General features: G+C 60.5%; 38 protein-coding genes and 20 pseudogenes. 45 read left to right on the forward strand and 13 right to left on the reverse strand.

Annotated elements, in window-relative coordinates; all coding sequences use genetic code 11:
- A pseudogene (locus NKH80_RS27630) lies at positions 1–521 on the forward strand (recombinase family protein); the annotation flags it as partial.
- Between the two features lie 189 nt (positions 522–710).
- A pseudogene (locus NKH80_RS27635) lies at positions 711–1,828 on the forward strand (IS110 family transposase).
- A gap of 13 nt (positions 1,829–1,841) precedes the next feature.
- On the opposite strand, the pseudogene NKH80_RS27640 reads toward NKH80_RS27635, so the two are convergent.
- Positions 1,842–2,094 (reverse strand): annotated as a pseudogene (locus NKH80_RS27640) (DDE-type integrase/transposase/recombinase); the annotation flags it as partial.
- 396 nt (positions 2,095–2,490) lie between these two features.
- Here NKH80_RS27640 and NKH80_RS27650 point away from each other — a divergent pair.
- From NKH80_RS27650 to NKH80_RS27685, 8 genes and pseudogenes are all read left to right on the forward strand, one after another.
- Positions 2,491–4,110, forward strand: coding sequence for an ABC transporter substrate-binding protein (locus NKH80_RS27650; protein WP_352994878.1), 1,620 nt, complete (start codon positions 2,491–2,493; stop codon positions 4,108–4,110).
- Entirely contained in the window at positions 4,110–5,051 is a 942-nt protein-coding gene (locus tag NKH80_RS27655) for an ABC transporter permease (protein WP_352994881.1), read from the forward strand. Before NKH80_RS27650 ends, NKH80_RS27655 begins: the two co-directional genes overlap by 1 nt.
- A gap of 1 nt (position 5,052) precedes the next feature.
- Positions 5,053–5,934, forward strand: a complete 882-nt coding sequence (locus tag NKH80_RS27660; protein WP_352994884.1) for an ABC transporter permease — start codon at positions 5,053–5,055, stop codon at positions 5,932–5,934.
- Position 5,935: 1 nt separating this feature from the next.
- Positions 5,936–6,943: an ABC transporter ATP-binding protein gene (locus NKH80_RS27665; RefSeq protein WP_352994886.1), complete on the forward strand. Its 1,008-nt coding sequence runs from the start codon at positions 5,936–5,938 to the stop codon at positions 6,941–6,943.
- A complete protein-coding gene (locus NKH80_RS27670) occupies positions 6,940–7,986 on the forward strand; it encodes an ABC transporter ATP-binding protein (RefSeq protein WP_352994888.1) in 1,047 nt (348 codons plus the stop codon). Before NKH80_RS27665 ends, NKH80_RS27670 begins: the two co-directional genes overlap by 4 nt.
- Positions 7,987–8,159: 173 nt before the next feature.
- Positions 8,160–8,495 carry a hypothetical protein gene (locus tag NKH80_RS27675; protein WP_352994890.1) on the forward strand — a complete coding sequence of 112 codons (336 nt, stop codon included), beginning with the start codon at positions 8,160–8,162 and terminating at the stop codon, positions 8,493–8,495.
- A 301-nt stretch (positions 8,496–8,796) separates the two neighbouring features.
- Positions 8,797–9,005, forward strand: a pseudogene (locus tag NKH80_RS27680) (hypothetical protein); the annotation flags it as partial.
- A 90-nt stretch (positions 9,006–9,095) separates the two neighbouring features.
- A pseudogene (locus NKH80_RS27685) lies at positions 9,096–9,332 on the forward strand (transposase); the annotation flags it as partial.
- Between the two features lie 13 nt (positions 9,333–9,345).
- On the opposite strand, the gene NKH80_RS27690 reads toward NKH80_RS27685, so the two are convergent.
- Positions 9,346–10,292 (reverse strand): IS630 family transposase gene (locus tag NKH80_RS27690; RefSeq protein WP_352994893.1). Its coding sequence is split into 2 segments (ribosomal slippage): positions 9,346–9,951 and positions 9,954–10,292, totalling 945 coding nucleotides; the frame shifts between segments, so codons are not numbered across the junction.
- Positions 10,293–10,752: 460 nt separating this feature from the next.
- Between NKH80_RS27690 and NKH80_RS27695 the strand changes: the two genes are divergently transcribed.
- Positions 10,753–11,910 carry an IS110 family RNA-guided transposase gene (locus NKH80_RS27695; RefSeq protein ID WP_352613659.1) on the forward strand — a complete coding sequence of 386 codons (1,158 nt, stop codon included), beginning with the start codon at positions 10,753–10,755 and terminating at the stop codon, positions 11,908–11,910.
- 303 nt (positions 11,911–12,213) lie between these two features.
- On the opposite strand, the pseudogene NKH80_RS27700 reads toward NKH80_RS27695, so the two are convergent.
- A pseudogene (locus NKH80_RS27700) lies at positions 12,214–13,463 on the reverse strand (IS91 family transposase).
- A 10-nt stretch (positions 13,464–13,473) separates the two neighbouring features.
- Positions 13,474–14,333 (reverse strand): annotated as a pseudogene (locus NKH80_RS27705) (site-specific integrase).
- Positions 14,334–15,058: 725 nt separating this feature from the next.
- Between NKH80_RS27705 and ltrA the strand changes: the two are divergent.
- From ltrA to NKH80_RS30175, 10 genes and pseudogenes are all read left to right on the forward strand, one after another.
- A complete protein-coding gene (gene ltrA / locus NKH80_RS27710) occupies positions 15,059–16,297 on the forward strand; it encodes a group II intron reverse transcriptase/maturase (protein ID WP_352775746.1) in 1,239 nt (412 codons plus the stop codon).
- 327 nt (positions 16,298–16,624) lie between these two features.
- Positions 16,625–17,878, forward strand: a complete 1,254-nt coding sequence (locus NKH80_RS27715; RefSeq protein ID WP_352994896.1) for a methylaspartate ammonia-lyase — start codon at positions 16,625–16,627, stop codon at positions 17,876–17,878.
- A 15-nt stretch (positions 17,879–17,893) separates the two neighbouring features.
- A complete protein-coding gene (locus tag NKH80_RS27720) occupies positions 17,894–19,045 on the forward strand; it encodes a CaiB/BaiF CoA transferase family protein (protein WP_352994898.1) in 1,152 nt (383 codons plus the stop codon).
- A gap of 133 nt (positions 19,046–19,178) precedes the next feature.
- The gene (locus NKH80_RS27725) at positions 19,179–20,081 is read left to right on the forward strand and encodes an HpcH/HpaI aldolase/citrate lyase family protein (RefSeq protein WP_352994901.1); all 903 of its coding nucleotides are present in this window, start codon (positions 19,179–19,181) and stop codon (positions 20,079–20,081) included.
- 123 nt (positions 20,082–20,204) lie between these two features.
- The gene (locus tag NKH80_RS27730; RefSeq protein ID WP_352994958.1) at positions 20,205–21,131 is read left to right on the forward strand and encodes a LysR family transcriptional regulator; all 927 of its coding nucleotides are present in this window, start codon (positions 20,205–20,207) and stop codon (positions 21,129–21,131) included.
- Positions 21,132–21,331: 200 nt separating this feature from the next.
- The gene (locus tag NKH80_RS27735) at positions 21,332–22,765 is read left to right on the forward strand and encodes an aldehyde dehydrogenase family protein (RefSeq protein WP_352994903.1); all 1,434 of its coding nucleotides are present in this window, start codon (positions 21,332–21,334) and stop codon (positions 22,763–22,765) included.
- 6 nt (positions 22,766–22,771) lie between these two features.
- A complete protein-coding gene (locus tag NKH80_RS27740; RefSeq protein WP_352994905.1) occupies positions 22,772–24,316 on the forward strand; it encodes a fumarate hydratase in 1,545 nt (514 codons plus the stop codon).
- Between the two features lie 466 nt (positions 24,317–24,782).
- A complete protein-coding gene (locus tag NKH80_RS27745) occupies positions 24,783–25,280 on the forward strand; it encodes an Lrp/AsnC family transcriptional regulator (protein WP_352994907.1) in 498 nt (165 codons plus the stop codon).
- Between the two features lie 160 nt (positions 25,281–25,440).
- Positions 25,441–26,847 (forward strand): aminotransferase, encoded by a 1,407-nt coding sequence (locus NKH80_RS27750; protein ID WP_352994909.1) that lies wholly within the window; start codon positions 25,441–25,443, stop codon positions 26,845–26,847.
- Between the two features lie 447 nt (positions 26,848–27,294).
- Positions 27,295–28,021, forward strand: a pseudogene (locus NKH80_RS30175) (helix-turn-helix transcriptional regulator).
- 177 nt (positions 28,022–28,198) lie between these two features.
- Here NKH80_RS30175 and istB read toward each other — a convergent pair.
- The gene (gene istB / locus NKH80_RS27765) at positions 28,199–28,954 is read right to left on the reverse strand and encodes an IS21-like element helper ATPase IstB (protein ID WP_125007203.1); all 756 of its coding nucleotides are present in this window, start codon (positions 28,952–28,954) and stop codon (positions 28,199–28,201) included.
- A gap of 12 nt (positions 28,955–28,966) precedes the next feature.
- Complete coding sequence (locus NKH80_RS27770) at positions 28,967–29,683, reverse strand: Mu transposase domain-containing protein (RefSeq protein WP_352906081.1); 717 nt, start codon at positions 29,681–29,683, stop codon at positions 28,967–28,969.
- A gap of 14 nt (positions 29,684–29,697) precedes the next feature.
- On the opposite strand from NKH80_RS27770, the gene NKH80_RS27775 reads away from it, so the two are divergent.
- The 3 genes from NKH80_RS27775 (at position 29,698) to NKH80_RS27785 (ending at position 33,036) form a co-directional block, all read left to right on the forward strand.
- A complete protein-coding gene (locus NKH80_RS27775; RefSeq protein ID WP_352994919.1) occupies positions 29,698–30,051 on the forward strand; it encodes a DUF5372 family protein in 354 nt (117 codons plus the stop codon).
- A gap of 168 nt (positions 30,052–30,219) precedes the next feature.
- Positions 30,220–30,699 carry a helix-turn-helix domain-containing protein gene (locus NKH80_RS27780; RefSeq protein ID WP_352493705.1) on the forward strand — a complete coding sequence of 160 codons (480 nt, stop codon included), beginning with the start codon at positions 30,220–30,222 and terminating at the stop codon, positions 30,697–30,699.
- A gap of 258 nt (positions 30,700–30,957) precedes the next feature.
- Positions 30,958–33,036, forward strand: coding sequence for a recombinase family protein (locus NKH80_RS27785; RefSeq protein WP_352848618.1), 2,079 nt, complete (start codon positions 30,958–30,960; stop codon positions 33,034–33,036).
- On the opposite strand, the gene istA is transcribed toward NKH80_RS27785, so the two are convergent.
- Positions 33,031–33,789, reverse strand: coding sequence for an IS21 family transposase (gene istA, locus NKH80_RS27790; RefSeq protein ID WP_352994923.1), 759 nt, complete (start codon positions 33,787–33,789; stop codon positions 33,031–33,033). The two genes, NKH80_RS27785 and istA, sit on opposite strands and share 6 nt — an antisense overlap.
- Here istA and NKH80_RS27795 point away from each other — a divergent pair.
- The 4 genes from NKH80_RS27795 (at position 33,788) to NKH80_RS27810 (ending at position 35,525) form a co-directional block, all read left to right on the forward strand.
- Positions 33,788–33,949 carry a hypothetical protein gene (locus NKH80_RS27795; protein ID WP_189556919.1) on the forward strand — a complete coding sequence of 54 codons (162 nt, stop codon included), beginning with the start codon at positions 33,788–33,790 and terminating at the stop codon, positions 33,947–33,949. The genes istA and NKH80_RS27795 overlap by 2 nt on opposite strands.
- Positions 33,950–34,053: 104 nt before the next feature.
- The gene (locus NKH80_RS27800; protein WP_352994928.1) at positions 34,054–34,680 is read left to right on the forward strand and encodes an acyl-homoserine-lactone synthase; all 627 of its coding nucleotides are present in this window, start codon (positions 34,054–34,056) and stop codon (positions 34,678–34,680) included.
- Positions 34,681–34,714: 34 nt separating this feature from the next.
- Complete coding sequence (locus tag NKH80_RS27805) at positions 34,715–34,972, forward strand: transcriptional regulator domain-containing protein (protein WP_352994930.1); 258 nt, start codon at positions 34,715–34,717, stop codon at positions 34,970–34,972.
- Between the two features lie 79 nt (positions 34,973–35,051).
- On the forward strand, positions 35,052–35,525 hold the full coding sequence (locus NKH80_RS27810) for a DNA -binding domain-containing protein (RefSeq protein WP_352994933.1): 474 nt from the start codon (positions 35,052–35,054) through the stop codon (positions 35,523–35,525).
- On the opposite strand, the gene NKH80_RS27815 is transcribed toward NKH80_RS27810, so the two are convergent.
- On the reverse strand, positions 35,491–35,814 hold the full coding sequence (locus NKH80_RS27815) for a DNA -binding domain-containing protein (RefSeq protein ID WP_352994936.1): 324 nt from the start codon (positions 35,812–35,814) through the stop codon (positions 35,491–35,493). The two genes, NKH80_RS27810 and NKH80_RS27815, sit on opposite strands and share 35 nt — an antisense overlap.
- Before the next feature lie 119 nt (positions 35,815–35,933).
- Between NKH80_RS27815 and NKH80_RS27820 the strand changes: the two genes are divergently transcribed.
- The 10 genes and pseudogenes from NKH80_RS27820 to NKH80_RS27865 form a co-directional block, all read left to right on the forward strand.
- Entirely contained in the window at positions 35,934–36,179 is a 246-nt protein-coding gene (locus NKH80_RS27820; protein WP_352994938.1) for a helix-turn-helix domain-containing protein, read from the forward strand.
- Positions 36,180–36,313: 134 nt separating this feature from the next.
- A complete protein-coding gene (locus NKH80_RS27825; RefSeq protein ID WP_352994940.1) occupies positions 36,314–36,532 on the forward strand; it encodes a helix-turn-helix domain-containing protein in 219 nt (72 codons plus the stop codon).
- Positions 36,533–36,610: 78 nt separating this feature from the next.
- Positions 36,611–36,896 (forward strand): annotated as a pseudogene (locus NKH80_RS27830) (IS110 family transposase); the annotation flags it as partial.
- Between the two features lie 285 nt (positions 36,897–37,181).
- Positions 37,182–37,316: pseudogene (locus tag NKH80_RS27835) on the forward strand (helix-turn-helix domain-containing protein); the annotation flags it as partial.
- Between the two features lie 176 nt (positions 37,317–37,492).
- Positions 37,493–38,523, forward strand: a pseudogene (locus NKH80_RS27840) (IS110 family RNA-guided transposase).
- A gap of 409 nt (positions 38,524–38,932) precedes the next feature.
- A pseudogene (locus NKH80_RS27845) lies at positions 38,933–39,712 on the forward strand (tyrosine-type recombinase/integrase); the annotation flags it as partial.
- Positions 39,713–40,113: 401 nt separating this feature from the next.
- On the forward strand, positions 40,114–40,689 hold the full coding sequence (locus NKH80_RS27850) for a recombinase family protein (RefSeq protein WP_352994960.1): 576 nt from the start codon (positions 40,114–40,116) through the stop codon (positions 40,687–40,689).
- Positions 40,690–40,897: 208 nt separating this feature from the next.
- Positions 40,898–41,032: pseudogene (locus tag NKH80_RS27855) on the forward strand (hypothetical protein); the annotation flags it as partial.
- 292 nt (positions 41,033–41,324) lie between these two features.
- Positions 41,325–42,203: a hypothetical protein gene (locus tag NKH80_RS27860; protein ID WP_352994943.1), complete on the forward strand. Its 879-nt coding sequence runs from the start codon at positions 41,325–41,327 to the stop codon at positions 42,201–42,203.
- A 198-nt stretch (positions 42,204–42,401) separates the two neighbouring features.
- Positions 42,402–43,294, forward strand: a pseudogene (locus NKH80_RS27865) (IS91 family transposase); the annotation flags it as partial.
- Between the two features lie 309 nt (positions 43,295–43,603).
- Here the strand turns inward: NKH80_RS27865 and NKH80_RS27870 are convergent.
- A pseudogene (locus NKH80_RS27870) lies at positions 43,604–44,733 on the reverse strand (IS110 family RNA-guided transposase).
- 120 nt (positions 44,734–44,853) lie between these two features.
- On the opposite strand from NKH80_RS27870, the pseudogene NKH80_RS27875 reads away from it, so the two are divergent.
- Positions 44,854–45,126: pseudogene (locus tag NKH80_RS27875) on the forward strand (transposase); the annotation flags it as partial.
- Between the two features lie 598 nt (positions 45,127–45,724).
- Here NKH80_RS27875 and NKH80_RS27880 read toward each other — a convergent pair.
- Positions 45,725–46,135: pseudogene (locus tag NKH80_RS27880) on the reverse strand (transposase); the annotation flags it as partial.
- Between NKH80_RS27880 and NKH80_RS27885 the strand changes: the two are divergent.
- Positions 46,129–46,344 (forward strand): annotated as a pseudogene (locus tag NKH80_RS27885) (DUF1403 family protein); the annotation flags it as partial. The pseudogenes NKH80_RS27880 and NKH80_RS27885 overlap by 7 nt on opposite strands.
- A gap of 41 nt (positions 46,345–46,385) precedes the next feature.
- On the opposite strand, the gene NKH80_RS27890 reads toward NKH80_RS27885, so the two are convergent.
- Positions 46,386–46,547 carry a hypothetical protein gene (locus NKH80_RS27890; RefSeq protein WP_352994946.1) on the reverse strand — a complete coding sequence of 54 codons (162 nt, stop codon included), beginning with the start codon at positions 46,545–46,547 and terminating at the stop codon, positions 46,386–46,388.
- A gap of 27 nt (positions 46,548–46,574) precedes the next feature.
- On the opposite strand from NKH80_RS27890, the pseudogene scpB reads away from it, so the two are divergent.
- The 4 genes and pseudogenes from scpB to NKH80_RS27910 form a co-directional block, all read left to right on the forward strand.
- Positions 46,575–47,230 (forward strand): annotated as a pseudogene (gene scpB / locus NKH80_RS27895) (SMC-Scp complex subunit ScpB); the annotation flags it as partial.
- 971 nt (positions 47,231–48,201) lie between these two features.
- Positions 48,202–49,509 carry a diaminobutyrate--2-oxoglutarate transaminase gene (gene ectB, locus NKH80_RS27900; protein ID WP_352994963.1) on the forward strand — a complete coding sequence of 436 codons (1,308 nt, stop codon included), beginning with the start codon at positions 48,202–48,204 and terminating at the stop codon, positions 49,507–49,509.
- A 10-nt stretch (positions 49,510–49,519) separates the two neighbouring features.
- Positions 49,520–49,911, forward strand: a pseudogene (locus tag NKH80_RS27905) (ectoine synthase).
- Positions 49,912–50,197: 286 nt separating this feature from the next.
- Entirely contained in the window at positions 50,198–51,658 is a 1,461-nt protein-coding gene (locus NKH80_RS27910; RefSeq protein ID WP_352994949.1) for an aspartate kinase, read from the forward strand.
- Between the two features lie 85 nt (positions 51,659–51,743).
- On the opposite strand, the gene NKH80_RS27915 is transcribed toward NKH80_RS27910, so the two are convergent.
- Both NKH80_RS27915 and NKH80_RS27920 read right to left on the reverse strand, forming a co-directional pair.
- Positions 51,744–51,881 (reverse strand): hypothetical protein, encoded by a 138-nt coding sequence (locus tag NKH80_RS27915; protein WP_352994952.1) that lies wholly within the window; start codon positions 51,879–51,881, stop codon positions 51,744–51,746.
- 439 nt (positions 51,882–52,320) lie between these two features.
- Positions 52,321–52,962 carry a hypothetical protein gene (locus NKH80_RS27920; RefSeq protein ID WP_352994954.1) on the reverse strand — a complete coding sequence of 214 codons (642 nt, stop codon included), beginning with the start codon at positions 52,960–52,962 and terminating at the stop codon, positions 52,321–52,323.
- 521 nt (positions 52,963–53,483) lie between these two features.
- Here NKH80_RS27920 and NKH80_RS27925 point away from each other — a divergent pair.
- Positions 53,484–54,242 carry a class I SAM-dependent methyltransferase gene (locus NKH80_RS27925; protein WP_352994956.1) on the forward strand — a complete coding sequence of 253 codons (759 nt, stop codon included), beginning with the start codon at positions 53,484–53,486 and terminating at the stop codon, positions 54,240–54,242.
- Positions 54,243–54,363: the final 121 nt, after the last annotated feature.

Here is a 54,363-nt window from a genome sequence, read left to right on the forward strand (position 1 = left end):
AGGTCCGCGATGCTCTGATGCGCGATCGCGAGGCGGCACGCTACAACGCCGATCGGGCGTTCCGGCAATACGACGCCATCGATCCCCAGAACCGGCTGGTCGCGGCGGAACTGGAGTTGCGATGGAACCGGGCGCTTACGCGTGTCGGCGAGATCGAGAGCAGGATTGCCGCGCATGATGCCTCGACATCGGAGCCATCACTTCTGTCGCCAATAAACGTCACCGCGCTCGCCGCCGATCTCAAGGCTGTGTGGGCGGCGCCGACGACGGATGCAAGGCTCAAGAAGCGCATCGTTCGCACCGGCATCCGGGAGGTGGTCGCCGATATCGATGACGAAGCGTCAGAGATCGTTCTCCTGATCCATTGGCTTGGCGGCGTCCATACTGAACTGCGCCTGCCGAAGCGGCGCCGTGGACAGCGCAACAGCACGTCCGGCGATATCATCGCGGCCGTCCGCCAACTGGTGCTCATCGCCAATGATGATCTGATTGCCGGCATCCTCGGTCGCCAGGTTCGTTAAGCTTGGCGCATCCGGGCCACGGGCACCGGGAGCACGCAAGTGCGGGCAGGCCGTCGAATGCAGATGAACTGCGAGTTCGAGCACGTTATCTGGCCGCCCTACGACTCGCCCGGATGCGCTGCGAGCGCGGATCCGTATTTGTCGTGTTGCCCGCTGGCTCCCTGTTCGTGACCAACGATGGAGGGAACCGTGCGTATTATCGGCATGGACATACACCGCGTAACCGCCGAGGTCGTGTCGTTGCTTGATGGCGAGATCGTCAAGCTCGGCCGGGTTCAAATGCTGCGCAATAAGCTCGAGGAGTTCGCCAGGAAGGAACTCACCCACGATGATCATGTGGTGATCGAGGCGACAGGCAATGCTGCGGCCGTCGCTGAAGTGCTGTCGCCCTACGTCGATCGGATCGTGATCGCCAATCCCAAGCAGGTGCACATGATCGCGCACGCGAAGGTGAAGACTGACACGATCGACGCCACTGTCCTTGCGAAGCTCTACGCTTCGGGCTTTCTGCCGAGGTTTGGGTTCCGGATCCGGGGACCCTTACCCTCCGAAGACAGGTCACCAGGCGGACACAGCTGGTTCGCCAGCGTTCGCGGCTGAAGAACCTGATCCAGTCGATCCTCCACGCCCACCTGATCCCGCCGTGTCCGCATGGGAACCTCGTCGGGATCAGCGGGCGCAAATGGCTGACGAGGCAAATATTGCCTGCGGATGAGCGCGCCGCCATCGTTGCCCGGCCTCGACGCCACCGTGGCTGCGAGCGTTGCCGCGGCAATCGGCGACATACGGCGCTTTAGCGATCCACAGAAGCTCGTCGCCTATCTTGGCCTCAATCCGAGCGTGCGGCAGTCCGGTGAGGGGCCAGCTTATCACGGGCGCATCCACGAAGCAGGGCCGCGGCCATGCGCGGGGAATGCTGGTTGAGGCGGCATGGGCGGCTGTGCGCTCGCCCGGACCTCTGCATGCCTTCTCCAAGCGGATCGCCTCGCGCCGCGGGAAACACATCGCGGCTGTCGCCACTGCGCGCAAGCTCGCGATCATCATCTGGCACATGCTGAGCAAGCCATACCGACTACATCTGGGCCCGGCCGGCCTTGCTCGCCCGCAAGTTCAGATCGGTCGAGCTGCGTGCCGGCCTTCCGACCAGCCATGCCAGACGCGGCACCGCCTTCGACTACAACATCCCGGCCAAGCGCGCCGAAGAACGATCTCGGGTCGAGAAGGCGGAAGCTGCCTACGCAGCAGCGACTTCCCGATGGCGAACGAGGCCGAAGAGGCAGGAGGCTGTGGAAAAAGCTGCCGAATGAGAAGAAGGGGCTATTCTACAACATCCGTCTGCATCGGCTTGCCGGGCGCAATGCAATGCCATTCGACGCGGTTCTGATCCGCCCAGGCGAGGATGGCGTTCGAGGTGAACTCGCTGCCGTGGTCGGAGACGATCATGCCTGGCTTGCCGCGCTGGGCGATCAGTTCCGTCAGCTCACGAGCGACGCGCCTTCCGGAAATCGACGTGTCGGGTATCTGAACAGCACGATCGGCGGACTGAAGCCATGACCCCGGTCGTTCGCAGACGATCCCAGTGTTCGGCGGGGAAGTCATAGAACGCCAGCAACGTCTCGCGATCCTTCTTCAGGCAGTCGACCGCGTTGTCGTACTTCACGCCGTATTTTCTCGGTGAACACATCGATCACCATTTCGGCTGCTGCCTGTTGTAGCTGACCGACCCGAAGCACCGACCGCCAACCCCAGCAGAATCACCGGTCTCCCGCAGGGGACACAGCGATACCCCCCTGCTGAGTCAAGATCTTAGGCCGCTCTGAGCTTATCTCAAAACCAGATGGCAACGATACGCAAACTGAATTTGACGTAGGTCGCCGCGCGACTATTCATAGACCGAATGAATGCTCCTCTCGGTATTCATCTATCAGACAAGCGCGGACGAACAGCGCGCAAAAAGGGGAATTGAAACATGACAATCTCTCGACGCGATCTTATGAAGGCGAGCCTGGCTGCCGGAGCGGCTATGTCGACTTTGTCGGTCCCCTCGGCCTTGCGGGCGCAGACGGCGCCAACCGCCGCCCGAACGGTCCGCATGGTCAAATCAAGCGATCTCAGCACCTACGATCCGATCTTTTCGGCGGCTAACATCACTCAAGAGCATGGCATGGCGATTTACGACACGCTGTTTGCGCCCGACGCGAAGTTCATGCCGCAGCCGCAAATGGTCGGGAAATGGGGCGTTTCCGACGACAAGAAGATCTATACATTCGAGCTACGGGAGGGGCTAGGCTGGCATGATGGCACGCCCGTCACCGCGGCGGACTGTGTTGCCTCGATTCGTCGCTGGGGCGAGGTGTCGGCCGGTGGACAAATGCTGATGGCGCGCGCCAGTTACATCTCGAAGAAGGACGACAAGACCTTTACAATCGCACTCAAGGAGCCGATGGGGCTTCTACTCGACATCTTAGCGACGCCTATCGGCCCGTGCCTGTTCATTATGCGTGAAAAGGACGCCAATCTGCCGGCAAGCGAGCAGGTCACTACAAATATCGGTTCGGGGCCCTTCAAGTTCAATGAGGCGCTCGCAAGGCCGGGCGCAAGCTTCACTTATGATCGCAACGAGAAATACGTGCCGCGTAAGGAGCCTTCCGACGGATTGGCCGGAGGGAAGGTCGTCAAGGTTGATCGTGTCGTCTGGGAGAATATCCGCGATAAGCAGACCGCTTTAGCCGCCTTGCAAGAAGGTGAGATTGATTACTTTGAGGAGCCGTCCGTTGATCTTCTCTCGGTCATCGAGAGCGACCCCGAACTTGTATTGGAAGTGCTGAACACGTCGGGTTATGATATGTACCTGCGTATGAATTGTCTGCAGAAGCCGTTCGTTAATGTGAAGGCGCGCCAGGCAATGCTCTATCTGATTGATCAGGAGGCGTTCATGCGGGCCGCAATTGGCAACCCCGAATATTTTAAGACGGTCACCTCGTGGTTTGGAAATGGTACACCCTATACAAACGACGAGAATACTGGATGGTTCAAAAAGGGTGGCGATCCGGAAAAAGCTAAGCAGCTTTTCAACGAGGCCGGCTATTCCGGCGAGAAGGTCGTCATTCTCCAGCCTACGGACTATCAGTTATTCGGCAATGCCACGCAGTTCCTTGCGGCCGAGCTGCGGAAGATTGGAGTGAATGCCGAGCTCGCTCCGAGCGACTTGGGTGGAGTTCGCAAGCGCCGCGCGAAAAAGGACCCCGTCGAAACGGGCGGCTGGAGCATCTTCATTACGTCCGACTCCGATTATTCACGCGGCGAGCCTCATACCAACGTCACTATGACGGCCAATGGCGAGAAGGCCTGGTACGGCTGGCCTAAGAACGATGAATACGAGTCCCTCCGGGCCAAATGGGCGGATGTCGCAACGCTCGACGAACGCAAGTCGCTCGCTCGCAACATGCAAAAAGTGTATTGGGATTCCGTCGGCACCGTCCTGTTGGGTCAATATTTCGCACCAACCGTGCGCCGGAAGACGCTCACCGGGCTCATCGGCATGCCAGATATATTCCCGATGTGGAACATGCAGAAAGCCGAAGCCTAGTGGCTGCCTACATCCTTCGTCGAATGGTCTCGGCCATCGCTGTCATGGCGATGGTCGGGATTTTCGTCTTCCTGCTTCTCAGGCTGGCGCCCGGCGATCCGGCAGACATCCTCGCCGGCGACACGGCGACGGAAGAAATGGTCGCCAACATCCGTCAGCAGCTGGGACTCAACATGCCGCTGCCGGTTCAATTCGTAAATTGGGCCCTCAGCATCCTGAGCGGCGACTTCGGGACGTCAATTTTCTCTCAGCGCCCCGTTCTTGAGCAAATTTCACTGCGGCTGGAACCGACCATTTCCCTTGCACTGCTGACGATGTTCGTGTCGGTGACGATTGGGGTCTCCCTCGGCATTCTTGCCGCGTGGCGGGCTGGCCGTCTTGTTGATCGCGTCCTGACAGCATTCGCAGCGATTGGCTTCTCCGTCCCAGTGTTTGTCGTCGGGTTCTTTCTCGTATACTTGTTCGCTATCAGGATGCATTGGCTACCAGTCCAAGGATACCGGCCTATCAATCATGGCTCCGGGCCATGGCTTATGCACCTGATCCTCCCGACGGTTGCCTTGAGCGTCCCCTACCTTGCCTTCATAGCCCGGATCACACGAGCGAGTATTCTTGAAGTTCTGTCGGAAGATTATATGCGGACGGCTGTTGCCAAGGGCGCTTCCTCCTACGCTTTGCTTTTCCACCACGCCCTGAAGAATGCTGGCGCCCCGATCCTGACCGTCATCGGTATAAGCTTCGCGTATCTAATCGGCGGCGTTGTGATCATCGAGACGGTGTTCAACATCCCTGGTGTCGGTCGCCTCGTCGTCGATGCGATCAACAACCGCGACTATCCCATCATCCAAGGCGTGCTCATCCTCGTTTCGGGCCTGTACGTCCTGATCAATCTCGCGGTCGATCTTTCTTATACCCTGGTCGATCCCCGCATCCGGTACTGACATGACGTTTCTCTCCGCTCCCGTTGACGCCGTGCCAGTGGGCCGACTGCAGCTCTCCGATGTTCCCCGTATGGCAAGGCGGCATCCACTGATCTTTGTCGGCGGGGGCCTCCTGGCGCTTCTGATCGTTCTGGCGCTCGCTGCACCGCTTTACGCAGGCGATCCCCTGAATATGGACCCGTTCAACCGTCTTCAGCCGGCCTCCGCCGCGATGTGGTTTGGCAGCGACGATCTCGGCCGTGACGTGTTTGCGCGAACGGTGTTCGGCGCCCGGCTCTCGCTGATGGTGGGACTGACGACGGCGGCGAGCGCCTCTCTGTGCGGAGTTTTGATCGGCATACTCGCCGGCTACATTCGCCGCTTCGACAATATCATCATGCGGTTCATGGACGGCCTGATGTCGATCCCGACGATCCTGCTGGCCATCGCGCTTATTTCCCTGACTGGCCCCGGGATCGGCATCCTCATCGTTGCCATTACGATCCCCGAGACACCAAGCGTCACGCGGCTGGTTCGTTCGGTGGTTCTGGGGGTTCGCGAGCGGCCCTATGTGGAGGCGGCGATCTGCGGCGGTGCGCGCCTGCCGAAGGTGCTGTGGCGGCATGTCCTGCCGAGCACCATTCCAGCACTTATGGTCCAAAGCGCCAATGTCTGCGCCAGTGCGATTTTGACAGAAGCCGGGTTGAGTTTCCTGGGTGCCGGCGTGCCGCCCGAGATCCCGAGCTGGGGCAACATGATCGCCAGTTCGCGCCTCTATCTCGGTATCGCCCCGATGACAGTCTTCGCCCCCGGCATCTGCCTTGCCGTCACGGTCCTGGCCGTCAACCTGCTCGGCGATGGCTTGCGCGACCTGTTCGACCCCCGCTCAAAGCGGAGGCGCTGATATGCAAATACATACCAACATTGGAAAAGACGTGCTCCTCGAGGTTCGAGAGCTCGAGACACACTTCTTCGGCGAAGAAAGTGTCACTCGTGCGCTAGGCGGAATCAGCTTCCAAGTGAAGAAAGGCGAGACGCTCGGTGTGGTCGGGGAGTCGGGATGCGGCAAGAGCGTCACCGCGCTTTCCATTCTGCGTCTGCTCCCGAAGCTTAATGCCAAAACCGTTGGCGGCGAGATCCGCTTTCACGGACGCGATCTCCTTGAGCTTTCCGACCGGGAGATGCGAGCGATCCGCGGCAACCGGATCGCCATGATTTTCCAAGAGCCCATGACGAGTCTGAACCCGGTCTATACGATCGGCCGCCAGATCGCCGAGGCGGTGCAGATCCATAGCAATGCCTCCAGGGCAGAAGCTATGGCCCAAGCTCAGGAGATGCTCCGTCTCGTCCGCATCGCCGACCCCGAGCGTCGGGTCAACAACTATCCGTATGAGATGTCGGGCGGCATGCGCCAGCGCGCCATGATCGCCATGGCGCTGGCCTGCTCACCGGAACTATTGATCGCCGACGAGCCTACGACTGCGCTCGATGTCACCATCCAGGCGCAGATCCTGCGGCTTATCGTCGATCTTAAAGAGCGTACCGGAACTGCGGTGATGTTCATAACTCACGATCTCGGCGTTGTCGCGGAGACGTGCCAACGCGTGATCGTAATGTATGCCGGCCGCATCGTGGAGCAAGCCAACGTAATTGATCTTTTCGCCCGGCCCTCGCACCCCTACACCCAAGGGCTGATGCGCTCGGTGCCCGATCGGCGGCGCGGTCGGCAGCGTCGCCTGCCGGAGATCCCGGGCATCGTGCCAAGCCTTCGCGAGCCCATTGTGGGTTGCACCTTTGCGCCTCGCTGCCCGTTCGTGATAGACATTTGCCGCGAGAAGACGCCCGGTCTGCGTGATGTTAGGCCGGGCCACGCAGCGGCTTGCTGGCGAGCGGAAGAGGTAGTGGGCGCATGAGCGAGCCATTGCTGCAAGTCGAGAATCTGACGAAGCATTATCCACTCGCCTCGGGAATCTTCAGGAACACACTCCCAGTGATCCGGGCGGTGGAGAATGTATCCTTTTCTGTCGAAGCGGGCGAGACGCTCTGCATCGTCGGCGAATCCGGCTGCGGCAAGTCCACCATCGCGCGGCTCTTGATGCGGCTCGTGGAGCCGACGGGCGGGCGCGTGCTGATCGACGGGACGGACATCGCAGGTTTGAAGAGGGAAGCGCTTCACGCGTGGCGTCGTCGGATGCAGATGGTCTTCCAGGATCCCTACTCGTCGCTGAACCCGCGTCTCACGGCTGGACAGATCATCACTGAACCAGCGGAGAATTTCGAGCGTCTCAGTCGGGAGCAACGCAACATGCTCGCTGCAGACCTCCTCCAGAAGGTCGGAATGTCGCCCGAGATGATGCATAGGTTACCGTCCGAGTTGTCAGGTGGTCAGCGCCAACGGCTTGGTATCGCGCGGGCGCTGGCGCTCCGGCCTTCGCTCATCATCGCCGACGAAGCGGTGTCAGCCCTTGATGTGTCAGTTCAGGCACAGATCTTGAATCTGCTGCTCGATCTCCAACAGCAGATGGGCATTGCCTTCGTCTTCATCTCGCACGACTTGGGCGTTGTGGAGCATATCGCGCATCGCGTCGCGGTCATGTATTTGGGGCGGATCGTGGAGCTTGCGTCCTGCGAGGTGCTCTTCGCCCGGCCGGTTCATCCATATACCGAGGCTCTGATCGCGGCGGCACCTGTGCCGGATCCCACACGGGTTCGGTTGCAGCCGCCCGTTGAGGGCGAGATGCCAAGTCCCATCAACCCGCCTACTGGATGCGCGTTCCACCCGCGTTGCCCGCTCGCCGTCGAGCGCTGCCGCATCGAAGTACCGCCTTTGGTGCCGATGGCAGACGGGCGCGTCGTGGCCTGTCATGTGCGCGCTCCGGCCACAGACGTTCCGGGCCAGCCGGATGTGGCAGCCAATTCTTCGCCACAGACGATAGCAGGTCTGGGCGTGTTGTAATCCTCGGAGGTATTCGGACAGCTGCCGCATGGGCCGACAACGCGCGATGCCGGCTAGACGTCTGCGCTAGCAATCGTCCTAGCAACTGTTGGAAAGACGGAGATCATGGAGAAGGTTATGACAGAACTTGGCTGCGTGCACATGTCGACAATGTGGCGTTGGAGCGGCTGTCTATGCCTATGCTCGAATTCAGTGGACAGCAATATCTCGACGGGCGCGCGTCCGATCCGAATGAACTCGGCTTGATGCGCGGTGCGCCGCCGGCCAATGAAAAGCGCATCGTACTCGAGGGCGACAAGTTTTTCGAGTTCCCGCACGTCCGTTGGTCGCTGTCGCACATGCGCGAGCTTGTGCCGACTGCGAACGTGCGGCGCGGGCGCCAAGGGCCGTCGCCGCTTGATCGCAGCGACAGGGCCGCCGACCTTGGCGAGGTCACCTTCGCCGACATTGATGGCGCACTTGGCGCGTCGATGATGCGCTTTTCGACACCTACACCGATGGCATCCTAGTGCTACATCGCGGGCGCGTCGTCTATGAGCGCTACTTGGGCGCGCTTGAGCCAAACCTGCCGCATGCGTGCCACTCAGTGACGACGTCGTATGCGGGCACTCTGTCGCAGCGTTCGCGCACGAAGGTGTGCTCGACGACGCGACGACGATCGCGCACTACCTACCCGAATTGCGCAGCTTTGGTATGGTGAAGAAATGCAAGGCTGCACTGCGCTCTGCGTACCCGGATAGCAGTTCGGCGCGCACCGCATTCTATCTAGCCGCTTACATGTAGAGCGGCGCCCGACCCCGACGAGTAGCAGCTCTCGAGGAGGAATGGGGGCGGCCCACCGTGTTCATGGGGTCAGGCGGATCAATTCCTATTGTCTCTTCACTGATTGCCTTCCGATTGGCTTCGGATTGGATGATGATCGTATCCACTCTCAAAACGAAAAGTACAATGTAAAATGCTTCCAAAAAGGCGCACGGAGCTGGGCCAGAATCATCGAACGGCTGGCCCGCCCTGCCTAGTCTTACTGAGTCAAGTCGCGGCTGCGAGGGGATTCCCGCTGGTCGCGGATTTGTTAGGGTGCTGCTTCGTGATCAGGGAAGCGCCCCGCCATGCCCGACTGGACAGCCGAGAGTGAAGCCGCGTTCGATGCCTATGTCGAGGGGGGATCGGCCACGCCGACCGAGCTGAGCCGCTGAAGGATTATTGCCTCGGACTTCTGATGCCGATAGGAGCGCAAGAGCGTGGAGCCGTTGGCGGCCGTCACGGCGCCGTCGCGGGTGTCGGCCAAGCATCAGTCTCTGCTGCATTTCGTGGGACAGGCGCCGTGGTCGGACGCGGCCTTGCTAGAGCGTTCTGTTTTTAGGTAGATGCATATCCGGCGTTCTTGATGTAGTTGGCGCATTCCTGCGGCGTGTAGTGATCGAGGATCTGGCCGATGGCGGCAGTGACGGCCTCGACGGTTCGCGCAGCCGCCTTGCGCAGAAGCGTCTTGAGCTTGGCGAAGACCTGTTCGATCGGATTGAGATCGGGAGAGTATTTGGGCAGGAAGATCAGCTTGGCGCCGGCCGCGCGAATGGCTCGGCGGACGGCCTTTGCCTTGTGCGAGCCAAGGTTGTCCAAGATGACAATGTCGCCCGGCTGGAGCGTTGGGACGAGAACTTGCTCGACGTAGGCGAGGAAGCGCTCGCCATTGATTGGTCCATCGAACAGGCAAGGTGCAGCGATGCAATCATGGCGCAGCGCTGCGAGGAAGGTCGTGGTCTTCCAATGGCCGTGCGGCACCTTGTCGACAAGCCTTTCGCCGCGCGGTGCCCAGCCATGGGTGCGTGTCATGTTGGTCTTGGCCCAGGTCTCATCGATGAAGACCAGCCGGGCGGGGTCGATCCGGTTCTGATAATTGTGCCATTGGCTGCGGCGGCGGCTTACGTCCGGGCGGTCCCGTTCGCGCGCGACCAGCGTCTTTTTTTAAATGTGATCCCCTCGCGCCGCAGAAAGCGGCTCAGCATTGAGGTAACGGCCTTCACGCCGCGTTCAGCCAAAAGGCGGCGGCTCAATGCTTCCAGCGTGATGTCGGGTTTGTCCGCCCGTGCCGCCTCCAGGAAGTCGCGGTGCGGCTTGAGCGCGGAAGGCCGATGGCCGCCCGTGCCCACAGGCTTGCGGCTGCCCGTGCACTGCCAATGCTGCAGCCATTTGATCGCCGCTGAGTCACTGACCCCGAACCGCCGCGCCGCCGCACGCCGGCTCATCCCTTCCTCGACTGCTCCGATCACACGATCCCGCAAGTCCTGCGAATATGATGAAGCCATCCTGGCTGGCCTCCTTCCCAGCCAGAAGGTTGAATCTGGAGGGTTCTGTGTAGTCGCGGGCGCGATTGGGCGGACACGCACGGGTCGCGACTACATTGAAGCCTGATTGAACTGAACCGCGGGATGGCGGGCGGCTATGGGGATTTAGGGCTCGACCGTGTGTCCGAGGCGCCGGAGCGGGCTCGCCGATCGCTCTTGAGCGGTCGCCCGTTGTCGCGATGCAGGACCATCTGCGACGCGAGAGACGGCGCCATTGGGTCGTTGACGCTGAGGTGCAGCGTTGCTGGCGACAGCCGGGCTGCGACTTTGACTAGCAGCGCGCAAAGGCCCGGCGGCGACTGTAGCAGACGCCGGGATGGCCGGTGCGAGCGTGTCAGTGCGCAGCGTGTCATGAGAAGCTATGCGGGGGAGCGGCGAGGTGGCACCATCGTCGTACGATCAACCCGAAGGATAGACTATCATGTCCAAAGTCGACGATCTCAGCCGATCAATCACTGTATTGGATCAAGCTCGCACTGTGCTCGTCGTTGTAGAAATGAGTCAAAATAACTGGCTGGTGGCCGGAATGCTTCCCGGCGTTCAGCGACACCCCCTCAAGAAACTCGATCCCGATCCCAATGCATTGCTCGGTTTGATCGCGCGTTGGCGATCGGAGGCGGAGGCTGCGGGCATGCCGATAGACCGGGTCGCGCTGGCCTTCGAGGCTGGGCGAGACGGCTTCTGGCTGGCCCGGTGGCTGCAGACGCGAGGCATAGACGCTCACGTCATCCATTCAACCAGCGTCGCCGTGAACCGTGAACACCGACGGGCGAAAACCGACAGGCTAGACACGGCCATGCTGATGCGCGTGTTCCTGGGTTGGCTGCGTGGCGAGCGTGGCCACTGCCGCATGGTGGCGATCCCATCACTGGCGGAAGAGGATGCCAAGCGGCCGAGCCGCGAGCGGGAGAACCTGGTCAGCGAGAAAACGCGGATAGTCAATCGCATGAAAGGGGCGCTGGCTCGGCTCGGCATCCGTGGCTTCAAGCCCGAGCTTCGCCGGGCGCCGAAGAAGTTGCCGGACCTGCGCACTTCGGAAGGACAGCCGCTTCCGCCGAATATGCTGGAAGAGATGCGGCGCGACATGGCTCGGCTTGCGGTGGTGCGCGATCAGATCACGACGATTGAAAAAGCCAGAATTGCCCAGCTTGAGCAGGCGCCCGCGTCGGGGTATAATGCAATGGTTGTGCTATTGGCGCGCGTGATTGGTGTCGGGATTGAGACAGCCGACATGCTGGTCCACGAGGTGCTTAGCCGCAACCTCAGAGACCGGCGCGCGGTGGCGCGTTACGCCGGTCTGACAGGCTCCCCCGACGAGAGCGGATCTAAACGACGCGAAAAGGGGTTGGCCAAGGCAGGCAACGCCCGGGTGCGACGCGGGCTGATCCAATTGGCCTGGCGCTTCCTGAGATTCCAAAAGAATAGCGAACTGACGCAATGGTTCCAAGCACGAGCGGCACAGGGCGCCCGCAAGACGACGATGATCGTGGCGCTCGCACGCAAGTTACTCATCGCGCTCTGGCGATTGGTTACCGTCGGCGAAATCCCGATGGGCGTCACATTGCGCCCGATGAACTGAACACACTGCAGGGCGCCTGACGGATCAACCGCCGTAATGACGCCCGCGCGTATCGATTCGAGGTGGCGGTGTCCCGATGGACACCATGGCGTTATTTGCCGTCATGAGAATGGGCCCGCCGCCTCGGAGCCTTGCTGCTGAAGCCAATGACTGCTTCATGGTCCGGGTCTTTTGCAGACCCACCGAATACAAGGTTGCGGCGTAATGCGATGCGCCCAAAGGCAGGCTCCCCTCGAATTTGATGCTCGCGGACCAATGCACAAGGCAGTGACCAACCGTTCTGTTATGGCTATCCTGACCGCTTTACCGCGAAATCAGTGAAGGCCCCTTGACAACGAAATCCCCATACAAGGTGTCTGGCCAGGTCGGGGCCTTGCGCGGGATCGGGCCGAGCGTGGCCATGGCGCCGCCGCAGCCCGGACAGATGTCCAGGGAGCGTCCTGTGAGACAGCGGTAAGGCTGGCGATAGTCGGCGGTCGGGTACGGCGGCGGCGGCGTGGGCGCTGCCAGAAGAAGACGGCACTGGGCGAGTTTGGCGACGCGGTGGCCGTTGGCGAGGAGGCCGTAATGGCGGATGCGATGGAACCCGTCTGGAAGAGCGTGCAGCAGGAAGCGCCGGATGAACTCGTCGGCGCTTAAGGTCATGAGCTTGTGCTTGGACTTGTCGTGATGGCGATAATCCTTCCAGCGGAAGCTGACCTTTCCCTGGTCCAGGCTCACGAGGCGGCTGTTGGCGATGGCGACGCGATGGGTGTAGCGACCCAGATAGGCGAGAACCTGTTCGGGACCACCGAACGGAGCCTTGGCGTAGACGACCCATTCGATCCGCTTCAGTCCAGCCAGCTGGGCGCAGAAGGTGGCAGGGTCGGCCAGGCTGGCAAGATCGCTGAAGAAGCGAAGCTGGCCGGCGTCGAAGGCGTCCTGAGGCGCTCTAGGAATAGCCGCCTGAACAGTCGCGACAGAACCCGCACGGGCAGGAAAAATCCCGGCCGGCAGGCGATCCATCGCTGGTCCCCGGCCTTCGCCGTGGCAGGCTCGAGCGACAGGCCGCCGCCCGGCACGACGCAGTGGACATGCGGATGATGGTGGAGATTTTGACCCGAAGTATGAAGCACGGCGACCATGCCGATCTCGGCGCCCAGATGCCTTGGATCGGCTGCCGCCGCCCTCAAGGCTTCAGATGCGGGGTTGAACAGGATCGCATAGACCGCTGCCTTGTTCTGGAAGGCGATCTCAGTGATCTGGGCCGGGACGGTGAAGACCACGTGGAAGTATGGGACCGGCAGCAGCTCAGCCTGCCGCTCGGCCAGCCACTGGGCGCGGGCTAGGCCCTGGCACTCAGGGCAGTGGCGGTTGCGGCAGGAATTATAGGCTTGCCGCACGAGACCGCAGTCGGTGCAGTGTTCGGCGTGACCGCCCAGGGCCGCGGTCCGGCACGCCTCCACCGTGGCCATGACCCGGCGCTCGACACGCCCGAGATGGCCGGCATGGTCGCGGCGATAATCAGCCCCGTGACGGTGGAATACATCCGCCACTTCCAGATCCGGGCGCATGGCGCGCGGCTCAGCCGGGCGGCGTGATCTCCATGCGGAGTTGGTCAAAAGGACTGGCGGTCCGGCCGATCACAGCCGTTGAGACTTGGGCGTATAGTGTCGTCGTCGCCAGGCTGCGATGGCCCAGCAGCACCTGAATGATCCTTATGTCCGTGCCGGCTTCCAAAAGGTGGGTGGCGAAGCTGTGGCGAAGGGTGTGCACCGTCACCCGCTTCTCAACGCCCAGGAACTCGCAGGCTGCTCGACAGGCGATCCCTAAGGTGTGTGGGTGGATCGGGCCGCGGCCATCGCGCCGCGGAAACAGCCATCGCCCCGGCTTGGTCAACCGCCAATAGACGCGCAAAATCTCCAGCAGCTGCGGCGACAGCATCACATAGCGGTCCTTGCCGCCCTTGCCCTGCTCGATGCGAATGACCATCCGGCTGCTATCGATGTCTGTCACCTGCAGACGCGCCGCTCCGTGGCGCGTAAGCCCACCGCATAGGTGGTCATCGGAGCGACGCGGTTCCTCGTCCCCTTCACGGCCTGCAGAAAGCCGACCACCTCATCGGCGCTCAGCACGACCGGCAACTTGCGCGGCGTCCGGGCGTAAGCGATCCGCTCAGGCAGATCAGATCGACCCAGCGTCACGCCGTAGAAGAAACGCAAGGGGCAAACCGTCTGGTTCAACGCGCCCCACGAGACCCTTCGACCCACCAAGTGGGCCTGATAGGCGCGCACCTCTTCGTATCCCAGTTGATCGGGTGATCGTCCAAAAAATCGACTGAACTTCGCCACGTGATGCACGTAGGATCGCTGGGTCTCCGGTGACAAATTGCGGATCGTCAGATCTTCAATCATCCGCTGACGCAGAGGGCTTATCTGGGCCATCTGGGGTTCTCCTGTCTGAAAGGTTGGCTCGACACCAAATCTTCTCAGACAGGGACCTCCTCAGGCCAGACCCCGCGCATCAGCTACCGCGGCAGCGGTTTAGTTGTGTGCCCAGCATGTTCAACCGCTTGGGGGTGAAAGTCCCCTAGCCAACCTGATGGAGGTGAAGGCTTAGCAAAGCGCAAGGGCATTACCGCGAGGTGGTGTCTGAAGGAAGCGTGGAGCAAAACCGCGACCTGACGAACAGAAACCGGATATGAGGCATCCCTGGCCGGACGAGCGGGCAACGTGTCGCGAAGTCCATATCCATCAAAGGGCAGGGCTGTAGATCCGGCAGGTGCGCGGGGAAGGCGATTGAGCTTACCTGGGGAGGCCTGCGTCATGTTCCGACTTCGGAACTGAGGGAACCGCAAGGTGACCTGACCGTGATGCAGGAGTCAGCAGAGGGCGTAGTAGGTGATGCTGTCGGCAAGGCTAGTGAGGCACTCCAAGGCCGAAAGGCGGAGCAAATGGATAGGCCGAGCCGGAAACGATGACCGAAGGCCCGAACGATTGGAAGCGGCAAGTAGGACTGGCAACTCATGAGTGGAAAGCGGCAGAAGACCCAGTATTCACTGGCCCTGGAACCGAGGGACCGGGGTGAAGCCCCTGTCAGCGGTTACCAAGGGGCCGAACCACTCATGGCGAAGTCGGCACCCGAAAGCCCGGCTTGGACGGAACAGCTAATGGAGACGGTATGTAGCCGAGAGAATCTGGAAACAGCGTGGAAACGCGTTCGAAGTAACAAGGGTAGCCCAGGCGTGGATGGGATGACCATCGACGACGCCAAGGGCTACCTGCGTGAGCACTGGCCAAGCATCCGGTCTCGATTGCTTGAGGGAACCTATCAGCCGCAGCCGGTCAAGCGGGTCGAAATCCCCAAGCCGGACGGCGGGGTCAGAAAACTCGGCGTGCCTTGCGTCGTCGACAGACTGATCCAGCAAGCCCTGCTGCAGGTCCTCCAAGAGCAGTGGGACCCGACGTTCTCGGAGCACAGCTACGGCTTCCGCCCGGGACGCTCTGCCCATCAGGCAGTAGCCCAAGCGCAATGCTACATTGCCGAGGGTTACAGCTACGTGGTTGACCTCGACCTCGAAAGATTTTTCGACCGGGTTAATCATGATAGCCTGATGGCGCGCGTCGCCGCCAGGGTGTCCGATAAGCGTGCGCTCAAACTCATCCGTGCATTCCTCAATGCGGGGGTGATGGAGGACGGCCTGGTCCGTCCGGTGGACGAGGGGACCCCGCAAGGCGGCCCGCTCTCGCCCCTCCTAAGCAACCTCCTGCTCGACGATCTCGACAAGGAACTGACCCGACGTGGCCACCGTTTTTGCCGCTACGCCGACGACTGCAACATCTATGTTCGCAGCCGCCGCGCCGGCGAACGGGTCATGGCTTCCGTCAGCCGGTTCCTGACCAAGAAGCTGCGGCTGAAGGTCAACGAGGAAAAGAGCGCGGTGGCGCGACCGGAGGAGCGGAAGTTCCTGGGGTTCAGCATCTCGAATGACGGGAGCGAGCGGCGCATCGCGCCGAAGGCCCTCGACAAATTCAAGACGCTGATCCTGGACATGACACGTCGGACACGGGGGATCAGTCTGCCGCAGTTGATCAAAGAGCTGAAGCCATACCTCATCGGATGGCGCGGTTACTTCGGCTTCTGCCAGACCCCACGGGTGCTTACGAACTTGGAAGCGTGGATCCGCCGAAGACTACGCATGTATCTCTGGCGGCAATGGGGGAACGGGCACAACCGCTTCAAGGAACTGCGCCATCGTGGCGTCCCAAAGTTCAGTTCTGCGGCTGCCGCCGGTTCGCCGACGGGATTCTGGCGCATGTCAGGACACCCGGCGGTCCAACAGGCCCTGCGCAACCACTACTTCGAGTCTCTCGGCCTCCCTCGACTCCATGTCTCTGCCCAAGCTTAATCCGATCGAACCGCCGTGGTACGGACCCGTATGCCCGGTGGTGTGGGAGGGGCGGCGTCGCGAGGCGTCCCCCTATCCCGATCAATCAAAATTACCGCGATTCGGGAATCCCCTCCGATTCAATCCAATGACAGAACGCTCTAGCGCGGGTTCGCGGTTCGGGCGTGGCGGTTTCCTTGAGCAGGCGGCGGCTATCTGAAAACGCGATGGCACCGTCCAGAACATTATATTGGTGAACTCAACGCCAAGTGGCGCATACTTGGGAGGTAGCCAAACCGAACCGCAACCGCCCGTCAACGCCGTCCCAACAAAATCGAGCAAAGTGAAGTGCAGATCGAAGACGTCCTTATCGCGCCTGGCAACGGCGCATTTTTCTATGACGATCAGGAAGCCATTAGGTCTGGCGCAATCCAGGACGGCTTCATCTATGTCGGCGCACCGACAACGCCTGGGTTCAAGTCCATCCGCATTCCGGCATCTTCGCTCAGCGTCGGCCTCGTCCTTGCTGACGACACCGTTGTTTGGGGCGACATGATGAACGTCCAGTATTCTGGTGCTGGTGGACGCGATCCTCTGTTCAACATAAATCAAATCTCAAAATTAACGTCACGCGTTGTCGCACCGCGGCTTCTTGATGTCGATGCCTGTCATTTTCGTGATTCTTGCACAAAGCTTTTTGAACCCGTCGAACATCAGCGGTTACCTCTGGCTGTAGAGTATGGCGTTAGCCAAGCTCTTCTTCGCGCAGCCGCCCATCTTCAGCACAAGACGATGGCGGAGATCATATGTGCGGAGTTTGATCTGCCGCTACCGACGTGCCGCGTCCCGATTTACTGCCAGAGTGGTGACGCTCGCGAACTCAACGTGGACAAGATGATTCTGAAGGCGGTGGATGTGCTTCCCCACGGCCTAATCAATTCACGGGCAAAATTCGGCGTCGACGGCCAGAGCTTCATAGAGTTCGTCAAGTGGGTTGCAACGCGCACGCGCGAAATCGGCCGCTCGGGGTATCAGCCGGTGCTGCATTTTGATGTGTACGGCTGGATCGGCTTGGAAATCGGCCTGGAGCCGCAACGGATCGCCGACTTTATCTGCAGGGTTGCCGCTGCCGTTCCGGGTTTTACACTCAACATCGAGTGCCCGGCGGATTTTGGTTCCACACAGGCCCAAATTGATAACTACGCTCGAATTGTATCGATCCTGGATGACCGGGATTCCAGCGCGCGCATTGTCGTAGACGAGAGGTGCAACACGCTCGAGGATATTCGGCTCTTTGCCGAAGCCAAGGCCGCGCATCTCGTTCAAATCAAGACCCCGGATGTGGGTTCAATTGCCGACACGGCGCGCGCAGTTCTCATCTGCAAGGCGAATAAGGTAGGGGCGTATGTCGGGGGGAGCTGTACCGAAACAGATCTTTCCGCCCAAGCTTCTGTCCACGTATCGGTGGCAACCCAGGCGGACATGATGCTCGCAAAGCCTGGAATGGGTGTCGACGAGGGATTCTCCATCGTTGGGAACGAACAGAACCGATTGCTCGCGATGCTGAATCGCCGTCGGGCTCAGGTCGAAAAAATTGGATGAAAAGAACGGTGTCGCATGCAGAACTCTCTTGAGGGGATCACTGTCGTGGCCGTGGAACAGGCCGTGGCCGCGCCTTACGCATCGTCTCGCCTTGCGGACGCCGGCGCCCGTGTCATCAAGGTCGAAAGGCCCGAAGGGGACTTTGCCCGAAACTACGACAAGCTGGTGCGGGGACAGAGCGCCTACTTCGTCTGGCTCAACCGGGGTAAGGAGTCAGTTTGCCTGGACTTGAGGTCGGAGGCGGACCGTGATGTCCTGGAATCGCTCATCGCCGTTGCTGACGTCTTCATCCAGAACCTGAAGCCAGGCAGCATCGAAAAACTGGGTTTCGGGTCTGCGGATCTGCGTCGACGCTTTCCGCGGCTGATCACCTGCGACATCTCCGGTTTCGGGGAGAAGGGGCCGTATTCCCATTTGAAGGCGTATGATCTTATCGTCCAGGCCGAAACAGGTCTATGCGCGATCACCGGCACCCAACAAGGGCCAGCGCGTGTAGGGGTGTCGGTTTGCGACATCTCGGCGGGCATGACGGCACATAGCGCCATTCTTCAGGCGCTGTATCACCGCGAGGTCACCGGCGAGGGGGCTAGCATTCAGGTGTCACTGTTCGATGCCGTCGCCGACTGGATGAACGTACCGGTAATGCAACACGACTACAGCAGCTACCACACGGTACGCGCGGGCGTGAAACACCCGTCACTGGCGCCGTATGGCGCCTATCGCTGCGCCGATGGCAAAGAGGTCATCTTCTCCGTCCAGAATGACCGGGAATGGGTGAATTGCTGCGAGAAATTCCTTAGGCAGCCGGAGCTCACACGCGCACCTGGCTTTGCCGACAACATGGACCGCCTCGGTCACCGTGCGCAACTTGATGAGATCATTGAACGGCGGTTTTCCGAACTGTCCTGCCAGGAAGCAATGCAGGAGCTTGAGGCGGCCGGTCTGGCATATGGCCGATTGAACGAAGTGGCGGATATTTCAAAACATCCCCACGTTCGCAGGGTTGAGGTTGGCACACCTGAAGGAACTATAGAGACGATAGCGCCGGCGGCGATCTTCAACTCTGAGCGCCCTTCTCTGCGCCCGGTTCCGGCTCTCGGCGCCCATACGGAGACCGTCCGCGAGGAGGTTCTAGCGCGTTTGCGCATAAGGGCCGCGTCAGCGTGAGCACACCTCTTGTTGGTAAGGGTGCGCGCTCGCGATTTACAGAGAGCGTGTCTGCTCCCGGCCCCCAGTGCAGCGGCCGCCCAGCAAGCTCACTGTCACTGACCTGGCTAAAATCGACCACAGAGGCGACTCTATGATCAGGGACACCATTCCGGCCGTTGAAAGCGCGATGTCTGTACCCCGCTGGAGATCCTTGCTCTTCGTTCCCGCTCACGTTCCGCGCTTTGTGGAGACGGCTCATGACCGCGGTGCAGATGGCGTCATACTCGACCTCGAAGACTCGGTCCCGCGAGACCGGAAGCTTGAGGCACGGCGGCAACTTTCTGCATCCGTGGCAAAGGTGGGCCGCAAGGGTTCAGCAGTGCTGGTCCGGGTCAACCGGGGCTTACGCGCGCTGGCCGCAGATCTCGAGGCGGCGGTAGTTGCAGGCGTGGATGCGCTCGTCCTTCCCAAGGTGGAGTCGGGCGAGTGGGTGATGGAGGTCGCTAATGCGGTATCGAAACTTGAACACGAGAGAAATCTTCCGCTGGGATGCATCCGGTTTCTTGCCCAGATCGAAACCCCGGGTGCATTGCAAAACCTCGCGGCCATTGCGTCGGCGCATCCCAGGATGGTTGCAATGGCGCTTGGTCCTGAAGACTTCAGTGCTGCTGTTGGCGGTGCCCCCGAATTCGACCTGCTCTTGACGCCGAACCTTTCCGTTCTTTTTGCCGCCCGTGCGGCCGGGTTGCTCCCGCTGGGCTTCATAGGAAGTATCGGCGAGTTCTCGGACACTGATAAACTTCGTGAAGCCGCGGCGCATGCGCGGCGGCTTGGCTTTGCCGGAGCTTTGGCGATCCATCCGACACAGGTGGCGATATTTAATGAGGCTTTCTCGCCAAGCGCACAGGAACTCGAGTGGGCCCGTCGTGTCGTCGCGGCGGAAAACGAGGCCGCCACCCGTGGACTATCTGCATTCTCGTTTAACGGTAAGATGATTGATCCGCCAGTAGTTCGGCGCGCCCACGAGATCCTGGCTCTCGCCAGCAGTAACTGACCTGCCTTTAATCAGTGGCCGGACAGGCGCTGGGTTTCGAGACATGGCCCGTCTTGCCTGCCATCTCGTTTCGAGATAGATAAGAAGGCACCGGGGATCATGCTCCGGTTGGATTTGGTCATCGTGGACATCAGGCAGTTAAGATACTTTGTCGGCGTCGTCGAAGCCGGCAGTTTTACAAAGGCAGCTGCGACCCTCAACGTCGCTCAAAGCGCTCTAAGCCTGCATGTGCGTCAACTGGAGGAAGGATTCGGCACCCAGCTCCTCGTTCGCGATAGGACCGGTGTCAGCGTCACGGCGTCCGGAGACAAGCTGCTTGAGCGCGCGCGGATCATTCTGAAGGAAATTCAGCTCACCGAGGCCGAACTGACCAACACGGTGGCTGCTCCTTCGGGAGAGGTGACCATTGGCATTCCGTCCGGAGCCGCTCGCGTCCTTAGCGGTCCCCTGCTTGAGTCAGTAAGAAGCGAATTGCCGAGGATCTCACTTAAGATGATAGAGGGCATGACTGGACCGCTGGAGGAGTGGATGGCTGCTGGCCGCTTCAATCTGGCAGTCCTGTACCGCACTGCGGAGAGCGTGGGGCAAATGACGGTGCTGGCCCGCGAAGAGTTTTGCCTGGTGGTGCCTCCGGGTGAACCGCCTTTGGAAGATTCGATACCGCTCGCCGACCTGCATGCGTTTCCGCTGGCGGTTCCGATGCGCAATAACAATGTCCGGCGTTCGGTGGCTGATGTCGTTGCGCAACACGGTTGTGTGCTCGACGTAAGATTCGAAGTCGACTCCCTTTCTACGATCATCAATATGGTCATGGAGGGAAAGGCGTATTCTATTCTTACCCCGTCAGCCATTCAGAAAGAGGCGTCTCAAGGCCAACTCCGGACGGTTAAAATCATTGATCCAGTGATCACCCGTTCCGTTGTGCTTGCCGTCAACCCGAAAGATGAGCGCTCTCCAGCCGTTTCTGCGGTCCGCAAGCTGATCCCCAAGGTCGTCAGGACATTGATCGAGAGCAGGCACTGGTCGGCCACGGCTCCGGACCGGGCTTAGGCACATCGTTCGAACCAAGTCCAAGGGCTATTGCTCCTCCGCGACTGCCTGAACCGGGTCAATCTGTATTCGAGATGGTTTTGGTCGATATTCCATATTTGACCGGGCGTGACCATCGCGATGAACTGCAGAGATGCGAGCCTAGGTCCGGATATCGGCTGGTCTCGCACTGGCAGGAATTCAGTCAAGCGGAGCATGCGATGTCCAACGCCACGAGCTATCAGCTTTTCATCAACGGCAGGTGGCGAGCCGGAAGTGCCGGAATTACTCTGCCGGTGATCAACCCGGCGACAGCGAAGGTATTTGGCTCGGTGGCCGCGGCTTCAGCGCCGGACCTGGATGAGGCCCTTGCTTCGGCAGAGCGGAGCCGCAAGGCTTGGTCCGCACGGCCTGCAAAAGATCGTGGCGAGATCCTCGTAGCAGCCGCCAGGATCTTGGCAGCGAAGCTTGGAGCGGCAGCCAGAGACCTGTCGGTCGAACAGGGAAAGACAATTGCCGAAGCGACAGGTGAATATGCGCGCGCTGTCGAAACACTGGAGTGGAACGGCACCCACGCCGAAGAGCTGTCGGCCCCTATTCCGATGGGCCCGAACCGGATAATCGTCCCGGAGCCCCTTGGAGTCGTTGCTGCCTTTACGCCTTGGAACTACCCGGCCGTTCTCATCGCCCGCAAACTCGCCCCTGCTTTGGCGGCAGGCTGTCCGGTGATCCTAAAAGGGGCTGAAGAGACACCAAGCGCGGCTGTCCATTTCGTCGAAGCCTTGCGACAAGCGGGTATCCCGGACGGCGTGGTCAATCTCGTCTTCGGCGTGCCGGTGCAAATATCCCGGCATCTACTCAGTTCGCCGATCGTGAAGATCTTGACTTTCACGGGCTCTACCGAGGTTGGAAAACAGCTCGCCAAGCTTGCCGCGAATAACTTGCAGCGGTGCATTCTTGAACTCGGTGGGCACTCCCCGGTCGTAGTATGCGAGGATGCCCACCTGGCAAACGCCGTACCGGCAATTTCGGAATACAAGTTCGAGTGCGCGGGCCAGAGTTGCAACGCGCCCAGCAGAATCCTCGTCGCGCGGCCGCTCTATGAAGAGTTTCTGTCCCGGATGACCGCAGTCGCGCGCGAAATCAAGATCGGCCCACCGGACGATCCGGCGACGGAGATGGGACCGATGGCAAACGCGCGGCGAATCGAGGCCATGGAGCGTCTGGTCAAGGATGCGGTCGATCGCGGCGCCCGCATCGAAACCGGCGGCACCCGCCTCGACCAGCCGGGTTTTTACTGGCCACCGACCATCCTGACAGGGGTGCCAAAGGATGCGAAAGTGCTTCATGACGAGCCGTTCGGGCCGATCCTCATCGTGGCGCCGTTCGACACGATCGAGGAGGCGATCGAAGAAGCCAACGCCACCGAGTATGGCCTTGCCGCCTACTTCTTCACCGCCGCCGCCGATGCGAAACAGGCGCTGATTCGCGGTCTTTCGGCAGGCGCCCTCAGTGTAAATTACCTGAAAGGGGTTTCCGCAGATGCACCGTATGGAGGCGTTAAACAGAGCGGCTATGGATATGAGGGCGGCGAACAGGGTTTTCGGGGCTTCCAGAACCTAAAACTGGTCAACGGGTTCGGGTCATTCGGATGAGATTTCGTGAATAAAAAAACACGGACCATTGCCGGCAAGGATATCACAAAGAGCGTCGCCGACGCCCTTCAGTACATCTCGTACTACCATCCCCCCGACTACATCCGGTGCCTTTCGCAGGCATACGCGCGCGAACAGAGCCCGGCGGCGAAGAACGCCATCGGGCAGATTCTGCTGAACTCTCGCATGGCGGCCTTCGGGCGGCGCCCGATCTGTCAGGACACCGGCCTCGTGGTGGTCTTCGCAAAGGTCGGCATGGACGCCCGCATCAAATCAGCGGCCAGTTTCGCTGACCTCGTGAATGAGGGCGTCCGTCGGGCATATCTCGACCCGGACAACCCCCTTCGGGCATCGATCGTTGCCGATCCACTCGCCGGACGGTTCAACACCCGCGACAACACGCCGGCGGTCATCCACATCGAGCTCGTGCCCGGTAACCAGATTGAGATCACCATTGCCGCAAAAGGCGGCGGGTCGGAAAACAAGGCGCGTTTCACCACCCTGACCCCCAGCGCGTCCGTTGCCGACTGGGTGGTCGACACCGTTTCGACCCTTGGCAGCGGATGGTGCCCACCCGGCCTGATCTCCGTCGGCATAGGTGGTAGCGCTGAAAAGGCGATGCTGCTGGCCAAGGAGGCCATGAACGAGCCGATTGACATGTCGGAACTGCTTTCCAGGGGGGCTTCAAACGCGGAGGAGGAACTGCGGATCGAGCTTTATGAGCGAATTAACGCGCTCGGCATTGGCGCCCAGGGCCTTGGAGGTCTGACGACAGTGGTTGACGTCAAGGTTGCGACCTATCCTACACATGTGGCGTCCAAGCCTGTGGCACTTATCCCGCAATGCGCCGCTAACCGGCACTTGAAGTTTACCTTGGACGGCACAGGAGCGGTACAGCTCCAACCGCCCGATCTTTCCGAATGGCCCCAGATCGGTCATGAGGACTTGCATACAACCGGCGTCCGTCGGGTCAATCTCGATGCGCTCACGAAGGAACAGACGGCATCGTGGCGCTGCGGGGAAACCCTTCTTTTGTCCGGAAAGATGTTGACGGGCCGTGACGCCGCCCACCAGCGAATGGTCGACCTGATCGATGCCGGCAAGCCGCTCCCGGTCGATCTGCGGGGACGCGTGATCTACTACGTCGGACCAGTCCGCGCGGTGAGGGATGAGGTCGTCGGGCCTGCTGGCCCAACAACCGCCAGCCGGATGGACGCTTTTGCTGAAAAGATCCTCGCCGAGACCGGGCTCTTCGCGATGCTGGGTAAGGCGGAGAGGGGACCGGCGGCCATCGAGTCGATTGTCAGACACAAGACACCCTATCTCATCGCGGTGGGTGGCGCTGCGTACCTGATTTCAAAATCTATCAAAGCGGCGCGGCTGGTTGGCTTTGAAGACCTGGGCATGGAAGCCATCTATGAATTCGAGGTGCATGACATGCCGGTCATCATGGCTGTCGATGTCGAGGGAAATTCCATTCACAATTCCGGACCGCTTGAGTGGCGTAAGCGCATGGCGGCCGACAGCATCGCACGCAACATCGGCGTTTGACTCTTCCGGCTGGGTGATCCGGCCAGCCTCCACGTCGCGCATCGGACTGGGCGCCGGACTGTGGACCGTAGCGGTGACACGAGTGGCTTTTGCGTGCCCGGGCTCCGTCGGCGAGCCAATAAACAAGGCCTTCAAGGCATGTCGAAGCCAAATGCCGATGTAAACACTGCATCTGACTATGCCGTCCATGCGGTCGATGCTTGGATCCTGTTTCAGGGGCGTCGATCAGGTAAAGCATCGGAGATTCACAAAATGCCCTATCATTTACGACGAGGTCTCCGCCGAACGGCGCTTATACCTCTCCAGCTGCGTCACCGCCCCGTTAGGCGGCGGGGCGATAGCCAACGGCTTCTACAGCCATTGCGGGCCGAGATTGGATGCCGTCCACTACATTCGGTCGCTTCAATTAATGATAGAAGTGGTTGGCACTAATTGCGCTGGCGACCACGGCTTGAGAGCAAAGGTCATGAAGTCGAAACCCGACACTGTGCGACTAGACACCTGGGACGTCCGGATTCTCTCAGAGATTCAAGTAGACGGTCGGATTTCGAAAAGCGAGCTCGCAAAGCGTGTTCACCTTTCGGCTTCGGCCTGTTCGGAGCGGCTCCGTGTGCTTCAAGCCGCAGGGATCATTGAGGGGTTCTATGCGCGATTAAGTCCAGCCCTCGTCGGGGGCATTGTTTTTGTGATGGTCGAGGTGGTGTTGGATCGCCACCGTCTCGAGGACCAACGACACTTCGAGGCTGTGATCCAAGACTTCCCGGAAATCCTTGACTGCTGGGCTATCGGGGGGCGAATCGATTATCTGATGCGCGTTTCGTCTCCTTCTATGGCTGCGTATCAGGATTTCATGGAGGGACTGCTGCAGGCAGGCTTGGGTATCGATCAATACTACAGCCTTGTCGTGACAAAACCAGTGAAATCCAATTCACCGATCCCCTTGTCCGCACTACGACAACGCTAAACTCCCGAAGCCTTGGTTTCCACGGCGATTGGTGCCGATTCCGCGAATTCGTCGGCAAGAGACGTGCATTCCCGCGAAATTCGTGAGCTGTTTGCCGGTATGCTGACTGCTGGGGAGTCGGCTGAGTGTCCTCCGCCGACTAATCGCGAGGAGAGAAACGATGAGCTTGAGCAATCTGGGAACCGAGCAACTCCGGGAGAAGGATCGAAGCTTCGTCTTCCATCCGTCCACGCACTTGGCCAAGCACAGTCGCGGCGAAACGCCAAACCGGATTATGGTCGGTGCAGAAGGCGTCTACATCTGGGATACGGAGGGTCGGAAAAGTCTCGACGGTTTCGGCGGGCTCTATTGCGTCAATATGGGATATGGATGCACGGAGATTGCCGAGGCTATCGCCCGGCAAGCGCACGAGTTGCCGTTTGCCCATGTCTATGCGAGCCAAGGCACCGAGCCAGTCGCCCTCTTGGCAGAGGCCGTGGTCGAATATTTCGGTCAGAACATGCGAAGGGTCTATTTCGGCCTTTCCGGTTCCGACGCCAACGAAACCAACATCAAGCTGGTCTGGTACTACAACAATATCCTCGGCCGCCCTGAAAGGAAGAAGATCATCTCGCGGCATCGCGGATATCACGGGTCCGGGCTGGTCACCGGTAGCCTGACAGGCCTTCCCTTTTTTCACGATTTCTTCGACCTGCCTCTGAATTTGGTGCGCCATACGACGGCGCCCCACCATTACCGCCAGACGCTTGATGGCGAAAGCGAGGAAGCGTTCTCCAGGCGCTGTGCCAACGAACTTGAAACTCTCATCCTCGCTGAAGGCCCGGAGACGGTTGCAGCTTTCATCGGAGAGCCGGTACTTGGGACCGGGGGCATCGTTCCACCCCCAAAGGGATACTGGACCGCAATTCAAGGCGTGCTCGACAAGTACGATATCCTACTTATCGCCGATGAAGTGGTCTGCGGCTTTGCTCGAACCGGTGAGAAATTCGGTTCCCACCTCTATGGCATGCGTCCGGATTTCGTGACCATCGCCAAGGGCTTGAGTTCCGCCTACCTCCCCATCTCCGGGTCAATTATCGGCGACCGCGTCTGGTCGGTCTTGGAACAAGGAACGGAGAAACACGGCCCACTCGGCCATGGCTGGACATATTCCGGTCACACGCTTTGCGCGGCGGCCGCGCTTGCCAATATTAAATTGCTAAAGGAAAGAAACATCTTGGAACATGTTCGGGATGTCGGACCGTACTGGCATGCCCGCATGAAAGCCGAACTGGAGGGACATCCGATTGTTGGCGAGGTTCGCGGCGTCGGCATTCTATCCGCCGTGGAGCTGATGCGGGACCCTAAAGGGCGAGTACCATTTGAACCCGGACTTCAGGTCGGCGTGCGCGCCGCCGCTGCCCTGTTTGAGAATGGTGTCATCGGCCGGGCCATGCCGCACGGCGATATTCTCGGCTATGCCCCACCTCTGATCATTACCCGAAAAGAGATCGACATCATCGTCGATGCGACTGCGAAATCGGTCGATACGACCTATCGCGCGCTGAAGGCCGAGGGCGCGGTATGATCTGACCTGACGGATGAACGCCCTGCATTTGGATCGACCAGGATATCCCGTCCAGGAACAAGACCCCTATGGCGTCATGAACTGGCGCCGCCCGAAGCGACCCGCGTCGCTTTTACGGCAGTTTGCATCAAGGGTGTGCGGAGGCGATGCCGCAAAATGCGACGCCAATCTCGAAACGCAGTACCGCCTTCGCGATCGAGATGGTGACGACCATAGAATGTCAGCCTGCTGCAAAAATCATAAAGGAGACGCTCTCCCGACCGCCGCTTGATAAGTGACCAACCGTGAGGCTGAGCTTCTCATGCGAGATTGGTCTCCAGAGGCCCGCAATATCGCCCTCCCAAGGCGCACCGGCCCGGCAGCGAGCTCAGTCTCCTGCCGGGCAGAGCCGTCTGCGCTCCGTTGTGTGCGGCCAGAGGCCGTGGGCGAACTCACTGCAGTTTAGCTATGCAAGACGTTTTTCATAGATTTGTCGAGCAAATCGCATACAGCGCTGACACGACGGACCTGCGCAACGCATTGGCGGAGATTGCCTCTTCGCTCGATTTGCCGTCTTTCGCCTATCTTTTCCCTTCGCCTGGCGTGGGCCGCAAGGTAGACCTGATTTCCACCTATCCTCAAGCCTGGACATCTCACTACCTTCACAGTCAGTATGAAAAGATGGACCCGGTGATCCATCAGGCGCGTGGTACTCAGGAACCATTCAACTGGGATGCGCACGGCGCTGATCTCAAACGCGACGCAGCAGCGACAATTGATGGATGCGGCGACGCAATTCGGCATTCACTGCGGCTTCACGATCCCGATCCATGACAGCGGCGGCCTGTTTGCAGCACTGACCTTCGCCTCCGATGAAAGGCAACCACTGTTCTTCCGTGTGATCGATCGATATGAACGCGCGCTCGAGCTCATCGCGATCTTCTTCCATTTCCATGCCTGTCGGAAGCTGAGCGACGGCAGGATCATAGATGGCATTGTCCTCTCCCGAAGGGAAATCGAGTGTCTGAAGTGGGCGGCTCGCGGCAAAACGGCGTGGGAGATCGGCCGCATCCTGGGGATCAGTCGGCGCACCGCGGCCTATCATCGTGACAACGCCAGGAAGAAGCTTGGCGCGCCGACAACTATTCAGGCCGCCGTTCGGCTGGCACTATCCAGGCCATCGGACGTCACTTGACCTCCCAAACCTGTGCACATGCACAGGTTGCGTATTCCGACGAAGCCGGCCATCGATTCCGATTTGAAGCCGGCCGGTCATTCCGATTTCAATCCGGCCGGTGTTCCGATTTGAAGCCGGCCATTTTTCGGACTGATCCTGGGTCTCGTTGATGTTTGGATTGGGTTTCGTTTCAGGTCAAGCTTGAGCTGTTTCAGACGCTCTTGGCGAGCGCTGTTTTCGCATGCTTTCACCGGTGAGATCGATGCGATAGGCGTTGTGAACGAGGCGGTCCAGGATGGCATCGGCCAGAGTTGGGTTTGCAATGATCTCGTACCAGCGATCCAGAGGCAGCTGACTGGTGACGATTGTCGATCGGCGTTCGTAGCGGTCTTCAATGATCTCAAGCACATCACGCCGCTGGTCATCATTGAGTTTTTCCGGTCCCCAGTCATCGAGAATGAGAAGGTCGGTTTTGGCAAGTTGCTTGAGGATCCGGCCATAACGTCCGTCGCCTCTGGCAAGGGCAAGAGTTGCAAACAGCCTGGGAACGCGGTGATAGGCGACGGAGAAGTCTTCGCGGCAGGCCTTGTGGCCGAGAGCGCAGGCCAGCCAGCTCTTGCCCACGCCCGCCGGCCCGGTGATGAGAAGACTGTGATGCTTTCTGATCCAGTCGCAGCCGGCGAGCGCCATGAACAGATTGCGGTCAAGACCGCGTGCGGCACGGAAGTCGGCATTCTCGATCTGTGCGTCATGGCGCAGCTTTGCAGCCCTGGCGCGGGCTTCGAAACGCTTCTGGCGGCGCATGGTAGCCTCGCGCTCAAGCAGCATGGCAAGCCATTCGCCATGCTCGAGGCCGCGTGCTTCGGATTGTGCGTCGAGCTCCTGGAAGGCGGTGGCCATGCCATGAAGGCCGAGTTCGCGCAGCATGTCGATGGTGGGATGGATAAGCATTGGTGTGTCTCCTCAATGAAAGTAATCAGGGCCACGCAGATTGGCGTGATCGACGATGGCGGTCGGTTCGGTGGAATGCCTTGCGGCCTTGTGATTGGCGATAAGCGAGGCAATGCTCTTGCAGTTCAGGCCACCGATCTCGACAGCGCGGGCTGACACAGCTTCGGCGCGATCGCGTGTGACATCGCGAAACAGGCGCAGGACACCCAGGCATGTTCGAAAGCCTTGTTCAGGATGTGGGCGGCTGGCGAGGATTGCGACAATCAAGCCTTCCGTCTCGGGGCCGACGGATGCGGCCCAGCGACGGAAGCGATCTGGCGTCCACTCGGCATAGCGCCGGTGGGAGCTGGGCATGTGATCCGGATCGGTTCCATGGCGAGGACCGCCATAGCGGCGCTGATGCACCGCGACGCGCTTGCCGCGGTGGAAGATCTCGATGGTGCGTGCCGTTGCTCTCAGATCGACCTGCTGGCGAATGAGGCTGTGCGGCACGGAATAAAAGAAGGTCTTGAACTCGACGTGGTAATCCGTCGAGACGCGGGCCAAACGCCATTCGGCAAACTCGTAATCCTCCAGTGGAAGACTGGCCAAAGCCGGGCGCTCGACACTCTCGAACAGCTGCCGGCGACTGACGCCCAGCCGGCGCATGACGTGATCATTGATGCGATCGAGTGCCTGGCGAATGGCGGCATTGGCCTCGGCCAGCGAGAAGAAGGTCTGATTGCGCATCCGCCCCAGAATGCATGATTGGGCGAAGCGGACGCCGTTCTCGACTTTGGATTTGGATAAAGCCGTCAACTGCAGCCCGTGTGGGGACGACCGGCCTCACGGTCCGCATTACTCACCCATTCCACCCGCTTAAAGGCCAGAGCTTCGAGATGATCAGCCGCAGCCCGCATTGGGGCGAGGACCGGGTGATTTACCGGGCGGCGGACGGGAGCTTACCCACGATTGCCGCCGCAATGACGGACATGGAGCAGCCTGACGCATTCCGGCGCGTCGCCGCCGGGCGCGCGGCCTTCCGGACATCCGACCTATTGGATCTGCTGACGCTGCTGGATCGGATCTCTGCGCCGGCGGAGGCGGAGGATGCGTAAGGTTAAATACGCCGCTTGTGTAAGGCAAATTACGCCGCACCGCTTGCTTGCGCACCGGAGCTATGCCCGCAATTGCAGGACTTATCCCGGGCATCGCGGATCTTCCTTGTTTGACGTCTCATCAAGTAAGGCGTATTTATATTTACGAATCAGTTTTGGACGATGGGCATGGCGAAGCCAAAGCCAAGACGTCGCGACCCAAAGGCCGAGGCCTTGGCCCGCGACGGCGCGCTCAACCCCCACCCCGAGGCCGTGAGCGACACGCTGTTTGCCGCCAATCCCTTCTTCGATGCCAGGGACCTTGTGCAGGTCCGCTACGAGATGGTGCGCCGCCATCAGGCCGATCGCGTGCCGATCAGCGACGTCGCCAGCGCCTTCGGGGTCTCGCGGCCGACCTTCTACAAAGCTCAGAGCGCCTTGGCCGACCAGGGCCTCGCCGGGCTGGTGCCCCAGCAGCGGGGGCCAAAGGGCGGCCACAAGATCTCTGCCGAGGTCCTCACCTACATCGACCAACTCAGGGCGACGCGGCCCGACCTCACCGTGCCGCAATGTATCGACGCGATCGCCACACGCTTTGGCGTCAGGGTGCACCGGCGAAGTCTGGAGCGGGCCATGGCGCCCAAAAAAAAACGACTCGATCTGCCCTAACCGTCCGCGCGACCAGCCTCGTCGGCACATACAAACAACTGCGCACCGCGGTGCTCAGCGCCCAGCTGATTACTGGATCAGGGCTGCTCACGCTGCGCCGTCAGGGCATGGTCGCCTGGATCAAGGCCGCATCGACAGCACCCAACTTTACGCCGCCTTGCCCGGTACATCGCCCCCCGTCGGCAGGCGCGATCGCCACCAGCGAGCTCACCCTCATCCTTGCCAGCCTTGTTGTCACGCTAACCGCGGAGCCAGCACATGCCTGACCTCAAAGTCACCGCCGATCACCTGCGGCGCGACGCCTACCTCTACATCCGTCAGTCTACGCTGCGACAGGTCGCCGAGAACGGCGAGAGCACGCAGCGACAGTATGGGCTGCGTGATCGCGCCATTGCCGCCGGTTGGCCGGCCGAACGCATCCACGTGATCGACTGCGACCTGGGCAAATCGGGATCCAGCGCCGTTGCCCGCGACGGCTTCCAGGAACTGGTCAGCGAAGTAGCCCTCGCCAAGGCCGGCGTCGTCATGGGGCTGGAGGTCTCGCGCCTGGCCCGCAACTCCGCCGACTGGCACCGGCTGCTTGAGCTGTGCGCCCTGACCAGCACCCTCATCCTCGATGAGGATGGCGTCTACGACCCGGCCAGCTTCAACGACAGACTTCTTTTGGGTTTGAAAGGAACGATGTCGGAAGCGGAGTTGCACTTCCTCAAGGCGCGCATGCGCGGCGGCCAACTCAACAAGGCAAGCCGCGGCGATCTGAAGATAGGGCCGCCCGTGGGCCTGGTCTACTTGCCCGATGGCACCCTCGCACTCGACCCGGACGCCGAGGTGCAGGCCGCGCTCCGCATGGTGTTCACGACCTTCGAGCGCCTGGGCAGCGCAACCAGAACCGTCAAGTTCTTCCTCGACGAAGGCATCCTGTTCCCGCGACGACTGCGCAAGGGACCGCACAAAGGCGAACTCATGTGGGCGCCGCCACGGCACGCCCGCATCCTCCAGGTCCTGCATAATCCGAGATATGCCGGCGCCTTCGTCTACGGTCGAACACGTGGACGGCCCCGGCCGGGCGGCGGCGTCTCGCAGATCAAGGTTGGTATGGCTGACTGGCGGTTCGTCATGCCCGACCTGCATCCGGGCTATATCGACTGGGAGCGCTTCAAGGCCAACCAGGAGCGTCTCGCCACCAATGCACAAGCCTATGGAATGCAGCGCCGCGCCGGGCCGGTCCGCGAAGGATCCGCCTTGCTCCAGGGCAGAGTTCTCTGCGGCCTTTGCGGCGGGCGCATGGGCGTCCATTACAGCCAGGAGCACGGTCAGCCTGTCCCGACCTATATCTGCCAGGAGACCGCCACCCGCCGTGGCGGCAAGGTCTGCCAGTCCGTTCCCGGCAAAGTCGTCGACCCGGCGGTGGGTGCATTGCTTGTCGAGCTGATGACGCCGATGACCCTTGAGGTCACCCTGGCGGTGCAGCGCGAGCTTGAGGCACGCGCCGCCGAGATGGACACGTTGCGCCGACAACACATCGAGCGGACGCGTCATGACGCTGAGCTCGCCCGGCGCCGCTACATGAAGGTCGATCCCGACAATCGCCTCGTTGCCGACACTCTCGAGGCCGAGTGGAACGAGAAGCTGCGGCTTCACACCGACGTCGTCGAGGACTATGAACGACGCGCGCCCGAGGAAGCCGCTGCCCTCGATGCCGAGACGCAGCAACGCGTCCGCGATCTTGCCGAGCAGTTCCCGCGGATCTGGAGCGATGCCCGCATCGACGTCCGCGAGCGCAAGCGCATCCTGCGGCTGCTGGTCGCCGACGTCACCCTGGTCAAGGCCGAGATGATTACCGCAAACGTGCGACTATCCGGCGGGGCGACCCGCACCTTGACGCTGGAGCGGCCCCTGCCGATCGCCCAGATACGCAAGTTCAAGTCGGATCTGGTCGCTGAGGTCGACCGCTTGCTCGACCGTCATTGCGATCGTGAGATCGCCGATATCCTCAATGAACGCGGCCTGCGGAGCTGGGAAGGCAAGCCGTTCAATCTCAAGAAGATCGGCTTCATCCGCGGAGCCTATAACCTGTCCAGCCGCCGCCAGCGCCTGCGGGATTGTGGTATGCTCACCACCCAGGAAGTGGCCGAGCGCTTCGCTATCGCCGAGACCACCGTGCATCAATGGGGGCGCCAGGGCCTCATCACCAAAGTCTACAGCGACAATCTCAACCGTGGTCTGTGGGACATTCCTCATGACCTCGAGATCGTCAAAGGCCGCCCGGGCCGAAACGCCGTTCCCGCCCGCCGTGCCTCAATTACCGTGCCATCAACCGAACAGGACTCACTATGAAACAATTGCCTTGTCCTTCGGCCGTCGCGGCCGTGCCGGCAGGACACCGACACCATAGTGGGATGCCATCATGCCGTAGCTGCGGTTGATCTCGGGATCGTAGAAACTGGCGCGGCTGACGCCAGACTTCAAATTGTCGGGAACGACCAACCGGGGAACGCCTCCGAAGAAACGAAACATCCGAACATGCGAGCCGATCCAGTCGGGAAGTGTTTGTGTCCATGTTGCTTCAGCATAGGTGAAGCTGGATGCGCCGAGCACTGCCACGAAGATCTCTGCCTCGCGGATCTCACCGGTCTTGCGATCAACAATCGGGATCTTCTTGCCGGAATAGTCGACGAAGACCTTGTCGCCGGCCGCATGCTCCTGGCGCATCGTCGGCGAAAGCCGCTGCTCGAAACTGCGAAAGAGTTCGCAGAAGCGACTGTAGCCGTATCCTTCGGGATGCGACCCACGATACTCCTCCCAGAGGATGAGCAAGGTGACACCGGGCTTCTTGAGCTCGACGGCAAGATCGGCCCAGTTTGGTTCTGTGCGTCTTCTCGTGCCCTGTTTGACGCCGTTGCGAGTGAAGAGTTTGTTCTCGAGCGCATCGTCGGTCAGTTCGCCCGGCAAGGGCCAGCTCAATCCAACCGCCGCTGCGCGCTGCAGATTATCCTGCACCGTGCTGCGCGCTATTCCCAAGACGACGGCAATCTCGCGGGAGCTGGTCCCGCTTCCGGCAAGCCGCAGCATTTGTCGTAACTGTCTCATGGTCAGCCTTCTCTTTGCCGGCATCAAAATCTCCCCGTTCATCGCGGGGCATTTGATGCCAAAGTTGCTGACCCAGGAGGTAATGTTCAGTGCCGAAAACTGGCCGACTTTTGATTGGAATGGTGGCCGGCTTCAAATCGGAATGGTGGCCGGTCTTTGATCGGAATGGCGGCCGGCTTCACGTCGGAATCCGCACACAGGTTGTATCAACTCCGGCCTTTGCCTTCAATCGCAGGCGTTATCCATGCGAGGGAGAAGGCCGTCATGATGCAGTTGATCACGCCGGGTTGCTACGCTGAGTTCGCCAACGAGCTCAACCAGATGCACCGCTTGCGGCATCGCGTCTTCAGGGATCGACTTGATTGGGACGTTTCGGTCAGCGGTGGCTATGAGATCGATCCTTTCGATGCGCTGCGCCCCCACTATCTCTTGCTGCGCGCGCCGACCGGGCGCATCGACGGCTGTGTGCGCCTGTTGCCGACCACCGGACCGACGATGTTGCGCGACAGCTTCTCCGCTCTGCTCGGAGACCGTTGGGCGCCGGAAGATCCACGGGTTTGGGAAAGCAGCCGTTTTGCGCTTGATCTTCCGCCTGCCGCGCCGAAACAGGCGGGGATCGCTATTGGCACCTGCGAGCTGTTTGCCGGGATGGTCGAGTTTGGTTTGTCACGCGGTCTGCGCAGCATCGTCACCGTGACGGATCTGCGTGTAGAGCGGATCCTGCGTCGCGCTGGCTGGCCACTGGAACGGTTGTCCGATCCGCAGACAATCGGCACCACGCGCGCCGTTGCCGGACATCTCAACGTCTCTACCGAGAGCTTGCAAGCCCTCCATCGCAATGGCGGCTTCAAGGGCCCGGTGCTGTGGGCGCCGGTCATGAAGATCGCCTGAGCTTCGGGATCCAATCTTCCTCGGAAATGGTGCAATGAACGAGACGAGACTTGGCCCTGCGTGGCCGGACTGGCAAGATGATGATGCCTATGGCTATGTCGAGCAGCTGACCAGCCGAGGCTGGGCCTGGGAATTCCTCAGGCGCAATCTGGACTTCCAGAACCATCTGACGAACGCGTTGCGCCGCGCCGAACGTGCGAAAGCCGGGTACGTGGACATCATCATGCTGCCGTCGAACACTGTCGATCTTTCGCCGTGGGGCCTTCTGTTTTGCAAGCTCTATCGAACCTGATGCGGGCGTCTACTGGTGCCCCAGCGAATGGCCGCATGTTTTGCCCCTTGTTGCCGAACATGCGGCGCGGCCGCGCGGGATGAACGTGCTCGATTTCGCCGCGCGTTCCTGCCGCATCTCTATACTGGTCACGCTGGACGGGCATCAGCACGTCCTTGTCGAGGATAGTGGCAGGAGCTTGCAGCTGGCTGTTTCCGGCGCGAGCCTCCTTGAACCTGCGCGATTGACGTCCACCGTCTTCTGGCCGCCTGAGGAACTAAAGCAGCGTCTGAACGGGCTGGAATGTCGGAACGGCCTCTGGTCGACCGGAAGGCTGCCACCGAGATTCTTTCCGGCCGACCTCCGTCGCTCGCGGTTGCGCTGGGTCTTGCGTGCGCTCGACGGCTCCATCGCCGGCGCGCCGCACCGCGAGATCGCTCTCGCTTTCTTCGGCAAAACCCGCGTCGAACGCGACTCGGCCGATCCCGGAGACCATCTTCGTGATGGCGTGCGCCGTGCCGTCAGACGCGGGCGCTCGCTCATGAACGGCGGGTACAGGCGGTTTCTTCTATAGCGATCGCCGCCTTTTGGTTTTCTTCAGGCGAGAACAGCTCTTTATACCCCGAGGTCACCAGCCAGTGCGCTCGCGCGAGATGGCTGCGAACCGCCTTTCGAGCGCGAGCTGGCTCTTGCGCTGGATCGATGCCCAATATTGCCTGCGCCATTTCTTCTTCGCCGGCATTGTCGGCGCACGCGTCTATGAGTCTCAGATAAATCCTGAAGTGCTCATTGTCATAAGCGGTCAGGCTCTCCGCCCAGGGGACCTCGTCGACAACAGCAGGTTGGAGCAATCTGTCTTCCATCTCATGTCTCGCTGTATGAATTATCCCGCGTCCACCTTTGACTGCATAATATCCTAAAATGGGATAATCCAAAATTGGGATTAGTCGGTGAGCCAGTTTCTTCCTGGCCGATTCGTCTGATGCCGAAATCCCTTCGATCACCCCGCCAGCGCCGGCTGCTGAAAAGGTTGATTGCGGCGCGCAAAAATAACGGATTCACCCAGAGCCAGATTGCTGAAATGCTAAGGCGCCCGCAGTCGTTCGTCGCCAAGTATGAGGGTGGTGAACGCAGGCTGGACGTAATTGAGTTTCTCGACGTAACCGAGGCTCTCAAGATCGATCCTTGCGAGCTTCTGGCACAAATGCGTCGCTCTCGTGACCTATAGGTGGCGTCGGGCTTCGATTGCTCAACAAAGGCCCTCAACACGGCCTCGTCCGCGGTCGGCGGATTGAGACGCACGGTGTGGAATACATATTATAGTTGATAAACTCAAGATGCCTAATCCGCTGACTTGGGCGGATGGACATGCGCCAGTTGGTCGGACGAAATGTGCAGAGGTTCAGGCAGAAGAACCATCTGACGCAGGAGCAGCTTGCCGAGATTTCCGGCTTCAGTCAGCAGTATATAAGTGGTTTGGAGAAAGGCCGCAGAAATCCGACGATCGTCACGATCTACGAGTTGGCACAAGCCCTCGGCGTGAGCCACATGGAACTCATGCGGCCCGACAAACAGGCCTGAGACATTCCCAGAGACCCGGTCTTCTTTAATTAAGATGACGGCGCACACCGGTCGCGCATGCGAGGGCGTAGAATCTCGACGATGCGCTTCATACCGGTCAAGACAGCCGAACCAGGCGGCATTGCTGCTAGTTGGCTTGCGCGACAGGCTGATACGCAATCGCACGCAACTCGCCAATGCGATCCGCAACTATGCGACAGAACATGGGCTGATCGCCGCCGAGGAATGTGCAGATCGAACCGCTGCTCGAGCGAATCGTTGCAGATGGGACGCTGCCGGATTTTGGCGCGGGAGCTGTTCGCGCTCCATGCTCAAGGAATATGCGCAACTGCAAACTCATCTGAAAGACGTCGACGCCAAAATTGCCCGGGCATTCGTATGAGGACAAGTCGATCGGCGAATAGACCATCATTCCGCTCGTTCGTTTGGGCTTGATCGAGCCGGCGCCGGATAAGCCTAATGCCTGGTCGTTTCAACGCGCGGCGCCGAAAACTGGTGGCAGTACCACGCGCGCGATGGCCAATGTCCCGAGGATCTGACTGACGTGTAGAGCGTCATCACCACGGGACGCAACGGACAGCCTAGCTCGCCAAGGCGGCGCGCAAGGCGCGGATTTCGGACGCCGATCTGTGCCAGGCGATCGAACAGGCAGCCGGTGTACGCGCGCTATCTCAACACGTCGGAATCGACGGTGCAGAAGTGGGAGAGCGGCGCCAAGCGACCGAGCGGCCTGGCGCTGAAATTGCTAGCCGTGGTGCAAAAGCACCTTAAGGTGGCGCAGTAGCGGCTTTTCCGGTACGTCCGATAAGGCATTGCACGAACATGACGTAATCGCGGGAGCGGTGGCCACCTAAGATGTGGCGGCGATGTTCGAACATCTAGCCGGCTGGCTGTCCCCCGCTAGGATGAAGAACGGGCTCACGATCGACACCGGGCCCAGGCATCGAACGGAGGACAGCCATGAAGCAGTATATCGGTCTCGACGTATCCATGAAAGAGACGGCAATATCGATCCGGCAGGACGGCAAGAGGATTTGGCGGGGCAAGTGCGCGTCCGACCCGCAACTGCTCGCGGCGGTGATCCGCAAGCGCGCCCCGTATGTTCGGCGGGTCGTGTTCGAGACGGGGCCGCTGTCGGTGTGGTTCTACCATGCGCTGACGGCAGAGGGCCTGCCGGTGATCTGCATCGACGCGCGGCATGCCAAGGCCGCGCTCGACATGGCCGCGAACAAGACCGATGCGAATGATGCCGATGGCCTGGCACATCTGGCCGAGGTCGGCTTCTACCGAGAGGTTCGGGTCAAAGGTTTTGACAGCATGTTGATCTGCACGCTGATCACCGCGCGGCGCCAGCTTCTTAAAATGCGTTTGCAGATATCCAACCAGATCCGTGGGTTGATGAAGACGTTCGGCCTCGTCGTGCCCAAGGGCGCCGGCAGCGTGTTCGAGCGCAACGTTCGCGACCTTCTGCAGGCGAACAAAAGCTGGCGCGCATCGTTGCACCGATGCTTCAGGCGTGGAGTGATATGCGAATCCAAACAGCAGAGCTGAGCAAGCAGCTGGCCGCTATGGCGCGTGAGGACCAGCACTGCCGTCTGCTCATGTCAGTGCCCGGCGTAGGCACCGTCACAGCCACCGCCTTTGCCGCGGCCGTGGAGGATCCGGCGAACTTCAGGAACTCGCGCGCCGTGGGTGCATGGGTGGGCCTGACCCCGAGGCGCTACCAGTCCGGCGAGGTCGATAATGACGGCCATATCTCGCGCCGTGGCGACAATCAGTTGCGCGGACTGCTATACGAGGCGGCCGCGGTCATTCTGAACCGGTCGACGGATACCAGCACCCTGCGAACCTGGGCGTTGGAGCTGAAAGAACGGCTCGGCTTCAAGCGAGCGGCCGTGGCCCTGGCGCGCAAGCTGGCAGTGATCATGCATGCGATGCTCCGGACGGGCGAGCTGTTCGATCCGCACGGAGGAACGCCCGCCGCTGCCTGATCCTGCAGACGCTGGCCTGCGACGATTTCTTCAGGCCATCCAACCGATAGCGTTCTTAGGACGCACCGATCCGTCCCTGCCGGGACGTGGCTGAGATCATTCCGCGAAGCGGGAAGCAACTGCCTCGTTAGCAGAGTGCGTAACGAACATAGGAAGATCTCACCTGCGAAACTCATCCTGCGGCGATCAGCTTGCGTCGACCGCGTAGACGACCCTGTACCCGGCATACGAACGACCATCGGCAAAAAAGGACGACTGCCTTGCATCTACCCCCTTGACGGTCGGGCGATTAGACGACCCGCTTCGCGGGAGTGTCGCCTGGTTCTGAGATGGCGCGGTATTCATAGGCCTTGAGCGGGTAGAGGCCGCGATCCGGCCATGGAGTTCCCTTCAACGAGAGGAACTTGCCATGGCTACTCTGTCGACCGATGCTCCGATCACCCGCTTCGCCAGCGCATGCAGCAGGACATGCTGATGCGGGGTCTGGGACTGCATACGCAGCAGGACTACGTTCGTCATGTCCGGCGCTTCGCCGCCTTCCTTGGGCGCGCTCCCGACACGGCGACGATCGAGGACATCCGGCGCTTCCAGTTGCATCGGCATGAGAACGGCGTCGGCCCGGCGACGATCAACGGCGCGGTCTCGGCGCTGCGGGTCCTGTTCACGGTGACGCTGAGGCGGCGCGATCTGCGCGTGCGCTGGTGGTCACCCGGCATCCGCGCAAACTGCCAGAGGTGCTGAGCGTCGAGGAAGCGGCGCGGCTGCTCGAGGCGGCGCCAGGCATCAAGTACAAGGCCGCGCTCGGCGTCGCCTATGGCGCGGGCCTGCGCGTATCCGAGGTCGCGCATCTGAAGGTCGACGACATCGATTCGACACGCATGCTGATCCGCGTCGAACAGGGCAAGGGACGCAGGGACCGCGACGCCATGCTCTCGCCGCAACTGCTGGAACTGCTGCGGCTGTGGTGGCGCGAAGGCAAGCGGCGCGGGGTGATGCTCCCCCATGGCTGGCTGTTCCCGGGCGCGGCTGCACAGCGCCGATCTCGTCGCGGCAGCTGCATCGCGCGGTCCAGGAAGCAGCCGAAGTCGCCGGCATCCGCAAGCGCGTCAGTCCGCACACGCTGCGTCACAGCTTCGCCACCCACTTGCTTGAGCAGGATGTCGACATCCGCGTCATCCAGGTGCTGCTCAAAACAACGACAAACTGCCCGCCAACAGCCTGAAGAAGGGCGGATTTGCTATCCATTTCATCGCGCGCTGCGGTGAGACGGTGCTCATTCTGAGGCGCTATGCCTACCGTGGAACCGAGTTGGTGGTCATTCCGCAGCCTGACGGCTCCCTTGCCTGCATACCGGCGTGGATGACGCGCGCGGCGGCGACACACTTCAAGCTATCGGCTGAGCCGCGGTTTTCCCTGGGGCCTTGCAATCTCTGCGCGCCGAGATCGATGCGCTTTTAGGATTTCTCCAGTCCGACTCAACGACGGAGAAAGATCCGAATGAAGCGCCAATTCGAAAGCCCCCAACCAAGCCTGTTCGAAGTGGGCGAGCCAAGCGTTGTGCTGACACCCGCCCAGGAGACCGAGTTGGCGATGCTGGTGGAGACCCTGCTGCGCGAGATCGCGATGGCACTAGCAAACGGGAGATCGCAAATGACCAAGATCACGGCTGAGCATCTTGCGCGCAGCGCCTTCGTCTATATCCGTCAGTCGACGGCCGATCAGCTTAAGCACAATCAGGAGAGCCGGCGCCGGCAATACGGGCTCGCCGATCGCGCTCGGCAGTTCGGCTGGGCCACGATCGAAGTCATCGACGATGATCTCGGCTGGTCGGGCGGCGGCATCAATCGACCAGGTTTCGAGCGGCTCCTGTGGGCGATCTGCGAAGGGCATGCGGGAGCTGTGTTCGCGATCGAGGACTCTCGGTTGGCGCGCAACGGCCGCGACTGGCATACTCTGATCGAGTTCTGTGGGTTGGTCGGGACCGTCATCGTCGACGAGGACGGAATCTACGATCCTCGGCATCCCAATGATCGGCTATTGTTGCTTGGCATGAAAGGCACGATGAGCGAGCTCGAGTTGTCACTGTTCCGTCAGCGCTCGCAGGAGGCGATGAAGCAGAAAGCCCGCCGGGCGGGCTGTTCCTCGGTGTCGCCGCTGGCTACGTGAAGACCGGGCGCGAGCGGATCGAAAAGGACCCGGACCAGCGCGTGCAGGATGCGTTAAGGCTGGTGTTCGCGAAGTCGCCGAGCTGCAGAGCGTGCGGCAGGTCCATGTGTGGCTCAGAGACGAAGGAATCGCTTTGCCCGTTAATCGCATGATTTAGAGGGGCGCCTCATCGCCTGGAAGCTGCCGCTGTACAATACTGTACAACGTTCTGACCAACCCCGTCTATGCGGGTGCCTATGCTTTCGGGCGCACGACAAGCAAGGTCATCATTGAGGAGGGCCGCAAGCGCGTGCGGCGCGGGCTGCGGCGTCTTCAGATGGAATGGGACGTCCTGCTCAAGGACCAGCACGAAGGCTCCATTGCGTGGAGCGAGTTCGAGAGGAACCAACAGGTGATTGCCAATAACGCGACCGGCAAAGGCAGCGCCACCCCCAGAGGAGCGGTACGGCGCGGGGGATTGCTTCTCGCGGGGCTTCTGCGTTGCGGTCATTGCGGCCGCAAGATGTATGTCGCCTATGGCGGCAGGGCGGGGCGCTATCACTACGAGGGTGCGCTCGTCAATCATGGCCAAGCGGTGCATTTCGTTTGGCGGCTTGCACGCCGATCAGGCTGTCGGCGCCGCAGTTCTTGGTGCCTTGAAGCCGCTCGGTATCGACGCCGCAACCAAGGCGCTCGAGGCTCAAGCGAGCGAGACGTCAGCGGCACAAAGGCAGCTCGAGCTGGCACTGCAGCGGGCGCGTTACGAGGCTGTCCATGCGCGTCAGCAATACGATGCTCTCGATCCTGCCAATCGTCTGGTAGCCGGCGAGCTGGAGCGCCGCTGGAACAAGGCGCTTGAAGCCGTGCACCAGATCGAAGGCGGGATTGCCGCACTCGAGGCGAGAACACCATCTCCACTGGGAGAGAAGGAACGGGATCAGCTGATGCGGCTCGGCGCCGATCTGGATCTCGCCTGGCCGCACCCGGCAGCAACATCTGCGACGCGCAAAAGGATCGTTCGCGCAGCCTTGAGCGAGATCGTCGTCGGCATCGAAGGTGGTGTCATCGAGATGGTCCTGCATTGGCAGGGAGGCGACCACACCGCATTGAAGCTGAAGATCAGCACCGTCGGCAAGCATCGCTGGACAGTCCCCGACGATACTTTGACGCTGGTCCGCGAGCTGGCGCGCCTAATGCCGACCGCCAGATTGCGCGGCTCCTCAATCGCGCCGGTAAACCGACCGGGCGAGGCAATGGGTGGACCCAGGCGCGGGTCTGTTCGTTTCGCAGCCATCACGGCATTTGCCGTCCACCGCGCGAGCGAATGGGCTGAGCGGGGCGAGATTACTCTTGAAGCTGCCGCGCTATGTGAGCGTGATGACGGCGCTGCGCATGGCCCGACTCGGCATCATCAAAGGGCGGCAAATGTGTTACGGCGCGCCCTGGGCGTTCAAGGCGGCGGATATCGCCGCCTATTGCATGCAGAATGCCCTGCGGCGTCCCCTAACAGCCGATCCCGCTCAACAGCGCTTTAATTTTCAATGACATAAAAAGAGAGCATTATGACTCGTGGCTGCTCGGGCACAGCAAGCTCGATACCACCGCGCTCTACACCAAGGTCTCGACAGGGACGATCCACGCGATCGCGGGGCCGCTCGACCGGCTGGTGGCACTGATGGAAGGCAAGACGCCGCCCGGCTGAACCGGTACGCGCGGACCTGGAGGTCGCCGATATCTTCGTGTTGCCGGCCCCGGATAGCGGGTCGCCCACGCAGGGCATCTGAGCCTGCAGCAGCTCAAGGTGATGTCGGCGATCGAACACTGCCGCACCGCCGCATTGGGTGGTCATGTCGAAGCCTGTGCGGACTGCGGCCAATGGCGGATCGCTTATAACAGCTGCCGCAACCGGCACTGTCCCAGGTGCCAGGGCGCCGCCGCGCGTACATGGCTCGCCGAGCGCGAAGCCGACCTGCTGCCAGTCGGTTACTTCCACGTTGTGTTCACGCTGCCCGCCGAGGTCGCCGTCATCGCCTTCCACAACAAGGCGCTGGTCTATGACCTGCTGTTCAAGGCGGCATCGGAGACGATGCTGACGATCGCGGCGGATTCCAAGCACCTCGGCGCGCGCATCGGTATCACTGCCGTGCTCCACACATGGGGCTCGGCAATGACACACCATCCTCATGTCCACATGATCGTGCCGGGCGGCGGCATCGCGCCGGACGGGTCACGCTGGATATCATCGCGGCCGGCCTTCCTTCTCCCAGTCAGAGTACTGGGCAAGCTGTTCCGCCGTCTGTTCCTGACCCGGCTGGTCGCGCTGCACGACGCCGGTCGGCTCGCCTTCTTCGGATCGGCGGCGCACCTGGCCGACCGTCGGGCCTTCCTGTGTCATCTGAAGTCTGTTCGCAGCAAGCGCTGGGTGGTCTATGCCAAGCCGCCCTTCGCGGGACCGGAGGCGGTGCTCGCCTACCTATCGCGCTACACTCACCGGGTCGCCATCTCGAACCGCCGCCTGATCGCCTTCGACGAAGCTGGAGTCACCTTCCGCTACAAGGACTATCGCCGCGACGGCGTCGACCGGCAGCAGGTCATGACGCTCGCTACCGATGAGTTCATCCGCCGCTCACATGACGAGTTTCAGGTCAAGTGATATCAAAGGCGCATAATTCCTCCTTCCTTTTCTGTTGGCGGAGCTTCCAGGGTTTGAGCCCAATTGCGTTGACGCGGCGCGGCGTATTTCCGAGCCTGATCCAACTCACATGCGGTCGCCGTCCGGGACGGCTGCACCAATATCCCGCTTTCGGCGGGCAAGGGCTCAGGAGGACGAGACCATTCTTCCTGTCGGTGGTTCAGACCAGCGGCGGATTCGGTTGTCTCCCTGGGATCCGCGGGGGCTGATTGGCCCTCCGGACAGGTATGCAGGGTTGATCGCCTAGGCGGTTTTCATGACGGCGCCCTCGATGACCACCCCTGCGGTCGCATATTTCCGTATATCTCCAGAGACCGACGAGCAACTTTCGTGCGAGCGCGACGATCGTTGTTTTGCGCACGCGCCCAGCGTTACACGCTGCTCGTTCGCGGAACCAACGAGAGAGCGCTGACTCGGGCTGGTAGCGCAGCCACAGCCAGGCAAGCTCGATCATCGTTGTTCTCAGCCGGGGATTGCCAGCCTTTGAGACGCCTTGCTCGCGGTCGATTGATCCGCTCCGCCAAGGCGTCGGCGCAAGCCCGGCATAGGCTGCAACCTGCCTTCGGTTGTCGAACTTTCGGAACAGCCCTTCCGTATACAAGATGGCGGCACTCTCGGGGCCAATGCCTTTGAGGTCGAGCAGCAACGCCACAGGCGTGTCAGCGACGTCGGCGGCCAGCAACGCGTCACGCTCGGCTTCGACTGACTTGATCTGCTCGAACAGCAGCTCGAGGCGATCGAGCTCGCGAATGAGCTGCGCCTTGAGCTGCCTGCCCAGCACACGGCCATCACCCGTCCGGAGATCGTCAAGCCGCTCGCGCCGGTCACGTCGCAGCGGATCATAGCCGGTTATTCCTTGCGCAAATAGCAGCCCCTTGATGCGATTGGCGTGGCTCGTCCGCTCACTGACCAGGACCTTGCGCTCCCGGCAGATCCGGCGCCGATCCTCTGCTTCGGGCGTCGGTGGCTTCGCCATCGCGTATACGCGTGGCTCGCCGCGTTTATAAGCAAGCAGTGCGCCCACCAGCGTTTCGCCGTCAGTCTTATCGGTCTTCGCCCGCCGTCGCCGGCGCGAGGTGGCAATGGACGCAGGGTCAACAACATGGCTCTCGATCCCCTCACGCTCCAGGACACGGTGGATCCAAAACCCGTCCAAACCGGCCTCTTGGAGTGACGACAATCGGAAAGGTCTCGCCGGTGCGCAATTGAGCCTTTTCCGAAGCTGTGCAAAGCGCCAGCAGTCCCGCAATATCACCACCTCGCACCGCATGCTTCGACATACGCTCACCCCCGCCTGGCAATAGCGACGTCACCAGCCACGTCGACTTGCTGAGTTCCAGTGAAACGAAAATCGGGCCAAGACGGGTGCGGATAGCGGTAGGCGCCTCGGGTCAATCAGTTGCAATAAGCATGATTGCCCCCGCAAAGTTAATTTGACCAGCAACCCCACTCTGCCACAGCGTGGGTCGCTATCCCTTTCTCGTCATGGGATCTTCCTGCTCCATGTCCTGCCGCGTGGGTTCCACCGCATCCGTCACTATGGGCTGCTCGCCAGCTCCGCCCGCAAAGCCAGCCTCGCACTCGCGCGCGAACTGCTGAACGTCGCTCCGCCGCCCCAAGACGACACTCCGGAAGAAGCGGCTGAGGTCCGCCCGCCATGCCCGGGCTGCGGCGGACGCATGGTCGTCATCGAGAGGTTCGAACGGTGGTGCCAGCCTCGTGCACCGCCGGCCGCAAGGACGCCGAACCGGGAGAACGCCCCATGACCCGGCATGGCCAAGTTGCTCGTACGACCCCGCCACGCCGGCGCCGGTCAACGGGATGTTATGTGCACATTGCCGTGGCGCCGGTCGTCACGCACACCAATCCCGTCGGAATCAACGCTACAGGCTCTGCGACCTGGCCCGGAAGCCGCTTCCACGACATGCCCACCGCATCCTATGCGGAAGTTCGCGACAGGCGCTGGCACACCCCGAGGCGCAAATCCCCATAGGTATTCGTCTGCGGCCCGCGGGTTCCTGCATGAGAGACTTTCGTACGCCTGCCGGCACCCGAAACCCTTATATGGGGATGGTCAACTACAAACGGCATCACGTCGACATTGTCATGTACCTCCGCGGCAATCCGTAGATCCATTCGATGGGTCCGTTAGCGTGACGCGGTTCGCGAACGAACCCAGTCCACCTTATATTCGGTCAGGGCGCATGCACCTGTTCCATGATCCCGCTTGCGGCGGATTCGGAACCCAAGAGACGAAACCATTCTTCAACGGCGGCTGTTTGAGGCCATGAGTTTCGTCGGCTCGTCTACCGAGGATCTGCCAGGCCCTGGTCGGTCCTGGAGATTATTAGAATCGATTAGCGTCTACGCTGATGGTTTCGTCAGGAGAGCTCCTTCTATAACGACTCCGGCGTTCACGTATTTCCACAGCGCAACAAGCAGTTTCCGAGCGAGGGCGATGATCGCCGTCTTCTTGTACCGGCCACCATTCTGGATGACTCGCGCCCTGAACCACTGGCTGGGTGCGGAATTGGGTTGATGGCGCACCCAGAGCCACGCAACCTAGACAAGCGTCGACCGGAGCCTAGGATTGCCGGACTTCGAGACTCCCTGCGCGCAATTAATCTGCCCACTTTGCCAGGGCGTTGGCACCAAACCAGCGTAGGCGGCAACCTGTCGTCGATTGTCAAACTTGCGCGATAATCCCTCAGACCACAGGACGGCCGCGAACTCCGGACCTATTCCCTTGAGGCTGAGCAGCAGGGCCGGTGTTGGCTCATCTGCCGCGACGAGCAAGGCGTCGCGTGAAATGGCCCGGCGCCTGGCGGCAGCGCCTCGCGCTCGCAGCGGCCGCGGCGACGGCGCGGCAGGCGGGGCACGTCGAGGATGAAGCGGCGCTGCGCGATTCTTTTCTCCTCACCCGCCCCGGCGACGAGGTTGGGCCGGCCGGTCTTTTGCTCCTCGCGTTGCGGCGTCGGCGAGCCACGATCCCATGGCGTGGCAGTCCGTGGGCCCTCGACGGCCGCTAGGTGCCGTTCAGCATCCCGACGGCCCCTTCGGTCGTGGCGAGCCGCCGCAGCGCATCCGCCAGATCGCTGACCGCCGCGCCGTCGTGGGCGAAAAAACCGAATTCCCCCAACACCGCGGCGAGGTTTCCCTCCGTCAGAAGATTCTGCGGCCGCTCCACGTTCCGTGTCTCCGGGCTGTGAGAGCGATGGCGGAGGCGGCTGGCGGGAGACGGGGGAAGGGGCGACCAGATGACCCTCGATCAGGCGACTGCCTGTTCGATCGCGAGCTCGATCACCTGCCGCCGGAGGTGCGCTGGCGCGACTGGATGAACCGCGTCGAGGCGAGCATCTTCGCGGCCAACGAGCCGGTGGCACGTAGTGTCCTCGAGCGAGTCGTGGGAAAAACTGCAATCTCGATCTCCACATCCGGGAGGAGCTGCGTGGCCGGCCCTACGACCTGGTCGCCGTCGCCGGACGGTTTTCGGCACCTGACCCGGCCGGCCTATGCCGACGCCGTCCGCAGTGCATTTGGCACGGCGGTCGGCGGCAACGAACGGGCCGTGGACCTCACCCAGTCGAAGGTGCTGGTGCTGATGTGCATCGCCTATTTCCAGCCGATCACCCGCGCCGAATTATCCTCTTTCTTCGGCAAGGAGATCAGCCGCGACTGCGCGGCGCCGGCCTGATCGCCTCCGGTCCGCGCAGCCCGACACCCGGCGCGCCCTATACCTATGTGACGGCCAAAACGTTCCTGCTGCAGTTCGGATTCGACACGCTGCGCGATCTGCCTGACATCGAAGCCCTCGAGGATGCAGAACTGCTGTCGAAGGAAAAGTTGCTCGCGGGAGATATTCCGGCAGGACTCGGGGTGCCCCAGTTGGATCAGGACAATATAACGATTGACGAGTTGCAAAACAAAGCGGTGCGATGTCGTTGGGCCGCGTCACAGAGTGCTCGACCGTCGCAAGCTGCTCATTGTAAACGGGTTTCAACCAAATTGCGGCGCTGATAGTCCCAATATTCATGCCGTTGACTTCCAATTGTCATGCCGGGTAGTTCCAATTGCCTAGATTCGGAAAGGCATGTACGAACGATTCGTGGAACGCCGGGTGGAAGACGCCCTTGTAGACACCCCGGTGGTCCTGATTTTAGGGTCGCGCCGGGCAGATCGGGATAGGCGGCGACGCTTTCACGCAGAGAGTCGACAAAGGGCGCAATCTTGTTGTCGGAGCGGCGGGCCTGCTCCGTCGTTAGCGTCGATCGCAAGATTCTCTACCAGTCCCGTTCTTAAACCCCGTCGCCATTCCTGAGAGAACGCCGGGTAACCGACGCCTATTGTCGTGTTTGTCGAATCCGCGACAGATTGTTTTCAGCCTGGCAGTCTGCTGCACTCCGGGTCAAGCCACTGAGCAAAACTCAGAAAAATTATTTCTTGGGCTCCCTCGGCGCAATTGGCATGACATTTGAGACGTTCTCATCATGAAACGCGAGGCGAGGCGGCACTGGTGTTCGCCTGGAGGATTCGAATGGTCAGTAATAGCCAGAGCTTCTCGTTGCCACGCAATGTCCAGTTGCCGCGAGCGACATTCCGAAGATCGACGGAGATTCATGCCGCCAATGTGTGGGAAGTCATCGCAAGTGCCCACTAGACCGCAACTCGCTGTATTGCAAGTTCCTGCTTTGCAGTGATGTCGCCACACCTGCGTGCTCGCTGAGCGTGCCGGGCGGTGGGTTGGCTGCTTGTCGGCCTCCGTCGCCGAGCGACCCATCCACGCTGAAGCCCTGCAGGCATTCCCCCCGGTCCGCCTACCCAGCCTAAATAAGGAGGCAATGATGACTGACCAAAGTGCACCGAATCGCGAGGAGGAATTTGCGATCTTCAACCATCTCGAGTCTGAAGTGCGTAGCTACGCCCGCAGCTTTCCCGTCGTTTTCGCGACGGCACGAGGGGCCCAGCTGTTTGCGCGCGATGGGACAGCCTATCTCGACTTTCTCATGGGCTGCTCGAGTTTAAACTATGGGCACAATCCCCCCGAGCTGAAGTCCGCGCTCGCAGACTACATTGCGAGTGACGGCATCACCCATGGCCTCGACCTGTATAATGAAGCCAAGGAGTCTTTTCTGCGGGAATTCCACGAGACGATCCTTAAGCCGCGACAATTAGATTACGTCGTGCAGTTTCCCGGTCCGACCGGGGCCAACGCCGTTGAGGCTGCCCTCAAGTTAGCGCGCAAGATCACTGGTCGGTCCAACATTATATCGTTCACCAACGGCTTTCATGGGGTTAGCCTTGGCGCTCTCTCCTGCACCGGCAACCGATACCACCGCGCAGCCGCCGGCCAGCTGCTCGGCGGCGTAACCCGGCTACCCTATGACGGCTATCTTGGGTCCAATGTAGACACCGCCGATTATCTTGATCGCCTGCTATCGGACCCCTCCAGCGGCGTAGACGCACCGGCGGCGGTGATTGTCGAGACAGTTCAGGGCGAAGGCGGCCTCAATGTCGCCGGGACGGAGTGGCTGCGCAAGGTAGCAGCGATTGCCCAAAGGCACGGAGCTCTGCTGATCGTAGACGACATCCAAGCCGGCGTTGGCCGGACCGATGCGTTCTTCAGCTTCGAGGCGGCCGGTCTCCGCCCGGACATCGTCACGATGGCGAAATCGATATCGGGCTATGGCCTGCCCATGGCCCTCGTCCTAATTGATCGACAGATCGACAACTGGGAGCCGGGAGAGCACAACGGCACGTTCCGCGGCAACTGCCATGCTTTCGTCACCGCGCGCGCAGCCCTAGAGCACTTCTGGCGGACAGACAGCTTTGCGGCGTCCGTGAGGGAGAAAGGCAATCTGCTGAAAAACCGCCTTGAGCAGATCGCGCAGAAATACGACCCAAGCCGCGTGTCAGCCAAGGGTCGTGGCATGATGCGGGGCATCGATCTGAAGTCCGGCGAGGTTGCCCGTCAGGTCGTCAGCGCCGCCTTCCAGAGGGGTCTCATTATCGAGACCGCCGGTCCCAAAGACGAGGTCGTGAAGTGTCTGCCACCTCTCGTCATTGGGGAGGATCAGCTTAGCCAAGGCCTCGACATCGTCGAAGACGCTGTCGATAGCGTGATCGGCAGCGCAGTGAATACGACAGCCTGAGAGGTGAATCATGATCATCAAGGATTTCAATGAGGAGAAACTGACTGCCCGCCGTGTTGAGACGTCGAGCTGGGAAAGCGTTCGGCTGCTCCTCAACAATGATGGGATGGGCTTCTCCTTCCACATCACCACCATCCATTCGGGTGCCCGGCTCAAGATGCGCTACCGGAACCACCTTGAGGCGGTCACTGCATCTCTGGAACGGGTTCTATCGAGGATCTGCAGGCAGATGAGGTCCAAGTCGTGCGACCCGGCGTCATTTACGCGCTCGATAAGCATGATGCTCACCTGCTGTCTGCCGAGACCGAATTGGTGTTAGCCTGCGTTTTTGTACCTCCCTTGGAGGGCCGCGAGGTGCATGATGAGACTGGCGCTTATCCTCAGGTCTCCGAAGCTGTGTGACATCGCCACAGGGATGACTCCAAAATTGGCAGCGAGGGGGGTCCGCTACTTCGCCTCTCGGCCGTCGCTTACTATTCTAGCGGGTTTAGCGGCCCTCCGAGAGGGCAAGTCTACCGGGTCGGACGACCCGAGGAATTGCTGTTGGCAATAGCAACGGGTCTGCGCCATTGCAAGCGACCGATGTCCAAATAAATCCGATGGTGGTCGCGAATCCGCGCTTAGCTGGAAAGCAACACCGAAAGAATTGGGGATTTTCTTGCTTAACTTGAAGTCTGGCGTACATACCGTGGAGAAGATCGGAGGAACATCGATCTCCGATGTAGCTGCCGTGGAGAACGTCCTGGTTGCGGGACGCAAGGGAAGTGCTCTCTACAATCGAATTTTCGTCATATCCGCCTACAGCGGGATGACGGACCGGCTTCTCGAGCAGAAGAAGACTGGCGCGGACGGCGTGTATACACTATTCGCTCGCGCCGGATCAAGATCAGCTTGGGTCGAAGCGATCGCAGAGACCCATCAAGAGATGAGAAGCATCAATGCGGAAATCTTTCGCGGCACATCGCAAAAGCTCGTCGCAGATGACTTCGTGAGCGAACGCATCAAAGGAGTGCGCAGCTGCCTTTTGGATCTTGAACGGCTTTGCTCATATGGTCACTTCAGGCGCGAAGAGCACCTGAATACCGTGCGCGAGATTCTGGCCGCGCAGGGCGAAGCTCACAGTGCGCACAACACGGCTCTGCTGCTCAGGGGTCTCGGCGTGGAGGCGATCTTCGTGGACATGACGGGGTGGCGCGAAGAAGCTGAAATGAGCCTTGACGCGCGAATTGAGAGAGCGCTGTCCGTAATCGATCTCGGCAAGCAACTGCCGATCGTGACGGGTTACAGCATATGCCCGGGTGGCATGGTGCGTGTCTATGGCCGGGGCTACACCGAGGTCACATTCGCTCGAATCGCCGCCCTCACAGGTGCCAGGGAAGCAATAATCCATAAGGAGTTCCATCTATCAACAGCCGATCCCAAGATTGTCGGCATCAACCGGGTTCACGTTGTCGGCCGCACCAACTATGAGGTCGCCGATCAGCTGTCTAACCTCCAATTGGAAGCAATCCATTCGGTCGTTTCCAAGGAGTTGCGTCGCGCAAATATCCCTCTTCGTGTCAAGAACACGTTCGATCCTCAGAACGGTGGAACCCTCATCACTCGCGACTATGTCTCTGACTCCCCCCAGGCAGAAATCATCGCAGGCCTCAGAGGAGTGCATGCGCTAGAGTTTTTCGAGCCGGAAATGGTGGGTGTGGCGAACTATGATGCTGCCATTCTCAAAACTTTGAAAAGGCAAGACGTCCGCGTCTTTATGAAAGCATCGAATGCAAATACCATTATGCATTACCTCGCCGCGACGCCCGAGGCAATCGCCCTCGTTGTCAAGGCGCTGCAAGGTGATTTTCCAACGGCTAACATAGCAACAAGAAAGGTGGGCATTGTTTCAGCCATCGGAAGCGCTCTTAATTCTCAGGGCATAACTGCCATTGCGGCGCAAGCGCTAGCGGATGCCTGCATAGAGGTGCTGGGAGTACATCAACTCATGAGCAACGTAGATATAATTTTCATTATAGATGAATTGTACTTTGATGACGCAGTTAGGGCGCTGCACGGCACCCTAATCGAACATTCACCGCTGCGTCTTGCGGCTCAGCGTTCTCCTCGTGTGGCGCGGGCTGCGCCACCGATCCCGTCCAGCACGTAGGCGATCTGCACCGCTGAACCGTACCGTCGGCGGCGACGGCGTACCCCTCCGGTGAAGCTTTCAATTACCCACATCGTCGGCTTGATCAAATGGAGATGCCGAAGGCGATGTCGTGCAAGCGGGTCATGCCGCGCCAGACGACCATTGTTGCCAGAGGCGGGTCATGTTTGCGGGCGAGATAGCCGCCAAGCATGGCGATTTGCAGCAGGTAGGCGGCGAGCATGGGCCGTTGGACGCGTGGTCGCGTTCGGCACGCGTCGATCTGGTCGAGCGCAGTGATCTAGGTGAAGGTGAGAACGCTGTCGGGCGCGGCGTCTGGCTTGGCACGCGCCGACATAGTGACGAAGAATATGCCAACTGACTACCGCGATGAGGCGAGCAACTTGGCCAGCCTCTCGGCGGTTTCGAGCCTTGCCTCCTCCGCACTCAGCCGGACTTCATGACCTTGTGGAACAACTCTGCCTTCCAGCGCAGGGCGTACCAGCCGAGCTTTTCGGCCGCCGCGGAGAGAGCTTCGACCGGCAAGTGGTCACCAGCTTCCAGTCGATCGCCTCGCGACCGAGGCGGATCTTCTTCGAGGGCGTGGATGTAAGTTAGAACTTGCGTAGTGTAGCGCTTTTGCTACCGACGGGCGGCAAGGTGTTGGTGGCGGCGAACTTCACCTACAGCCGGGTCGTCTCCTGATTGATCGTAATGCGGTGACGCCCCCCCAAGGCGTCGCCGCAAAGTTGGGCAAAGACGCGATGAGCAGGATCGTGTGGGGCAGCATCGGCAGGTCGCTCGGCCAGCCTGTTCGTCTGCACCCGCACGATGAAGCTCGTACCAAGGTCTTGCGCCGTGCAATAGAGCTCGTAGATATCGCTCTCCCGGTCACCCACATGCACGCAGCGCTCGGGCGTGCCAACGAGCGCGATGCATTGGCGCAGGTTCTCCAGCCAGCGGTAGCTCTCTTTCGTCTCGATCGGCACGCGCGTGGGATTGATGTGCCGTTTGAGCGCGAGCGTTCCCTTGAACTTCGTTCGTGTCCAGAACTTCGCCGCCGTCAGATCGAGGGGTGTGCCGGTGAGGGTGACGGCCACGCTCGAATGCATCAGCACCCCGCACAAGGTCAGCACGTCGGGCTGCCCGGCCGTGTAGCGCCCGGCGTTGATGGTTTTGGTGAAGTCGATTTTGCCCGGCTGCGCGCGGCTGTAGATAAATAGGTCGTGTCCTGCAGGATTAGGATCGGACCTTCGCTCGCCGCAACGCGCGCCGCGGTGGCGGCGAAATGGCCGGCCAGAACGCCATGTTCGGTCACTTGTCAAAGAAGCGGTAGGCCGCCTTCGCCGTCATCGGCCTTCAGGCGGGGTTGCGCCAGCCCGATCAGACAGGACCTTGGTCAGCGGGTGCGTGTGGATATGATCTCGTGCGTATTTCACTTGCTGGCGCCGGAGTCTTGCTAAGAGCTGAACGCAAAGGAGCGGGCAAGCCGAGGGCGTAATGCATTAGCCACAGTCACCAGCCGGCGTCTTACGGCATCTATTCCACCTTGGACGGCGCGATTGCTGTCGCGGCTCACCCTGAATCGATCCCCGATCTTGCTGCTGCGCTGGGTCTCAGTAAGCAGAACGTACCACCGGTGGAGGAGGCGCTTGGACAAACCGGGACCAGATAGCCGGTATCCTGTCAGGTCGGCGGGCAGCTGACCAGCGATGATGCGCTTGAGGTCAAGACTGTTGCAAAAATGCTAAGAGGACATATGAAAACATTCACAAATGTTTTCTTTCAATATCGTAGTCATTGTGAGACAAATGACATATACGACAGAAACTAACAGGAAAAGTACATGCAGCAACAAACGCGTACGACAGTGTCCCTCTCAGAGCTTGACGTGTATTTCAGCGAAGATTACATCCATTTTGGAGATGCTGTAAATCCGCCGGAGATAAGTGACCGACAGGCGGAGTCAATTTGGACCCTTCTTTCCCTTGTGCAGGGCAGCTCAGTTCTTGAACTTGGATGCGGTTATGGACGGATCACCAACCGGTTGGCTGAAAGAGGAGCGAGGGTAACCGGACTTGATATCTCGCCGATCTTGCTACAAAAGGCCGAAGCGGATGCAACAGGACTCGGAATAAATGTTGAATATATTCTAGGCGACATGCGCATACTTCCCTGGCGCGGTCGATTTGACGCGGCTTTTCTGTGGTACACCACTTTTGGCTATTTCGATGACGCAGACAATGAGGGAGTTCTTCGTGAGGCTGCATCTTCACTTCGAAAGGGTGGGCGTCTTCTAATCCACCACCCTAACCACTTCGCTTATCTGCGCCAGAAGTCGCCTGTCTACGTTGTGCAGCGTAACGATGACCTGAGAATCGATATAATGAGCGACGACGTGCTAAGTGATCGTCGAAACCTCGAAAGGATTATCGTGCGCGATGGATGCGTTAGACGGACGCACCTTTCCTTCAGACAGTATGGGTTTTCTGAATACGTTCGTATGTTGCGAAGCGCGGGGTTTGAGACAGTTGACGCTTTCGGGGATGAAGGTGGCGAGTTTACATCCGAGAGCTCGTATCTCGTGGTTGTCGCGCACAAATAGTACTAGAATTGTTTTCTCATGAGATTTATTTTATGAAGGAGGACTGCAGGTGTCTGCATTTAGTCAAGATGAATACCGCGCGCGCACGACCCGCCTGCGCCAGCAGATGGCAGAGCGTGGC

Origin of the sequence: Mesorhizobium sp. M0904, from assembly GCF_040319475.1 — a bacterium.
Classification (GTDB): Bacteria; Pseudomonadota; Alphaproteobacteria; order Rhizobiales; family Rhizobiaceae; genus Mesorhizobium.

Excerpts from the sequence above, each read along its gene's own strand:
- NKH80_RS27650 (WP_352994878.1), top strand. The coding sequence starts at position 2,491 with ATGACAATCTCTCGACGCGATCTTATGAAGGCGAGCCTGGCTGCCGGA.
- NKH80_RS27660 (WP_352994884.1), top strand. The coding sequence starts at position 5,053 with ATGACGTTTCTCTCCGCTCCCGTTGACGCCGTGCCAGTGGGCCGACTG.
- NKH80_RS27665 (WP_352994886.1), top strand. The coding sequence starts at position 5,936 with ATGCAAATACATACCAACATTGGAAAAGACGTGCTCCTCGAGGTTCGA.
- NKH80_RS27670 (WP_352994888.1), top strand. The coding sequence starts at position 6,940 with ATGAGCGAGCCATTGCTGCAAGTCGAGAATCTGACGAAGCATTATCCA.
- NKH80_RS27675 (WP_352994890.1), top strand. The coding sequence starts at position 8,160 with ATGCCTATGCTCGAATTCAGTGGACAGCAATATCTCGACGGGCGCGCG.
- NKH80_RS27695 (WP_352613659.1), top strand. The coding sequence starts at position 10,753 with ATGTCCAAAGTCGACGATCTCAGCCGATCAATCACTGTATTGGATCAA.
- ltrA (WP_352775746.1), top strand. The coding sequence starts at position 15,059 with ATGGAGACGGTATGTAGCCGAGAGAATCTGGAAACAGCGTGGAAACGC.
- NKH80_RS27720 (WP_352994898.1), top strand. The coding sequence starts at position 17,894 with ATGCAGAACTCTCTTGAGGGGATCACTGTCGTGGCCGTGGAACAGGCC.
- NKH80_RS27725 (WP_352994901.1), top strand. The coding sequence starts at position 19,179 with ATGATCAGGGACACCATTCCGGCCGTTGAAAGCGCGATGTCTGTACCC.
- NKH80_RS27735 (WP_352994903.1), top strand. The coding sequence starts at position 21,332 with ATGTCCAACGCCACGAGCTATCAGCTTTTCATCAACGGCAGGTGGCGA.
- NKH80_RS27745 (WP_352994907.1), top strand. The coding sequence starts at position 24,783 with ATGAAGTCGAAACCCGACACTGTGCGACTAGACACCTGGGACGTCCGG.
- NKH80_RS27750 (WP_352994909.1), top strand. The coding sequence starts at position 25,441 with ATGAGCTTGAGCAATCTGGGAACCGAGCAACTCCGGGAGAAGGATCGA.
- istB (WP_125007203.1), bottom strand. The coding sequence starts at position 28,954 with ATGCTTATCCATCCCACCATCGACATGCTGCGCGAACTCGGCCTTCAT.
- NKH80_RS27770 (WP_352906081.1), bottom strand. The coding sequence starts at position 29,683 with ATGCGCAATCAGACCTTCTTCTCGCTGGCCGAGGCCAATGCCGCCATT.
- NKH80_RS27775 (WP_352994919.1), top strand. The coding sequence starts at position 29,698 with ATGATTGGGCGAAGCGGACGCCGTTCTCGACTTTGGATTTGGATAAAG.
- NKH80_RS27780 (WP_352493705.1), top strand. The coding sequence starts at position 30,220 with ATGGCGAAGCCAAAGCCAAGACGTCGCGACCCAAAGGCCGAGGCCTTG.
- NKH80_RS27785 (WP_352848618.1), top strand. The coding sequence starts at position 30,958 with ATGCCTGACCTCAAAGTCACCGCCGATCACCTGCGGCGCGACGCCTAC.
- NKH80_RS27795 (WP_189556919.1), top strand. The coding sequence starts at position 33,788 with ATGGTCAGCCTTCTCTTTGCCGGCATCAAAATCTCCCCGTTCATCGCG.
- istA (WP_352994923.1), bottom strand. The coding sequence starts at position 33,789 with ATGAGACAGTTACGACAAATGCTGCGGCTTGCCGGAAGCGGGACCAGC.
- NKH80_RS27800 (WP_352994928.1), top strand. The coding sequence starts at position 34,054 with ATGATGCAGTTGATCACGCCGGGTTGCTACGCTGAGTTCGCCAACGAG.
- NKH80_RS27805 (WP_352994930.1), top strand. The coding sequence starts at position 34,715 with ATGAACGAGACGAGACTTGGCCCTGCGTGGCCGGACTGGCAAGATGAT.
- NKH80_RS27810 (WP_352994933.1), top strand. The coding sequence starts at position 35,052 with ATGAACGTGCTCGATTTCGCCGCGCGTTCCTGCCGCATCTCTATACTG.
- NKH80_RS27815 (WP_352994936.1), bottom strand. The coding sequence starts at position 35,814 with ATGGAAGACAGATTGCTCCAACCTGCTGTTGTCGACGAGGTCCCCTGG.
- NKH80_RS27820 (WP_352994938.1), top strand. The coding sequence starts at position 35,934 with ATGCCGAAATCCCTTCGATCACCCCGCCAGCGCCGGCTGCTGAAAAGG.
- NKH80_RS27825 (WP_352994940.1), top strand. The coding sequence starts at position 36,314 with ATGGACATGCGCCAGTTGGTCGGACGAAATGTGCAGAGGTTCAGGCAG.
- NKH80_RS27850 (WP_352994960.1), top strand. The coding sequence starts at position 40,114 with ATGCTGGTGGAGACCCTGCTGCGCGAGATCGCGATGGCACTAGCAAAC.
- ectB (WP_352994963.1), top strand. The coding sequence starts at position 48,202 with ATGACTGACCAAAGTGCACCGAATCGCGAGGAGGAATTTGCGATCTTC.
- NKH80_RS27915 (WP_352994952.1), bottom strand. The coding sequence starts at position 51,881 with ATGCTCGCCGCCTACCTGCTGCAAATCGCCATGCTTGGCGGCTATCTC.
- NKH80_RS27925 (WP_352994956.1), top strand. The coding sequence starts at position 53,484 with ATGCAGCAACAAACGCGTACGACAGTGTCCCTCTCAGAGCTTGACGTG.